Annotated in this window: 23 protein-coding genes (1 of these 23 running past the window's edge); 10 read left to right on the forward strand and 13 right to left on the reverse strand. The window is 65.6% G+C overall.

Translation table 11 applies throughout. The annotated features are described in order from the left end of the window. Together ACP699_RS12585 and ACP699_RS12590 are read right to left on the reverse strand one after the other, a co-directional pair. Positions 1-2,353 carry the 5' portion of a M1 family aminopeptidase gene (locus ACP699_RS12585; RefSeq protein ID WP_426171466.1) on the reverse strand. Its footprint begins 26 nt before the window's first position, so the window shows 2,353 of its 2,379 coding nt (coding positions 1-2,353); the start codon lies at positions 2,351-2,353; its stop codon lies beyond the left edge, outside the window. Positions 2,354-2,629: 276 nt separating this feature from the next. Continuing rightward, positions 2,630-3,631 carry an SDR family NAD(P)-dependent oxidoreductase gene (locus tag ACP699_RS12590; RefSeq protein ID WP_426171469.1) on the reverse strand — a complete coding sequence of 334 codons (1,002 nt, stop codon included), beginning with the start codon at positions 3,629-3,631 and terminating at the stop codon, positions 2,630-2,632. An 86-nt stretch (positions 3,632-3,717) separates the two neighbouring features. Between ACP699_RS12590 and ACP699_RS12595 the strand changes: the two genes are divergently transcribed. Beyond that, on the forward strand, positions 3,718-4,287 hold the full coding sequence (locus ACP699_RS12595; protein ID WP_302794233.1) for a TetR/AcrR family transcriptional regulator: 570 nt from the start codon (positions 3,718-3,720) through the stop codon (positions 4,285-4,287). 19 nt (positions 4,288-4,306) lie between these two features. On the opposite strand, the gene ACP699_RS12600 is transcribed toward ACP699_RS12595, so the two are convergent. The 4 genes from ACP699_RS12600 to ACP699_RS12615 form a co-directional block, all read right to left on the reverse strand. Beyond that, the gene (locus tag ACP699_RS12600) at positions 4,307-5,257 is read right to left on the reverse strand and encodes a hypothetical protein (RefSeq protein ID WP_302794234.1); all 951 of its coding nucleotides are present in this window, start codon (positions 5,255-5,257) and stop codon (positions 4,307-4,309) included. Positions 5,258-5,328: 71 nt separating this feature from the next. Further along, on the reverse strand, positions 5,329-5,757 hold the full coding sequence (locus tag ACP699_RS12605) for a polynucleotide kinase (protein WP_302794236.1): 429 nt from the start codon (positions 5,755-5,757) through the stop codon (positions 5,329-5,331). A gap of 81 nt (positions 5,758-5,838) precedes the next feature. Further along, a complete protein-coding gene (locus tag ACP699_RS12610) occupies positions 5,839-7,959 on the reverse strand; it encodes a GmrSD restriction endonuclease domain-containing protein (RefSeq protein WP_426171472.1) in 2,121 nt (706 codons plus the stop codon). Positions 7,960-8,043: 84 nt separating this feature from the next. After that, positions 8,044-8,553, reverse strand: coding sequence for a DUF4188 domain-containing protein (locus ACP699_RS12615; RefSeq protein WP_426171474.1), 510 nt, complete (start codon positions 8,551-8,553; stop codon positions 8,044-8,046). A gap of 72 nt (positions 8,554-8,625) precedes the next feature. Between ACP699_RS12615 and ACP699_RS12620 the strand changes: the two genes are divergently transcribed. The 3 genes from ACP699_RS12620 to ACP699_RS12630 all read left to right on the forward strand — a co-directional run bounded on the left by ACP699_RS12620 (position 8,626) and on the right by ACP699_RS12630 (position 11,484). Beyond that, positions 8,626-9,237: a MerR family transcriptional regulator gene (locus ACP699_RS12620; RefSeq protein ID WP_426171476.1), complete on the forward strand. Its 612-nt coding sequence runs from the start codon at positions 8,626-8,628 to the stop codon at positions 9,235-9,237. Positions 9,238-10,065: 828 nt separating this feature from the next. After that, entirely contained in the window at positions 10,066-10,671 is a 606-nt protein-coding gene (locus ACP699_RS12625; protein WP_426171478.1) for a hypothetical protein, read from the forward strand. Between the two features lie 69 nt (positions 10,672-10,740). Beyond that, on the forward strand, positions 10,741-11,484 hold the full coding sequence (locus ACP699_RS12630) for a hypothetical protein (RefSeq protein WP_426171480.1): 744 nt from the start codon (positions 10,741-10,743) through the stop codon (positions 11,482-11,484). A gap of 37 nt (positions 11,485-11,521) precedes the next feature. Here the strand turns inward: ACP699_RS12630 and ACP699_RS12635 are convergent, their stop codons facing one another. Genes ACP699_RS12635 through ACP699_RS12650 form a run of 4 tightly spaced genes read right to left on the reverse strand, consistent with a single transcriptional unit; the run spans position 11,522 to position 27,663 of the window. Next, positions 11,522-13,732 (reverse strand): 3'-5' exonuclease, encoded by a 2,211-nt coding sequence (locus ACP699_RS12635; RefSeq protein ID WP_426171482.1) that lies wholly within the window; start codon positions 13,730-13,732, stop codon positions 11,522-11,524. 2 nt (positions 13,733-13,734) lie between these two features. Beyond that, positions 13,735-20,115, reverse strand: coding sequence for a DEAD/DEAH box helicase (locus ACP699_RS12640; protein ID WP_426171484.1), 6,381 nt, complete (start codon positions 20,113-20,115; stop codon positions 13,735-13,737). Continuing rightward, positions 20,112-24,812 (reverse strand): Eco57I restriction-modification methylase domain-containing protein, encoded by a 4,701-nt coding sequence (locus ACP699_RS12645; RefSeq protein WP_426171486.1) that lies wholly within the window; start codon positions 24,810-24,812, stop codon positions 20,112-20,114. Before ACP699_RS12645 ends, ACP699_RS12640 begins: the two co-directional genes overlap by 4 nt. 1 nt (position 24,813) lies before the next feature. Beyond that, positions 24,814-27,663, reverse strand: a complete 2,850-nt coding sequence (locus tag ACP699_RS12650; protein ID WP_426171488.1) for a helicase-related protein — start codon at positions 27,661-27,663, stop codon at positions 24,814-24,816. Positions 27,664-27,919: 256 nt separating this feature from the next. Between ACP699_RS12650 and ACP699_RS12655 the strand changes: the two genes are divergently transcribed. From ACP699_RS12655 to drmB, 3 genes are read left to right on the forward strand one after another with little or no spacing between them, the layout of a single operon-like run. Continuing rightward, positions 27,920-32,554, forward strand: coding sequence for a DEAD/DEAH box helicase family protein (locus tag ACP699_RS12655; RefSeq protein WP_426171490.1), 4,635 nt, complete (start codon positions 27,920-27,922; stop codon positions 32,552-32,554). Further along, positions 32,551-35,748, forward strand: coding sequence for a helicase-related protein (locus ACP699_RS12660; protein WP_426171492.1), 3,198 nt, complete (start codon positions 32,551-32,553; stop codon positions 35,746-35,748). The genes ACP699_RS12655 and ACP699_RS12660 overlap by 4 nt, the downstream gene beginning before the upstream one ends. After that, positions 35,741-37,519 carry a DrmB family protein gene (drmB, locus tag ACP699_RS12665; RefSeq protein WP_426171494.1) on the forward strand — a complete coding sequence of 593 codons (1,779 nt, stop codon included), beginning with the start codon at positions 35,741-35,743 and terminating at the stop codon, positions 37,517-37,519. The genes ACP699_RS12660 and drmB overlap by 8 nt, the downstream gene beginning before the upstream one ends. On the opposite strand, the gene ACP699_RS12670 is transcribed toward drmB, so the two are convergent. Next, a complete protein-coding gene (locus ACP699_RS12670) occupies positions 37,424-37,963 on the reverse strand; it encodes a very short patch repair endonuclease (protein WP_426171496.1) in 540 nt (179 codons plus the stop codon). The two genes, drmB and ACP699_RS12670, sit on opposite strands and share 96 nt — an antisense overlap. 74 nt (positions 37,964-38,037) lie before the next feature. On the opposite strand from ACP699_RS12670, the gene ACP699_RS12675 reads away from it, so the two are divergent. Continuing rightward, entirely contained in the window at positions 38,038-39,132 is a 1,095-nt protein-coding gene (locus tag ACP699_RS12675) for a DNA cytosine methyltransferase (protein WP_426171498.1), read from the forward strand. Positions 39,133-39,152: 20 nt separating this feature from the next. Continuing rightward, a complete protein-coding gene (locus ACP699_RS12680) occupies positions 39,153-39,836 on the forward strand; it encodes a DUF6994 family protein (RefSeq protein ID WP_426171500.1) in 684 nt (227 codons plus the stop codon). Between the two features lie 153 nt (positions 39,837-39,989). Here the strand turns inward: ACP699_RS12680 and ACP699_RS12685 are convergent, their stop codons facing one another. Further along, a complete protein-coding gene (locus ACP699_RS12685; protein ID WP_426171502.1) occupies positions 39,990-41,486 on the reverse strand; it encodes a SulP family inorganic anion transporter in 1,497 nt (498 codons plus the stop codon). Between the two features lie 131 nt (positions 41,487-41,617). Then, positions 41,618-41,845 (reverse strand): DUF2283 domain-containing protein, encoded by a 228-nt coding sequence (locus tag ACP699_RS12690; RefSeq protein WP_127481562.1) that lies wholly within the window; start codon positions 41,843-41,845, stop codon positions 41,618-41,620. Between the two features lie 150 nt (positions 41,846-41,995). On the opposite strand from ACP699_RS12690, the gene ACP699_RS12695 reads away from it, so the two are divergent. Then, positions 41,996-42,505 (forward strand): hypothetical protein, encoded by a 510-nt coding sequence (locus ACP699_RS12695; RefSeq protein ID WP_426171505.1) that lies wholly within the window; start codon positions 41,996-41,998, stop codon positions 42,503-42,505. The last annotated feature ends 390 nt before the right edge of the window (positions 42,506-42,895 follow it).

Here is a 42,895-nt window from a genome sequence, read left to right on the forward strand (position 1 = left end):
GACGTCGGGCGACGAATGCCGCGCCCAGCAGGAGCAGCACCAGGCCGAGGGCTGCGCCCCCGATGGGTAGCTCCGCACCCGTCTGGCCCAGCTGGCCGGCGCCGGGAGTGGTGCCGCCGCCGGGGGTCGTGGCTCCGCCGCCCTGGCTGAGGGCGGGACCGACGGCTGCGGTGGCCGCACTCGTGACGGAACCGGCGCGGAATCCGTCGAGCGTCCCGGTCACTGCGACTGTGATCCGCTTGCCGAGGGCGTCCGCCGGAACGACGAACTGGGCGCCCGGCGCGGCCGCGCGGGCCATCCGCAGGACGGGTGCATCGCTCACGACGGGCGCGCCGTCGATCGCCCAGGAGTAGCTGAGCGCGGTTCCGGCGGGCCAGCCGTCCGAGATCGCGGTCAGGGTCTGTCCGACCGCCGCGGTGCCCGTGATGGTCGGAACGCTGGTCGGCGTGAGCACCTCCATGATCGAGAGCTCCGCGACGCAGGTAACGCAGGTGCCGCCGAGAGTAGCGACGCGCGCGGTCGACGAGAAGGCACCGCTCGGTGCATCCTCAGCCACTTCGACCGTGAACTGCACCTCGGTGGAGGCCCCCGCTGCGACGCCCGCGGGGACGCTCCAGGTGAGGGTCGTGCCGTCGAGGACAGTGCCCGCCGGCACAGCCACCAGCGTCGCGCGCGAGAGCACGTCGCTGAGGTCGACCGTCACCACGGAGGAGGCGAGGGCCACCCGACCCGTGTTGGTGGCGCTGAGCGTGTAAGTGGCGGTGTCGCCGATGTCGAGCGGCTCCGTGGCGGCCGGCGTCGCCGTCAGCGAGACGGACAGCTTGTCGGGCCACGCGGGCTTGCCGGGCTCGAGGATCCAGTCGTTCCACAGTGCCGTGATGTCGCGGCCGGAGAGCTCCTCGGCGAGAGCCTTGAGATCGGCGCTCGTGCGGCTCTGGCCGGCGAAGCGCGTCTGCCATTCCTTGATCAGGGCGAAGAAGGCGTCGTCGCCGATCGAGATCTTCAGCGCCTCCCAGAACTGGGCGCTGCGGGTGTAGGTCTGGTAGCCGTAGAGCTCGTTCGAGGCGGTCTGGGTGCCCGGGGGGATGTTCCAGTCCGCGCTCGACGAGGCCTTGTTGTTCCACGAGTTGAAGTAGCTCTGCTCGGTGCTGGTTCCCGAGCCGAAGGCTGCGGCACTGTTGTAGTAGGTCGGGCCCCAGGTGGCCATCCCCTCGCCGATCCAGATGTCGGTCCAGGTGGTCGGTGCGACGTTGTTGCCGTACCACTGGTGGACGAGTTCGTGGATGAGGGTGTTGCCGTTCACGGAGTTCGTGCTCGGGAAGAACGATCGGTCCTGCGTCTCGAGGGCGTAGTTGACCCCGCTGGGCACGGTGTCGACGATCACGCCGGTGCTGTTGCCGGGGTAGGGGCCGTAGATGCTCTCGAGGTTGCGGGTGATGGTCTCGAGCTGCGCGACCCGGTTGCGGATGGTGGTCTTGTTCGTGTCGCTGAGCCCCGCGTCCATGAAGGACCACGAGGGGATGACGCGGTTGTCGCTCAGGGTGACCGAGCCTTCGATCACCTCGAAGCGCCCGATCGCGATGACCACGAGTTCAGAGGCCATCTGCTTGTCCTGTCGCCACACCCAGGTGGTGCGCTCGCCCGAGACGGTCTTCGACTGCAGTTCACCGTTGCTGGCGACGGCCGCGTCGCCCTGAACGCCGGAGACGTTGGCGAGCACCGAAGGAGCATCCACCGAGATCGTGTACGTGGCTTTGTCGCTCGGGGTGTTGTTGTGGGGGAAACCGGCCATGGTGCCGATCGGCTGTCCGAGGAGGATAGCTCCGTCGTTCGTGCCGTTCCAGCCCTCGAAGGCACCGTCGCTGTCGACGTGCACCACCGGGGTGCCGCTGTACGTGACGGCGACCGTGAACTCCCCTTCCACCGGGGTCGGCACGGTGACGATGAGCTTGAACTTCTCCGCAGCCGGGTCGATGTCGCGCGACCAGCTGGCCGGGACGCCGTTGACGGTCACCCCCTCGACCGTCATGCCTTCGAAGTCGAGGGAGAACTCGTGCAGCGGAGCGAGGGCGCGGGCGGTCATCGTCGTCGTGGCCGTGGTGATGTCGCCGGTGATCAGTCCGTCGGCGACGCCGGTCGGGCTCCAGCTGAGGGAGACGTCGTAGTCGAGGGCGTCGTAGCCGCCGTTGCCGATGTTCGGGAACATCGGGTCGCCCGAGGTGCGGGGTCCGGCGACGGAGTCGTCGGCCGCTGCCGCGGGAAGAGAGGTGGCGAGAAGGGAACCGGCGAGGAGAGCGGTGATCGGAAGAGTCGCGATCAATCGTCGACGGGCGGGGGAGGTCAGTCGAGGCATGGGGGCTTTCAGGTAGGCAGAACGCGGGCGACCGGTCACGTCGTCGTGGTGCGGGGGAAGGCTTGTGGCCCTGGGGACGCGTATGAAACGTATGGAACGTATGTTTCTGCAATATATCGTGCCGTTCACGGTTCGGTTGCGCCGAGTTTTTCTGTTCGCTGACCGGGGGAATTGTTCGACCCTGTCCAGGATGCTGCCCGCCGTGCATCATTCGCCCGGAGATGCGAAACGCCCCCGCCGTTCGGGTCGGCGGGGGCGTCGGCGTCGCGGTGCGGCTTACTGCACCGACCATCCGCCGTCCGAGGCGAGGATGGCGCCGTTGATGTTCACGGCGTCGTCCGACAGCAGGAACGTGATGGATGCGGCCAGGTGCTCGGCCGTCGCCACGGTCGGGATCGCCTGCTGGAACGGGGCCAGGCGGCCCGAGCCGTACTCGGACATGTGCGGGGGCATCGGGATGCCGGTGGCGACGCCGCCCGGGGCGACCGAGTTCACGCGGATGCCCTTCGGCCCGTACATGAAGGCCGCCGACTTGGTCACGCCGATGATGCCGTGCTTGCTGGCCGTGTAGGCATTGCCCGAGGCGTTGCCGCGCAGGCCGGCCTCGCTCGAGACGTTGAGGATCGAGCCCTGGCCCGCTGCTTCCATCATGGGGATGACCGCGCGCATGAGCTTGAACGGAGCGGTCAGGTTGATCGCGATGACGCGGTCCCAGACGGCGTCGGGGGTCTCGCCCGCAGGGGAGAAGTCGTCGTTGATGCCGGCGACGTTCGCCAAACCGTCGATGCGATCGCCTGCGGCAGCGAGCACCGCATCGATCGCTTCCTGCTGCGTGAGGTCACCGGCAACCGTGACGATGTCGGCATCCGGCAGCTCCGCCTTGAGGGCGTCGAGCTTCTCGGCGGCGATGTCGCTCGCGATCACGCGTCCGCCTTCGCGGGCGATGCGCGAGGCCGTGGCCTTGCCGATGCCGGAGGCGGCACCCGTGACGATCACGGTCTTGCCGGCGAAACGGCCGGAGGTGGGCTTCTCGGTCCAGCCCTCGGAGGTGTCGTCTTCGGGGATCTCGCCGCCGTTGGCCGCGCGCACGAGATCGTCGACCACCGACTGGGGAAGCTGGCCCTGACTCATCGCGACCAGCTGCTGCAGGGGAAGGCCCAGCACGGGGGTGAGCAGCTCGGGGTCGGCACCCGTCTGCGCGAAGAGTCCGCGGATGAGAGGCCCGCCGGTCGGGTCGTTCAACCAGTCGCCGATGGTGGAGTGTGCGGTGAGGGCCATGCTCGTTCTCCTTGTTCGGGTTTCGCTGTAGTTTCGCAACGGTGCGTCTACTTATGTTCGAGTCTACGCCTGAGTACGCTCGAATGGTGCCTCGTCCTCGCAGTGAGAAAGCCCGCCAGTCCGTGCTGGAGGCGATGCGGCGCGCGCTCGCCGCAGACGGATACGAGGCCGTGACGATCGAGGGCCTCGCCGAGTCTGCGGAGGTGTCGAAGCAGACGATCTACCGGTGGTGGCCGTCGAAGGCCGCGATCCTCGGCGAGGCACTGCTCGAAGGATCGCTGCCGGGTGCCGAGGTGTCGGTGCCGATGACGGATGACCTCGGGGCTGATCTGCGGGCGTGGTTCTCGGCCATGTCCGACGGGTTGGCCCGGCCCGAGGGTGTGGCGCTCGCGCGGGCGCTGATCGAGGTGACGGCGGCTGACCCCGAGTTGGGGCTTGTCTTGAACGAGCGGTTGGCGGCGCCGATCCGTGAGTGGGTGGCCGAGCGGGTGTCGCGGGGGCGAGCCGATGGGGACGTGCGGGCGGATGTGGATGCGGCCGCGATCGCGGATCAGTTCATCGCGATGGCGTCGTACTCCGCGTTGATCGGGCAGCCGTTGAGTGCGGAGCGGGTCGAGGAGACCGTGGTGCGGTTGCTGCGGGGGATTGCGGCGTAGGGGGCAGTGAGCTGTCGAACTAGCGTTCTTGCTGGTGGAGGAGGCGGAGGGCGGCGAGTGCGATGCGGATCGACTCGTCGTCGACGTATCTTCCGCCGATGAGCGCGAGCAGCATCGATTCGATGGATCGCAGGATCGTGTCGACCTGCTCACGGTGGAAGCGGTCTTGCCTGGCTCGCTCCCATCGCTCGCGGAATGTGCGGAACAGCTCCAGGATGAGCCCGGTGTAGGCGGCGTTCCGGCTGTCGACTCCCTCCACCCCTTCAGCGGGCCACCACATGTCGCCGAGCACGTTGTCCAGGCTGCCGACGGTGTACTCGAGGTTGTCGGAGCCGAAGAGTTCTTCGCAGACCCGGACGAGAGCATCGCGGTCGAGGCTGTCCCATCGTGGCGAGGGGCTCAGGGGTGCAGGCTCCGAGGGGACCCGGACGGCCTCCGAATAGGGCGGTGCGGCGATTCGTTCCGCCTCGCGCTCGGTGAGTGACGTCAGGTCGGACTGGATGAGCGACAGGCGGTGGCTGATGTCTCCGCCTTGCGTGGCGACGGTGGACTGCAGATCCTCCACCCGAGAGCGGGTCGTGGTGGTGGTGTTGTCGATGTGGGCGGCCTTGTCGCGGGTCTCGGTGACCTTCTCCTCGACTTTCTGCACGAGCTTCTTGAGCGTGACACCGAACGCGCTGAACTCCGACAGGTCGGGCCAGAGGAGCAGCAAGACGAATATCACCGCTGCGAGCACGCCGGCACTCGTGAGATTCGGGCCGGAGCAGGTTCGGGTGAGGCCGTCTTTCTCGGAGTCCACCGTCTCGCAGACCTGGAACCATCCCGTGAGCGAGAGATAGACGGCCAGCCCGACGATGATCAGGACGAGCAGGTAGCGGATGAGCCGGCCGCCCGGGCTTGTCAGCCAGTCGTGGAGCTTCTCCAACCGGCCGGGGTCGGGCTTGGTGGCGGGAGGGGTGTCCGGCGTCATGGCCCTCATGGTGGCAGAACTCGGGGTGCGCCGGAAGGGCGTGTGCGCGGGGTGAGCCGGCGCGTCGGGGTTCAGAAGTCGCCCTCGGCGACCTGGAAGCAGGTCAGCCCACGAGACCGCCACATCTCGACCACGCTGCGGCGGTCGTCGACCACGCCAATGACGGTGAAATGCGGTTCGATCTGGGTGTCGTAGATCTCGGCTTTGACGATGTTGTCGGCGCGCTGGTCGCCCGTGCGGCGGAGCAGGAGGCGGTCGAACGGGATCTCGTTGAATGTCAGCCAGGCTTCGGTGGCGCGGCGGGCGGTCTCATCGCGGCCCGAGACGACGATGAGCGCGTCGACGTCGGGATGCGCGGCGAACGCCTGAGCGGCGACGACGACGGGGTGGTTCGGAGTGTCGACCGCCACGTTGCGCATGTCGTACGGGGAGCGGTCGCCGATGAGGGCGAGCGTGCCGTCGACGTCGAAGATCCAGGCGCGGGGGCGATCTGTGGGCATGCTGCGAGGGTAGTGGGTTCTTCGGTGAGAAGTCGGGGTCTCCTGAAGCACGCCTCGGGCAGGTCCGACGGTTCGCTGATATCAGGACGGCAAGCGCAGGAGCTCCTCGCGGAGGTCGTTGATCACGGGTCCTCCCTCGACGCGCCAGAAGTACCATGCGTTGCCGCTCTTGCCGCCGCGTACTTCCCTCGCCGCCCCAGCCGGGCTCTCGTAGGTCCTGCCCTCGTAGAGCATTCTCCCGCCGGCGAGCAGAGTTCCCCGCGCGTCGGGCCACCGTCCGTCGGTGCATTGAAGGGTGGCGCCGACCTCTATCAGGCCTGCCGCAATCACGTCCGAGTATGACGCCGTCGCCTTCGACAATCGCGACGATCGGTCGATGGTCTTGCCTTCGTGGCCTTGTGGAACTGGCCAGGTGGCCGCGACGGCCGTAATCATCTCTTCCGTGCGCTCATCGATGCGCCGCTCGTCCCAGCCATCGGCAGACGAATCGACGATTGCGCGGTTCATGAGAAAAACATCGTGGCGATGGATGGCGGCGCGCTTGCCGTCGTCCCCGAGCCAAGGGCCATTAGAAACCGAGGCGTTGAGCGAACCAGTGATGAGGGTGAGGTTTCCGAGCCGGTGCACGTGCTCGTCGCGGTCGGCCTCTGCGGCCGCATCCGAAACAGGCCAGTGAGACTGCCATGCTCGAGGCAGTAGATGCTCGACCTGGTTCTTGTCTCGGTGCATCCTGATGCCTGTCTTCGACGGGCCGATCTGCGTGTAGCCCCGGTACCAGTCTTCGATCGCTTGGAGAAGCATCCGCTGCATCGGTTGGGGAAAGCGCCGATAGAACGGCACGGAGCGCAACGTCTCAGTGAGTTCTTCGTCGCCGGGCCAGTACGTGCTGGTGGACTGTTGGCGCATCAGGTGTCTCTGGACCTTGTCGACGACGTCCTCGTCGGATGCCCCACGTGCGGCCGAGATCAGCTCGGCGGCAACTCGGCCAAGATCGCCGTTCTGCAGCCGCAGCAGGCGTCGGCGGACGATCCAGCTTTCAACAGCATCGACCACACCAGCGATCGTTCCAGGTCCATAAGGGTTGCCTGGTTCGGTGAGCCAGAGCACGACGGGCTTGGTGATCTCCACCTGGGCCACCGACATCCGATAGACGTGGAGCTCCACGCGGTTGAGGTCAGCATGCGTTTCGGCGGCGCGCTCGGTGAGTTGTTGGTAAGTGGCGGCTTGGGCCGTGATGAGTTCGAGGAGCTCCGACATCGTGTGGTCGGTCTCGTGTTCGGTGAAGAACTTGAAGCGCGCGAATGTGGAGCGAGGGCTCACTTCCTTGCCGACTCGTGAGATCAGCCACTGCCCGAGGAAGAGCGCGCTGCGGGTCGTGGGGAAGCGCCCTACGCTGACTTCGGCCTCCCAGAACTTCGTCTCGAACGGCCAACTCCGGTACGCCTCCGCCGTGTCCTTGCCTTCTGCTTTCAGCCGCTGGAAGACGAAGTTCTTGATGAGGTCGGCTGCAGTCAGCGGAGTGCCACGGGCGTTCAGCGTCTCGAAGATCTCCTGCGAGTCCTCGTCGGACGTCAGACGGATGACTACGAGTTGCAGTGCCGTCTGGAGTGAGATAGCGAGTGCGTCTGCTCTCGCACTCAGAGTGTCGGGATCGGAGTCAAGCCAGGCGCCGACGTGCGAGGCGAAGTACTCGTGCGCCTGCGTGAGGAGTGAGCTGCGGTGACTCAGTGCCGCATGATCGACCGGCGGCTCGGCGACCATCACCTCGTCGAACGCGGGTCGATCTCTGTTCGTGTGGCGCAGCTTCAATGCCGTCTCTCCGTCTCCGACGAAGTTGCTGTCGTTGTGCGTCAGGAAGTTGAGGCGTGCGGCGAGCGCATGCAGATCGCGTGCGGCGAAGGCTGCCGCTGTCGCGTCGAGAGCGAGCTGCAGCGTCGTCAGCCTTTGCTGGCCATCGACGATCTGGAACTCCTGCATACCTACAGGACCGGTCGGTGCGTCTTGTGTGACGACCGCTCCGAGGAAATGCGTCGCGTTCGAACCGGGGTTGTCCATCCGATGCTCAGTCAGGCGTCTGATGTCGCCCCAGAGGGGTGCCCACTGGTCCTCCTGGGTCCACACATACGGGCGCTGATAGATGGGCACGGTCAGGTGCTGCGGCATGCCGAAGATTCCCTGAGGCGTCGTGAGGTCGGTCTTCACCCAGTGCTCCCTTGCTGGACCAATCAGGCGTGGTCGATTGCATTCTATGAGCGCTACGCGAGCTTCAGACAACCTGGGGTGTGGCTACTCGTGGGGGACCGATTGTTCCTTTGCGATCGTCCGCCCCTCTGCGAACCGCGCCTGCGCCCGGTCGTACCGCTTGCCGACCTCGACGAGCTCCGTGGCCTTCGGCAGCCCCATCGGCTTCGTCGACACGTACACACTCTCGGCGGTGTCGACGCGGAAGGTCTCGTGCCACACGCCCACCGCTCCCGGAGCCTTGCGGGCGGCGCGGTTGAAGGCGGTCCAGGCGGGGCGGTGCTCCTGCGACGGGTTGGACGCGTAAGCGTAGAGCTTGTCGACGGACGACCAGTACTGCACGACGTAGGGGCCGCCGGCGCCGAGGAGCAGGTGGTAGCCGAGCATGCCCGAGTCGGGGTCGATGGAGAGTTCGCGCAGCATCCGCGGCATGGCGAAGAACGCCGGCATCCACAGGTCGGGGCGCCACCAGCGGTTGATCTGCATTCCGATGTGGAACACGACGAGCTCGCCCTCGTGGCGGTGGGTCATGCGGCCCGTGATGACCTTCGACATGATGACTCCTCTTGATTGGATAGCGTCACTATCCATAATGGATAGCGCTACTATCGAAGTCAAGAGGTGGCGATGAGAATTTCCGAACTGTCCGCGCGGACCGGCGTGACCGTGCCGACGATCAAGTACTACCTGCGCGAGGGGCTGCTGCCTGAGGGTGAGCGCAGCTCCGCGACTCAGGCCGCATACGGCGAGAAGCACGTGGAGCGGCTGCGGGTGATCCGCGCGCTGCTCGATGCGGGTGTGAGCATCGCCGAGACGCGGCGGGTGCTCGGGGCGCTGGATGATCCGCCGGCGAGTGCGAACGACCTGCTCGGAACAGCGCATGCGGCGATCACTCCCCCGGTGGATGAGGCGCTGGATCTGACGGAGGCTGAGCGCCTCGTCGCAGGGCTCGGGTGGACGCCGGGGATGTGCGACCCGGCAGTGCTTCATGCGGTGGCGCGAGCGCTGCAGGGGTTGGAGCGTGTCGGGTTCAGTGTGCAGGATGCGGTGATGGCGGAGTACCTCGCGAGCATGCGACGGATTGCGGATGCGGAGATCGCCGGGGTGCCGGAAGAGTCTGCGGAAGCTGCCGTGCGGTACGTGGTGCTGGGGTCGGTGCTGGTGGAGCCGCTGTTGTTGGCGCTGCGGCGGGTCGCGCAGCAGGTGAGCTCGGGGGAGCGGTTCGGTGGGGCCGGCTGACTGGACATCGCAGCTAGAAGTTGCCCTCGGTGGCCTGGGAGCAGGCCATACCTCGGGATCGCCCACATCATCACCACGCTCCTGTTAAGGCCGCCTCCGATGCTGAAGCGCGGTTCAATGTGGTGGTGGCAGATTGCGCGTTAAACGATGCTTGACCGCCCAGACGGAGAAGGAGCCGTCGTTCGAAATCGAGCGCTGAACGCTGCGATTTCGAACTCTCGTGCGGAACGAGCCAAGTGATTGATCGATCGCCGTCGTCAGGGGTGCAAGCGGAGTAGTTCCTCACAGAGTTCGTTGATCACGGGGCCGCCTGCGACGCGCCAGAAACACCACGCGTTGTCGCTCTTGGCTCCGCCGAGATCGCCGCTCTGCAGTCGGAGCAAGCGTCGGCGAACGATCCAGCTTTCGACGACATTGATCACTGCCGCATTCGTCGCAGGACGATCGAGGAGCCCGCTGAGCCTCCTGGACCAGACGCAAGGGCGCTGATAGAGGGGGACGGTCAGACGCTGCGGCATACCGAAGATTCCCTATGGCGTCGTGAGGTCGGTCTGCACGCAGGGATGCCTTGCCGGACCGAACGGACGCGGTCGCCTGCATTTATGAGCGCTGCACCCGCTTCGAGGAACCTGGAGCAGAGGTCGGGCTGGGGCCTCGGCGGTCAGCAACCCTCTCCACAGTAGGCTGGGCGGAACCTGGCCCGCCGCTGGTGCTCGAACGCCGGGCTCCGAGCGGCTCGCCAAGAGACTCGTAGGGAGCGTTCCGGTGCCATTGCCTCTCATGGTTATTCCGATCGTCGCCGTCGCCGTCGCCACGTTCGGGGGTGCGGTGATCTTTGCCGCGATTCCGAAGATCTGGAAGATCCTCGACAAGCGCACAGTAGCGATCTTGGGCGCCCCGCAGACCGGGAAGACTGCGCTGATCAGGCTCCTCCGTGACGTCGACGCCCCGGACTCAGGGCTGCAGGCCGCGGCATCCGGTGAGGATCGTGGTCGTTTCAAGGTCGAGATCAAGGGCAAGACGGTCGACTTCGCGGTCCCCCGGGAAGTTCCCAGCATGAATGGGCTCAACGTCGGTGAATGGAAGGATGCGTTCGACGATGCAGAACACGTCTGGTATCTGTTCAGGGCGGATCTCGTCGCTCGTGGGGACGCCGGCACCACCCAGATGGTGAAGACCCATCTCGCGCTGTTCAAGAAGTGGATCGATGCCCAGCCGGGGAGCGCGCCGAAGATCCTGCTCGTGGGCACCTGGGCAGACGAGCATCCTGATCGGAGTCTTTCCCTCTCGCAGGTGGCGAAGCAAGTGGAAGATACCGACGTCATCAAGTTCGGTTCCGCGCAACTGGGAGGTGCTCCGGTCGTCGTCGGCAGCCTCGTCACGTCCAAGGACGCCGATAGGCTGCTCAAGGGGATCAAGAGCCGCCTGCAGTAGAAGGCTCTCCCGAACTCAGGGAGCGTGGGACTCGTGACGGATATTCTGAACAGTAGATCGCCTCGATCAGTGCTGGTCGCCGAGAACAGCCTGTATCTGGACATCGCCAGCGACCCCAACTCGGTCAGTCTGCTCGACGATCTCGATGCGATGATCGTTCCGCACTCCGTGATGCCCGCAGGCAACGACGTTCAGGTCGCCGCTGTCCGCGAGCTGCTCAGCACCGCAGGGCAGCTCATTCCCGGATCCTTGCTGATCAAGAATCCGTATGAATCCGATGTCTTCGAGTTCTCCGAGCACGCGCTCGAGTCGTTCGCCAGCGCGAAGTACCACCATCTGGCCACCGTCGCGAAGCTGCTCGGTGCGAAGGACGTGCAGTTCGAGGACGCGAAGATCGAGCGTCAGACCACGGCGACGAACGGGGGGATCAGGGCGATCATCCCCGGTTTCGGTGGCGCTGACGCGGATGTGTCGAAGGAGTTCGCACGCAAACTCGACGACCGTCTGGAGGGACGGCTGATCTTCGGTGGCGGTGCCCCCGATCCCGAGGCCGCTCTGGAATACCTGAGCCTCCACAATCTGGCGACCAATCAGCAGCTGAAGTCACTCGTCGAAATGCGAACGGGTTCCAACCCGATCCAGAGCTATCGAATGACTCTCAGTGGCACGCGAGAGTCCGACGCCAACCTCCGCGCTGCGCTGTCGATCGCCGAGTCCGTGTCGGGCAAGAAGGGCGTCACCATCGGTGCCTCGTTCACTCGTGAGGTCACATCGATCCGAAGCATCGAGATCACGACCAGCATCGAATTCTGACCGATCTCGCCTAGACCTGCGAGAGCACTCGAACCGGTCAGTCCCCGAGCAGCAGAGCGCTGGGCGATCCCTTCCATGTCACCACGAGCTCGTCGCGCGCGCGGCTCGCCGCGACGTACAGCAGCGAGCGGAAGCGCTTGTCGAGATCGGGCTTCTCCTCGTCCGGCACACCTTTGTACGCGATCGCCGGGGGGAAGGCGCCGTCCGACACGTCGAACAACACCACGCGTGAGAACTCCATGCCCTTCGCGTTGTGCATCGTCATCGCGACCGGCTGTCCGCCTGTGATCCGAGGCGAGTTCAGCAATGCCACCGCCACGTCACGCTGTCCGAGCCCCTGCTGCACCTTCTTCGATGAGGTGTTCGAGGCCGACAGGATGGCGATGGTCTCGGGCTTCACGCCTTCGGCGATCCATCGCTTCACGTCGTCCGCGATCGCGTCGAATTGCGCGGAATCCGACTTCGACGGGCGGGTGACCGGCTTCGGCCCGCTGCGTGACGAGCGATAGCCCGCGGTCGTCACGTCTTCTGCTTCGGCGTCGGAGTACTCCACGCCGGACAGGATCTCCATCGCGTATCTCAGGTTCTCGAGAGTCGTGCGGTAGTTCAGCGTGAGGCGGCGGGATCGGCCCTGCACGGCGATGCCGTAGCGCTTCAGCACCGTGGGCTGCCCGTAGATCCGCTGATGCGTGTCGTCTGCGATGAAGAGGTCGTCAGGGCCTTCGGCCACGAGAGCACGCAGCAACTGCCACTTCGACGGGACGAGGTCCTGGGCTTCGTCGATCAGCACGTGATCAGCGAGGGTCTGTCCGTTCGACTGCAGCCACTCCGCCGAGATGGCAGCCACCTCGGCGAACGAGAGCGCTCCGGTGATCCGATGGTTCTTGCGCGCCTGCTCGATGACTGCCCAGACCGCGGCGCGTCGCCCACGGTCGAGCGCGACGCCGCGTCCTGGCCGGCGTACCAGCAGGTAGTCGTCGAGCTCATGGATGCGGTGCGGAAGCACCACCTGGGTGTATTCGCCGTCGAGGAATGCTTCGGACCTCAGAGCGATCGGCAGATCGCCGCCGGCCTCCTGGATCGCCGACTTCCAGTCGAGCTCTGCGGCGCTCGTCATGCTGTCGCGGGACGACCCGATGACCGCCAGTGACGCATCGCCGAAGGGCGCACCCCCGGCGACTGCGCGCACGTCGGAGGCGATCTGATCGACTCCGCGGACGAGGATGCCCGGTTCTCCCAGCTTGGTCGCGAACGGGAGGTCGGGATCGAGCCGCTCCAGGTCGCGACGCAGATTCTCGGCCAGGGCTCGCGTGAACGTCGTCAGCACGATCCGCGCGTGAGGATCCTTCCGAGCCAGGTGCCGAGCGCGGTGTAACAGCACCACGGTCTTCCCGGTGCCGGCCCCTCCGGTGAGGCGGAACGAGCCGTTGCGGGGGCGCTCGGCGTACTCCCGCTGTTCCGGGTGCAGGAACACACGCCATGCACCGAAGTCGCCGCCCTCGATGACACGCCGCAGCTCTTCGGTGTCGTCGATGAACGTGAACTGCATCTGCGCCGCGGGATGCCGCAGTGCTTCGACGAGCTTCGTGTCATCGTCCGCGCCCTGGTCGATGATGACAGGCTGGTCGAGCTTCAGCTCTTCCTTGATGAGGTGGAGCGCGGTTCCTGCGCCCATCGCGACGAGGACGTCCGCCTGCCAGGCGGTGTCGATACCGGTCGCGAAGTTGAGAAGGGCTTCCTCGTCCAGAACGCGGAAGGCCGCCTCCGCCGTCTCCTGGTCGAATCCGAACTCCTCGGTCAAGTCGGTGACGAAGAACCCGAGATCAGCGAGGAGTGCCGTCGTCTGCGCAGGGGCCTCATCGGCGATGGGCGCGGCCGCAGCAGGGGCCTGCGCCTCGATCTCATCGGCGGTGTCGAGCTCCTGCCGCAGGACGGCCAGGCCGTTGACCGGGTTCATGCTCAGCGTCGTCGTCCGGGCGCGCTTGATGGCCTCGTCGTGATGCCACGTCCCGGCGTACACGTAGACGGGCTCGTCACCGGCGGGCTCCAGCTTGAAGAGCACCGCTCGCCAGTGGATGTCGACCCGTCCCGTGCGGGCTCGCGCATCACGCGGCTTCTGCATCGGCTCGATGTGGAGCCCCGGCACGGTGTCGTCGTCGCTGAGCTTCCCGAGGAAGGTGTAGATCTTGGCCTTCACGGCCTGATCATGCTTCGGATCCTTCGCGGCCCCCCAGACGATCGTGGGCATGGTCAGTTCCTTCCTGCAGATGCGAGGGCATTCATGACCGCGTCCGCCTCGGGTTCCACCGCGGTCCATCCGAGCGATGCGAGGAACTCGCGATCGTCATCGTCGAGTCCCCAGGCGGTCGCGACGCGCTCATCCTCCCAGACGAACGAGAACGGGATGCCGTCGCCCAACTCGAGTCCCATCTTCGGGATCGGAACGCCGGGGGCGGCGGCGAGTGCGGCGATCAAGGCCTTCTCCGCTGAGGTGGCGCCCTCGGCGAGGGTCTTCCATTCGATGCTGACGTTCGCGAGCGGGAAGTCGACGTGCCCGAGCATGTCCGTCGCGGCGGTGTCGGCTCCCGCATCGACGACCTGCGACAACGCGAGGATCTCGACACCGCTGAGATCGTTTCGCCAACCGATCACGTTCGACAGATGCAACCAGAGTCGCCATACGTCTGTGAAACCCTCGGCGCCGACAGCAGCGTCGCGGTCGTCGATGATCAGGGCGAACTCCGATGCGCCCTGATCGCCCATCCGAGTCGCGTGGATGAGAGCACCGCGATCCACGACCCAGCTCATCGAGTCGTCCGAAGGCGCAGCGGCAGCCCCGCGCATCATCGCGGATGCCGCATCCACGGGCGTGACGTCGGGCGCCGGGCTGCCGGCGCTCCTCGTCATCATGGGGAGAGCACGAGCGATCTTGTCGCGGCGCTTCGCCTCCCCGGCCGGGTCCTGCATCCACTCCATGAGCGTCGTCAATGGATCGGCGTGGAGCCGGTCGAGCTGCACCAGCGGAAGCTGATACATCGGAGCGATCCGCTCGGCGAAACCGGGGTCGATCCAGTCGCGGGGCAGCGCGTCGTCGTCCTGCAGATCAGCCCATGTCACCGCGAGCACCCGGTGTCCGCCGTTGCGGGCGAGTGCCCGCTTCTTGGCATCGTCGGCCAGACGATTGTGCAGGATGCTGGCGTGGAATGCCTTCCCGTCCGTGTAGATCGCGATCGGTTCGGCTCCGCCTCCGTGCTGCTCGAGGACGAAGTCGGGCTTCGTGAATCCAAGCGACACCTGCGGGCTCAGCTTCCAGATGCGCGCGTCGCCCGGGAAGCTGACCTGGACCTTATTGCCCCAGTCTCCGGGCTTCTCCTTGACGGTTCCCCCGAGCTTCTGGGCCCGCTCGATGAAACGCATCCGGAACAGCTGCTCGATCGTGGACTCGTCGAGCACGACTCCCGGGTCCTGCTCGACGGGCACGAATGGGTGGAGCTCACCGTCGGTGCCCACGCGCAGCAGCTTCGCGAGCGCCTGCTCGGCGCTCGCACGCGAGACGACGCTCGTGTTCCCGCTCGCATACGGCAACAGGCACCGATGGCAGGCGGCGCGCTGCTCACCGCGGCATTCACAGTCGCGGACGATCCTCCACGCCGTCGACAGCAGCTCGAGCATGCGTTCCGGATCGGCGAGTTCGGCGAGGTAGCCCGTGCCGCCCGGCACTGCATCATGCACGAGGAGGGACTCTGCGGTGGTGTCGTCACCCACGGGCTCGATCGTCGAGATGACTCGAAGATGATCGGGGTCGCCGCCCATGACCTCACGCAGCCCACGCATCAGCGCGGCCGCCAGGCTCGGCACGGCGAGCGAGTCGCCGAGCGTGATCCCGATGGGGAGACGCAGGAATGTCCCCTGCGTGACGAGCGTGCGGCTGAGCGCGAGAGCGATCGTGTGCTCCCGGGTCTCCCGGCGCCGAGCGCACCACGAACGGTGATCGCTCGGGCGATTTCCACCCGATTGCGAATCCTGCTTGCCGCACGTGTCACACACACGGAACAGCGGAGCGTGATGTTCCCGACCGGCGATGATCCGTGCCTCGCCGCCGGCGCTCTGTCGCCCGAGGTTGAGCCATCGGATCGTAAGGTCGCGCGCGTAGGTGACGCCGAAATGCGTCTCGTCGTCGAACCAGCGCCTGGCCACGCCTGCCGGGTCGAGATCTGCAGCGACCTGAACGGTGAAGCGCGTGCGGCGACGCTCGTCGCTGCGGTCGCTGATCGATGCCTCGTCGCGCCGCGCGATCGCCGACACCGTGTCGAGTTCGACCACGCGAAGTCGCTGGGCGACGTCGTTCAGTCCCTTCGCACCGCACCGCGGACAGGTGTTCAGCCCGTCGCCCGCCATGAGGTTGCGCCCATGGCCGCATCGTGCGCAGAACGCCCACTCCTGCACGGCCTCGCCCCCAGGGCCGAGATCGACGGCGTCGATCTCGATCTCCAACCCCTGGGCGTAGAAGTAGGCGCCGGGCGCGAGCTCTTGAATCGCGATCGAGGCGCCGCGCTGATAGGTCACGGGATCTTCCTGCCAGGTTCCGGTCTCGGGGTCGACCCACGAGATCGCCGCGTCGAGCGTCACGGAATCATCGAGCAGAGTGTAGTTCGGCAGCAATCCGAATCGCTCGAGTGACGCGACCCAGTGGTCGGTGTGTAGCTCGTTCAGCTGACGGCCCAGCATACGGTGGGTGATCCTCGCGGTGCGGAGAGCCTCGTCGGCATCAGGCTCGAGGCCGAGATCTGCGGCGGCTTCCAGATCCGGGATCGCGTCGGCGATCTCCTTGCGGCGGAAGGTCAGAACGTCGATCTGCTTGTTCCAGCGCTGTACCGCATCGCGCACCGTGTGGGCGAGTGGCGATGTTCCGCCACCGCTGACGGGCGCCGCGAACGCACGCAGCCGCTCGGCCGTCCTGGGCGCGATCCCGGGCAGGGTCGCGAGGAACTCCTCCACGTACTGCTCGTGATGGCCGTCCGCGTCGTCGATAAGGTCACCGAGGAGGGTGCCGCGTTCGCTGGACGCCAACACGTCGTGCGTGTCGGTCTGCGTCAACAGCCCGGCCCCGGTGCGTCGGTCGAGCAGAGACGCGATGTATTGCCGCTGGACGATCTCCTGGGCGTCGAGATAGGTGGCTGGCGGGCGGACTGCGCCGTTGATGACCGACAGCGGATCACCCATGCGGGGCAGCTGGTCGCCGCGACCGGTGACCGTGGCGATCGACAGTGCGTTGCCCGTGAGGCGTCCGGCGCGGCCGACTCGCTGCAGGTAAGATGCCACCGTTCGTGGCAGTCCTGCGAGCATCACGGTCGACAGGTCGCCGATGTCGATGCCCATCTCGAGGGTCGGGGTGGCCACCAACACGTTCGGTGCGGATGGGTCTTCGTCCGAGGACTTGAACGCGTTCTCGTACGTCAATCTCAGATCGTCGTCGAGAAGACCGGTGTGCTCGCGGGCGACGACACGCCGCATCTGCCCCTCGTCGTACAGGCCGCGGTAGTAGTTCTGACCGGTCTGCGCCGTGCGCAGCCTGCCGGGGCATCGTGCCGACATGCACGGCCCGTCGCGCAGGGTCGCCACAGCGGAGGGAAGCCCCGTGATCGGGTTCTGGCAGACGTCGCAGACGAGACGGGTGTGGCCGTCGGAGAGCTCGGCGTCGGTCACCGGGGCGACGATCACGGATGCCGGGGGGATGGCGTAGACGGTGGCGGAGCCGGTCGCGATGTTCATCGCGTGCAGCAGCCCGTCTTTCGCCAGAGAAGCCAGCAGCGCGGCAGTGAGTGTCGACCCTTCGGCCGCCGTGACCGAGAGCGTCTTGCGCGCCCACGTGGCGAACCAGCTCTGCGATGACGACACCACGTCGAGGTGTGTGCGGTGCCCGTCCGTGCCCGTCGGCGCATGGGGTCCGACGCGCGGGAAGGCAGGCGCCTCTCGCCCGGGTGGGAACGCAGGCATGCCTGTCCCGCGGGGTCGCCCGCCCGACACGTTCCAGCGACGACCGTCTTCGGCGATGTACTTCGCGAACCACTCGTGCTCGACGGCACCGCGTTCGCGCATGCGCTCCAGCACGCCGCGCACCCAGCGCAGCACGGTCGCCGGATCCGCGTCGGCAGCCGACAGCCCTTCGAGGGTCTCCGAGCCTCGGTCGACCAAAACCTTCCGGCCCAGTGCCTCGAGTTTGGCATCGGAAGCGTCGACGCCTGCCGCCAGACTGCCGGTGAGTTCGAGCGTGCGTCCGATGCGGGAGTGCAGTCCGAACTCCATCGCCACGTCGAAGAGCAGGCGTCGGTTGATCCGTGTGCGCACCTGGGTCGGCACTTGTCGCAGGGTGTCGCTCGACCAGAACGGCGCGAAGTCCTCGCGCTCCACGAGCTCGGGAGCCACGAGGCGATACCGGGCGTCGGGGTCGTCGCCTGCCTGCTGCACCATGCGGGTGACGATCTCGTCGAGCGGGGCAGGCTGATCGCCCACCGCCTGCCGGATGGCGTTGCGCAGCGCGAACACGTGTGCACGGCTCTGCACGAATCCGGCCCGGTGCGCGGCATCCTGCACGCTGTCGGTGAAGATGAGGGCCTTCTTCTCCGCACGGTCGAGCTGCGCGTCGCCGAAGAGCGTGGTCACGATCACGCTGAGCATCGTCGCCATGGCCGACCCGAGGAAGCGGATGCCGTCGCGGCGCTGACATGCCGGACACACGTCGTCGCGCGAGTCGTCGCTCGCGTCATCACCGGTCAGATTCAGGACCGGCAGGTGGACCGCCGTGCCATCGTCATCCTCAGGGTCAGTCGCCGAGACGCGACGCAGCTCGGGATCGAACCAGGCCAAGCCCGCGACGGGAGTACCGGCCTCGAAGGACTCGGCTTCGCCGGGAGCGTGCAGCAGTGCTCGGAAGCGACTGCGCGTCTCGCGTGAGGCGTGGTTGCGGCGGATGCTCTCGTCGTCGGCCGAAAGTTCGTTGCCGGTCGGTGCGAGCTCGACGCCCCAGCCGCTGCGACCGCAGTGGCGGCAGTAGATCGCCGGGAAGACGGCGAACTCACCGTCGTCGAGCAGGGCATCGCTCGGCCCGTCATCCGACCACGAGAATCGCACGATGGGGGAGGCGGCCCGGTCGATGCGGGTCAGTTCGCGAACCCAGAGATTGAGGTCGATCGACAATGCAGCCCGGCCGACTCGTGCGCGCACATGGCTGAGCATCGCGAAGACGCGGGTGAGGAAGGTGCGTCGCACATCGCGCCGTGACTCGAACGTCTCGTCGGTCCCGAGGCCGCGAGGCAGCAGCTGATCGGCGAGATCGTCGATCGAGATCGCCTTGTCAGCGGCCTGCGCGATGGAGTGGATCAGGGGGTGGGCAGCGACGCTCGCGAGGAGGTCCTCATCCGGTAGATCCGCCCATTCGACGTGTGTGTAGGCCGCGTCAGGATCGGTGGATGCCGGGTACAGGCGGTCGAGCACCGTTGCGGCGATCTCCGCCGAGGATGCGTCGTCCGCGATGTCGGCCTCGGCGACAACCGTGGCGAGAGCATTGTTGATGCCGGCCGCCGGGGTCGTGGGAACCCGGCCGGCGGCGCGGGCGTTCTGGATCCACAGGCGGGCCGACTGCCGGGTCTCGGTCACGACGCTTCCAGAGTCGAACGGTCGGCCGAACACGGTCTCCGCGAACGCGAGCATGCCCGACGGGTCGCCGTCGTCACCGAGGGTCGCGCTGGTCGCGATCGGTGTCACGTCACCCAGGGGGAAGGCCTCGAACTCGGCGTCGAGAGGTCGCGCGTCACCGCGTGAGCGACGCAACGCGAGCCCGAGCCGTCGCAGCAACATCGCGACGTCAGTGCCCTGCGCGCCGTCGTAGGTGTGGAACTCGTCGAGCACCAGGTACTGCAGGCCCTGGCTCATCGCCCCTACGAGTGAGCGGTCGGCCGGGCGCAGCAGCACCTGATCGAGCATCTTGTAGTTGGTGAGCAGGATGTCGGGCGGATCGTCGCGAATCGTCTCGCGGTGGTTGATGAGGCCGTCGTCGGTGACTCGTGTGCGCTTCGCACCCGCTTGTTCACCGGTGTAGAGCGCTGCGCGTACGCCCTTGAGGGCATCGTGTCCACGGATCATCTCTGCGATGCGCCGCGCCTGGTCGTTCGCCAGTGCGTTCATCGGATAGAGGATGAGGGCCTTCACGCCGTCTGCGCCCGCGGCCTTCGCCCGCAACACATGATCGAGGATCGGATACAGGAACGCCTCGGTCTTTCCCGAGCCTGTTCCGGTGACGACGAGTGTCGGAAGGGGATGCTCCTTCACCGATCCGTCGGGTTGCTCTCCCATGTTCGAGCTGCTGAGACGACGGAACGCATCGGCCTGGTGGCCGTATGGCGTGTGGCCCTCGTACCAGTCGAGTGTCTCTCGCCATCCGTCGTCTGCCGCACGAAACGGGATGCGCGCCCGGACGAATGGGCCGCGGAAGATGCCAGCTCCGGGATCGGTGAGGAATTCGGTGAGTGAGCGTTGAGCGTCGACATCCGACAGTGCGAAGGTCGTGGTGAGGTAGTCGGTCAGGGCCTCGCGGATCTGCACCGCCTCGCGCGAGGGCAGCAGTTCGCTCATGAGCGCTCCTGCAGGATCTTCTCGAAGTGGGCGTAGGCCTGACGCATGTCGGCCTCACGGTCGAGCGTGACGAACGGCAGCTCGTACTCGTAGGTGTTGCCCGAAGCGTTCGTCGCGGTTCGCTCCTCCTGTGAGATCGTCTCGCCCTTCTGGTGCCACACCTTCAGTACCTCGATCGGGACAAGGCGCCCGTTGGCGTCGTAGAAGTAGGTATTGCGGTCGTAGCCGTAGAGGACGGCGAACTGCGTGCGGTAGATCGTGCAGAGTTCATCGGCGGTGATGCCGAGGGAGAGCGCGACGATGGCGTCGATCTCGACCTGCGCCTGGCGGCGGTCGGATGCTCGTCGGAGGGGGACATCGGGGTTCCAGTTCACTGGCAAGTCGCCGAGGCTTTCGCGCCCTTCATATTTGATGCCGCCAGTCCAAGCGAGTTGGGCATCGTTGGCTTCTGCGATCGCGAGTTGGTAAAGCTCTGCATGCGCTTCGGTCAGACACTGAAGCCGTGCCATGCGCAGGCGGGCCTGATCACGCAGGCCTGTCTCCCATACGTAAGGAAGGCGGCGAATCGTGCTGATCGGGATACCGCTCTTGGGTGCAGCTCGAACGTTCAGGTCGGCGATGAGCGTCGAGGTGACGATAGCGGCGTCCAGGACTGCCATATCCGAGTGCGGCGTTCCGGCCGAGGAGACACCGTGAATATGAGCGGCACCAGGAGGAATGATCGCGGAGATGAGCGTGCGCTCCCCGGTGTTGGCGGCCATTGCCCGCCAGGCGATGCGGTAGTGGTCGCGGGCAGGAACTCGGTCCGGGCTCCAATGCGTGTAGGCGGCGTCATACTCGGCGCGCGGTTTGGCCGGCTTGTAAGAGGTGACGGGCATGGCATTCGGCGCGAGCGTCTCCATGTCGATCGGTGACCAGTCCTGATTGTGGAGCATCGTCGAGTTCGGAGACTTGTAGAACGGGTTGCCGACGAACAGGTGCGGGCCCTGCAGGATCGCCTGATCCCACGACTCCACCTCGCCCCATTCCACGTCGAACATCCCCTTCTTGCGATCGATGCTCTCATCCCAGCCGCGTGAGAACTCGAGCCCGAGTGAGTCGAGCCGGGGAGCGTCGGCGAGCTTCGCCAGCACGGCCGCTGTCGCTCGGTTGACGGCGTAGACCATGCGACTGTGGCGGACCGGGGTCTCAGCTTTTTCCAGTAGCGCGTGCCAGGCTCCGAGCACGGCGTCATCCACACGGGTTATCCGGCCCGAGTGTGGTCGGAGATCCCAGCGGCCATCGGGGTCCTTCAGGCCCGGCTCGGGTCCGGAGCCGTCGTGGCGTAGGGACTTCAGCACTGTGTCTGGGTGATATAGCCACGCTGCGTTCAAGAAGCCGGGTTCCCGGATAGCACCGAAAATGCTGATGCCGTAGTGCTTGTGATCCTCGATTTCGAATAGAAGTAGTTCATTGACGAAGTGCCAGTGCCGCCGCAGGCGCACATACGAGGCTTCTCGGAAGATTCCTGCCTTCTCGTCGGTGAGATGGGTTTCATAGTGGATCAGTGCGATGGAGCCGAGTTTGCTGATATTGCGCCACGTCAGCTCCATGAAGCACCGGTAGAGATCCGGCTGCAAGCCCGCGAGGTGGGGGAAGAGGATCGGAGAACCGACGAACGCGGCGGTGCACGCGACATCTGCGGTGCCGTCGACCACCAGATCACGAACCCCATCTATCGCAAGTGTCTGCTCGCGCTTGGCTTTCACTTCTGTCTGCGTCGGTTTGACGGCAAGCTGCCACCACGGGTCGCCCTCTGCCAGGAGCGCATCGACGTCGGAACGGGGCCGCACCCACGGCGGGTTTCCGACTTGCAGATCGAAGCCACCCTGCGCGAACACGCCCGCGTAGTCGAGCTCCCAGTGGAAGAAGCCGTTCGCGCGAGCGATGTTGCCCGACGCTCGCAGCCATGCGTGATTCACCAGGGCGTCGTCGACACTCTCCACCTGGGCAAAGCCGAGCTCGACTTCCTCGGCGGCGTCGAGGTCGTGCCAGTTCGTCGGCAGCCCCAAGGTCTGCGCACCTTCCGACGCGCGCTTCGGAGCCTTCACCTCGGCGTGCACACCGAGGAGGGCGGTGAGGCCGTCGAGCCACTCGTCGAAGGTCGGCGGTGCTGCACCGTCCGTCAGCGAGTCGGTCAGGGGCCAGAACCACATCGCGCACCAGGCATCCATCACCCGCCGAAGGCGCTGGTACGCGCCGTTCGGATCTTTCAGGAAACGCTCGATCTCGTCGCGTGTGATCGCAACCGCCGAATGTTGAATGTCACGCGGGTCGTTCCACAGCGTCACCTCACGACGCACCTGCGACTCTGCGATCTCCAGCCGACGCAGGGTGAACTGCCACAGCACCTCGACGCGATGGCTCAGACCGAGCAGACGATCGAGCTGCTTCTTCGACGGTTTCCTGCGCATCTCGTTGCGCCAGATCCGGAGCTTCGCGTGTGCGTCGGGCGTCAGCTCCTTGCCCTCCTTGGCGTCGACGGCTGCGCCCCAGCCTTCGGCGGGCAGGAGGAAGTGGTGGATCTTGCCGCTCGTCGCCGAGCCGATCCGGTCCTCCCGCATGTCGTCGACGAGCGAGGCCACCGGTACATCTGTCGGCACGTCCTTGAGCCACGCCTTGTCGGTTACCTGCTGCGACGAGTACACCGCTCGCCGGGCACCAATGAGCGAGTTACCCCGCCGCAGGCGTAGTCCGAACCACGGCGCCTGCAGCCCGTCGACCATGGTGTCGAGCCACAGCGAGATCTCGGCGAGTTCAACCGCGGTCGCGTTCAGGTCGACCCCGTACACCTGATGCAGGGCGATCGCAGCTTTGGCTTTCTGCAGCTCGCGCGGGCGCTCGTCGGGGTCGATGCGTTCGCCGACCTCCTGCTCGCGCCGGCTGAGGTACTCGTCGGCGAGCTGACGCACCGCCTCGATCGCGAACGCGCCCGAGCCGAGTGCGGGCTCACACACGCTCAGGTTGAGGATCTCTTCCGCCGACGTGGTGCGACCGTCCTGATCGAGCAGCTCTTCCAGCGCCTGGCCCACCACGAACTTCGTCAAGACTTCCGGGGAGTAGTACGAGGCTGAGGTCTGACGCTCGCGGCCGGAAAGGCGGAAGACGAACTCCCCTCCCCGATACCGCCGCTGCACCCGCTCGTGGGTGATCGGGTCCTCGGCCATCACGAAGTGCTGCTTCGCGATATCGTGCGCCCGTTCGACGGGCACGACCCACGAGCCCTTTGACGAGTCGCCGTCCTTCGCCACCTCGAACAGGTCGGTCTCGGCGAAGAAGCCGCTGTACGACATCAGGCCCTCGTACACGGCCCCGAGCTGGTTGATGCCCAGGTCGGCGTACGAGATGAAGCCGCGATCTCCGCCCTTCTTGGTCCGCTCCTCACGAGTGAGCAAGAGGAGCGAGAGCACGCGCTGCAAAGCTCCGTCGCCGAGTTTCGCCGCATCGATCAGGGCGACGGACTCTCGTCGGAACAGATCGGCGCTCAGCGGATGGAACTCGAGTCCTTCGGGGAGATCTGCCTCGTCGGCAGTGGTCGACTTCTCATGTCCGGCGTCGACGAGGCGGAACAGGGTGTCGAGTGACCCGTGCAGGTGAGTGCGGTGGCGGGACTCCTCGCCGAGCTCTACCAGCACGAGCTCGCGCAGCCGGTCGAGTCCGTATCCCAGGGCGTACTCGGGTGCCCCGACGGGAAGCACGCGCAGTTCGGGCGATGCTTCGGCGAACAACAGGAACAGCACGCGATAGAGGTATCTCAGGGACTGCCGGGCCAGGGTGTTCGCCTCGCTCGCGGGCAACGGGTCGAGTCCTTGTGCGGCACGGCGGCGCACGACCTCGTTGGCGATGATCTCGATCGACTCCCGCACGCCGTCACGGAGGTCCTTCGAGACACCGACGGTGTGCTTGACGGAGTCGTCAAGCGTCTCGGTCCACCACGTGGTGCCGTCGACGTCGGGTGAGACCGACTCCGCGGCGAGCGCAGCGACGGCACGATCGAGCTCGCCACCGCGCTTCTTCACTTCGTTGCGGTCGAGCACGAGCTGCAGATCGACGGCGAGGTAGCGCCCCTCGGCCCAGCGCTCGCGTTCGACGACGAGTGCCTTCGCCCCGCTCAGCACGACAGCGAACGCCGGTGCGTCATCACTCGTGAACAGCCATGAGAGAGCTCGCGCCACCGACATGACCTCGTCGGTTTCGTCTTCCGGCAGGAACGGCTCGAGAAGTGTCGGCTTGTTCTTCGACAGAAGGTCGACCACGTCGGCGACGGGGCGAGCGAAGACAAGGGCCGCCGAGACCTCGGTGGCGTCCTTCGGAGCGAGCAGCGTGATAGGACCGCTCGTCTCGCGACGCCAGCGAGCATCCTCGTAGCCGAGGGCGGTGGCGAGGGGCGCCAGGACATCGCTGCGATGGCGGGCGGCATCGACCTCGATCCCCGCATCGCCCTCGGCATCCGTGTCGACTGTGGAGAGCAGCGCCGTGAGTGCGGCCCCCGCCGCCGCGAGGCGTGACCGCGGCGTCTTCTCTCCTTCGCTCTCGCGCTCGTCCCAGTCTTTGCGGCGCGCGATGACCCGCCCCTGGAAGGACTGCTTCGCAGACTCGGTGTTGAAGTAGTGCTCGCTGATCCAGTCCTCACCGACGATGAACGCATCCGATGGCATCTCAGGCCTCCTCAGGGACGACGACGAGCAGGGGGCGGGCGAGGTGTCGCGAGGGAAGCATCGAACGCGCTGTGCGTTCCTCGTCCTTCACCGCGGAGCGCCGACCCTTGAGGTCCGCACGCTGGATGAGATCTCCCGACGTCTCGATCCACGACTCCACGCGCTGTGACCATTCGTCGACGCGTCGGCGTGCGTCCGCCGCCGCGGCCTCGGTTGTCACCTCGAGATGTGCCACGGCTCGGTCCACCGCGCGCGGGATGAGATCCTGGTGCGCCTCGACATCGTCGATCGCACCCGGGTTCGTATGGGCCGAGGTGATGCCGAGGTCTGCGAGCGCCTCTCCCGCACTCGCGTAGGGGTGGATCATCCCGCCCGCGACCGTCACGAAGCTCGTCGCGATCACCTGGCCCCGGGCGTTGCTGAGGGTGCCGAGCAGCAGCACGGTCGGCACCGGTACGTCACCCCGCACGACGAAGACCTCGTTGCGCCCGAGCTTCGCGAGCACGCGGTCACCGGCCCAATCGAGCACGGGATGCAGTGGCCCGAGGTAATGCGTGTCGGGCCACAGGCTCTGTCGCTCCGCGGTGTCGTCACGCGCGTCCTTGAGTGAGGCCTTGGCCCGGGTCTCGGTGGTCGCGAGCTTCATGTCGCTGAGCACCTTGCGCTCCTGCAGGTAGCTCTGGGGCAGGACGGTCAGTCGTTGTTTCAGGTCGTCTGTCGGGCTGAGCTCGACCATGCCGTACCCGGAGTGCACCTTCCAGTCCACGCCGCCCGCACCGAGATTCTCTGCGGGTGTCTCGAATACCTCGTGCAGGGCAGACTGCAGGTAGTCGGCATCCGACTCGAAGAGGCCGGTGGTGCCACCGTCATCGACGGTGGCGGAGACCGCGGTGGGGGTCGACTCGGAATATCCCTGCAGGAACGCTCGCCACGGGTCATCGGAATCGCCCGTCACATCGGAGACTCCCGGGACGACCTCGTCGATAGGGTTCCCCTTCATCAGTGCCTGCTCGATCGCCTTCTCCTCGGCTGTGACGCTGTAAGCGCCCATGAGAACGGCGGCGTCGCCGAGTGCGCCATGAGCTTCGTTCTCGCGTTCGACGAGTCTCTGCAGAACCCGCATGTCACCCGAGAAGCGTTCATTCGACGGGCTCAGCAGCAGCGTGGTGATCTGGGGTGGGTGCTGCTGACCGTAGCGGTCGATGCGGCCGTTGCGCTGCTCGATGCGGATGAGGCTCCACGGAATGTCGAAGTGGATCAACTCGTGGCATTGCGAGTGCAGGTTCACCCCTTCGGAGGCTATGTCTCCAGTGATCAGAACTCGGATAGGTGACGATGACTGCTTGAAAGACTCGACGACGGCCTGCTGCTCGACGTCGGACAGGCCGCCGTGCAGGATCTCGACCTGTTCGTCCTTCAGCTTGAGATGTTCACGAAGGCGAGACTGCAGCCAATGGAGGGTTGCCACCCGCTCCGAGAAGATGACCACTCGTTCGGCCGAACCACGCGCGATGCCGATCTGCTTGAGGTACGCGACCAGCTTCGTCAGCTTGGCCGACTCGCCCTCGGTGCTGTCCCTCGCCAGGGTTTCCAGCCTCCGGAGTGCGTCGAGCTCGCGGTCCTGCTCGAGCGTGCGCGTGTCGCCGAGAGTGCGGATGCGGTTGCGCACCGACTCGAGCAGAGCCGGTGGGCTCGACAGGTACGCCTTCGCAAGCGTCCAGGGGAACAGCCCCTTGTTGTCACCCGAGTAGGGGCTGCGCACCTGCGGGTAGAGCCAGACCTCGGCGAGTTCGTCGGCGACGGCATCCTCTGCGGGTGACGCGGCGACGACCAGATGCTGCAGCTCCTTGCGCTCCGCCCACTGATCGCCGACCTCACGCTTGACCTCGTCGGAATAGCGGTGTCGCCGAATCACGAGGCGATCGAGTGCCTGCGGATCGACGTCGCCGTTCGGCGACACCGCGGTGGGCTCGAGCAGGCGGATGAGCTCGGCGAACGACTCCTTGCGGCCGTTGTGCGGCGTCGCCGACGCGAGGATGAGGGCCTCGGTGTTCGGGGCGAGCACGCGGGCGAGGGCGTTGTTCTTGGTGACGCCGGTGAGGTTGTGCGACTCGTCGATGACGACCGCATCCCACTGCTGCCGGCGCAGGTGATTCAGGTAGCGGTCCTGCTTGAGAGTGTCGACCGAGATGATCACGCGCTTGTAGAGGCTGAACGGGTTGCGGGTGGCGGGCAGTTTCTGACGCACACGCTGGATGCCCACCGAGTCGAGGCGCACGAACGGCAGTGCGAAACGGGTCCACATCTCGAACTGCATCTGTTCGAGCACGTGCTTCGGGGTGACGATGAGGATGCGCTCGCCGCGTCCTCGTCGCACGAGCTCGGAGAGGATCATGCCGATCTCGATCGTCTTGCCCAGCCCCACCGTGTCGGCGAGGAGGACGCGAGGGCGGAGCTGTGCCGAACTCAGAGCCTTGCGCACGGCGCTGCGCTGGTAGCCGAGGGTGTCGGTGAGCATCCGCGTCGAAACCGACAGGTCGCCCTCGCCGAGCGGGAGAGGCGTGCGGCGCAGGGTGGACTCCAGCCACAGGCGGCTCTGCCGGTGTCCTGGGGATGTGTCGGAGCGAAGCCGCGCGGCGCGTGGATCGAGCGGCACGATGTCGTCGAGGCCTTCGTAGAAGGCAGCACGGGTGTCACGGACCAGCTCGGAGAGTCCGGTGACCTCGACCAACAGGCCATCACGCGTCGGGGACGCGTTGGTCACGAGCCAGTCGGCGTCGCGAACCGTGACGATCGAGCCCGGAGCCACATTGAGCGTGCTCGAAGCGGCATCCTGATGCGATGTCTGCACGACGCCGTACCTCCCCTGGCCGGTCTGCGGTCGATCCGCTCTCCGCCATCGTATCGATCCGAGCAGAACCGAAGAATTTATCGATTCGTCGGACATTCAGCGCCTCGACTTCATGCGGACGGATGAATCCTCCTCCATAATGATCGCCAGGGGGTGGCGTTCGAAGCGGAATGTCTGAGGTCCTCCGTAACGTCACTCGGCTGAGCACTCGCCTCGGCGCGGACGAACGTTCCGCTGACAGGAGGAGAGGTTCGACATGAGCTGGCCGGAGCTGATGGATCCCGCGTTGCAGGATCACATCTCGGAGCGACAGTCCAAGGCGCTGCGCGTCTACGAGGAAGACCATGATCTGCTGGTCGAGCATGTTCGTCAGGAGGACAGCTTCAAGTCCGGAGGCTACGGGACGAGGCAGATACCGGAGCTGCTGCAGAACGCGGTCGATGCGCTCGCCGCAGGCGGAGCGCCGGGAATGGTCGAGTTCCGCCTCGCGGACGGCGCACTCTATTGCGCCAACGAGGGTGCGGGATTCGACGCCGACGGCTTGACGGCCGTCACCTACGCGTTCCTGAGCTCGAAGCGCGGCGACGAGATCGGCCGCTTCGGGCTGGGTTTCAAGTCTGTGCTGGGCGTCAGTGATCATCCGCAGATCTTCAGCCGTGCGGTGAGCTTCGGGTTCAACGCCCCCGAGACCGCTGAACTGTTCACCGGCATCCCCTCCGCCGGAGGCCGTTTCCCGCTGCTGCGTGTGCCCAGCATGATCGATGTCGAGACGGCTCGGCGCGAGGATCAGAACCTCGCGGAGATGATGGGGTGGGCGACCACGATCGTCAAGCTCCCGCTCACCCGCGAGGGTGCACGTCTGCGCACCGAGCTGGAAGAGTTCAAGCCTGAGTCGCTGCTGTTCTTCAAGGGGCTCAACCAGTTGCGGATCACGCTGCAGGGCCGGCCAGGGACGGCAGCCGTCTCGCGCGACTTCCTGCGGGAGACCCAGGAGAAGGATGGCGAGGTGGTCATCGTCGATCGTGACGGAACACGGACTCGCTGGCTCTTCGCAGAGCGAACCTACACACCGACCATCGATGTCTCTTCGACACTCCCGGAGACGGCGCTGCGTCAGTCGATGACGATCTCCTATGCCGTGCAACCAGGGGTGCGTGCGACCACAGGTCGACTCTGGGCATGGTTCCCGCTTCGCGATGAGACGACTGCGAGCGGCATCTTCAACGCTCCCTGGCAGGTGAACGATGACCGTACATCCCTCGTCCCCAACTCCAGACTGAATGCCGCGATGCTCGAGGTGGGCGCGCAACTCTTCCTAGACGTCGTGGCGCGCGCCGTGACGGTCGACGACCCGGCGGCTCATCTCGACCTCTTCCCCGCTCGAGGGCGAGAGATCAAGAGTGCTGCCGACGCGTATCTCTCGGCAGCTGTCCCGATCCTCGCGAGGTCGCGCCCGCTCATCCCCGACGTCTCCGGACAGCTCAAAGTGTCCACCTACTTCCGAGGCGTGCCGGATCTGGAGAAGACCCCGATCGGTTTCGAGGCCGCCCAGTTGTGGCAGGGGCGCGCGCCGCGTGAAACGATGCCGCATGCCAAGTGTTTCTCGACGCCCGCCCGACGCGCTCGGCTGAGGTCTCTGCTCGGGGGTGCGGAAGGCGAACGGAGTCCTCAGGAATCCGGCGCAGCCGGCTGGCTGGCGGAACTCGCTGACGAACAGGACCCCGGCGGCTCACTCACCGCGCTCCGAGTTCTCGCTGACCTTCGTCGTGGCGCACCGGCCACATATCAAGCTGCCGTCGCCGCGAGGATCCTTCCCCTGGAGGGCGGAGAGTGGGCTCGCGCAGATCAGAATCAGACAGTTCTTCTCCCTGTGCCCGATGCCACCGTGCCCGACGGAGTCGAGCTCGTGCGTGCGGACTTGGCCGAACTGGCCGCAGACGAGCTGCGAGCCTTCGGTTTTCGGGAGATCTCGGGCGACGAAGCGGCCGCGGCGCTCGCGGCCTCGGCGACCGATCGCTGGGAGGAAAGCGACTGGGAGCGCCTCTGGAGGGCGCTGGATGCGGCGACCCCTCGCGTAGCGTTGAGTGCCGTCGAGAACATACGCCGGCGCGGGGTCACTGTTCTGATGCACACGCAGGCAGGCACATGGCGTGCAGCGCCTGACCTCATCGCGGACGCTTCGATCGCGCGCGATGTGCCCACTCGCCAGATCGACCCGGCAATGGCTCCGAACGTCGCCGTCCGTGCTGCTGCTGGCGCGGTGACCGTGCCGGAGCGCGATCGCCCCATCTGGCGTGACGGTCTTCGGAGCGAGTACGTCTCGACGATCGAGGATCTCGCGCGGCGCTACCTTTCGGCGAACGGGCTGACGGCTCCGAGAATCGACATCCCCGAGCTCTCGGGAGTCGGTCCACTCGATCTGCTGCTCGACAACCTCACGGAGCAGGACAGGGTCGCATGGACGCAGGCCGTGCTCACTCGGATGGGTGCGTCGGAGTTCATCCTCGTGGTCCCTCTCGGGGGGCGCAGAGCCGAGATCCGGATGCCCGCCATGGAGTGGTGGGCTGTAAGCCGATTCGGGCTGATCCAGACCTCCATCGGCGCTCGTAGGATCGGTGAGGCACTGTCAGGGTCGTTGCGGCGGTTCGCGCCGTTCCTTCCGGTCGCGGACGCGGACATCGTGGCGGGGCTCCCTCTGCCGAAGACCGTCGAATCGATCCCGAACGGGATGCTCACCAGTTTTCTGACCGCGGAAGGCTATCCGGCGACGCGCCCCGAAGAGTTCGCGGAGTTGATCGTCGAATGCGCGCGCAGGTCCGACCTCGCAATCCCAGAGCGTATCCCCGCGATCTCCAACGGCAGGATCCTTCTGACGCCTCGGGAAGAGGTCGCCGTCGTGGTCGCCGGAGACGGCATCACCGATCTCGACGAGTCGGGAGTCGCCTACATCCCCGTCGATGAGAACGGTACGAACCTGACGACCAGATGGGGGCTGATGTCCGCCGAGGACGCACTTCACCAGTCGATCGAAATCCGCGGCGCAGGTGAGGCAGTCCCTTTGTGCGACATCCACCCGAGTCTTCAGAGCAATGTCGCAATGCTGCTTGCGAAGGTCACCGTGACCCGCGCCGACAGCATCCAGCGGGTACTCCAGAGCGCGAGAGGCGTGAAGAAGAAGCGGCTCCGAGTGACGCATCAGGACAATTCCGTGGTCGTGGACGCATCGCTCGACGTGGAGACCGCGCTCGCCGCGGTATCGGCCGCCCTCGAACTCGGGCTGACGTCGGACGATGTCCGAGGCGTGCTTCGCAGTGACGAACGGATGCGTCACAGTGAGCTGATCGCATCGGCGCGAGCAGCACGCAACGACGAGCGGAGACTGCTGATACTCGTCGATGCGGATTCGCTTCGAACCGCGCTACCGGACGGCCTCCTGGAAGCGGTTGAATCCAACACCGGGGCTCTCGACGATCGCGGCGTCGCTGAACTCTTCCTTCGGGTGCATGGCCAGGATGCGGTTCGCGAACTCAGAGACGTCCTCCGCCGTCGGGGTATCGCCGTCCCTGAGCGATGGGACGGGTCGCCTGCCGCTCAAGCCGCGGTGAAGAACCTCGGTTTCGACACGTCGTTCGCAGGAACACGTGAGAGTCGGCCATCAGCTGTGAGCCATATCCAAGGCCGACTGACCCTCAACCCGCTTCACGACTATCAGCAGGAGGTGGCGGAGAAGATCGGGACTCTCGTTGCCGCAGAGGAATCCACCGGTCGGCGTGGGCTTCTGTATCTGCCCACCGGCGCGGGGAAGACCCGTGTGACGGTGGAGGCGCTGGTCCGACTGATGAAGTCGGGGGAAGTCAGGTCTCCGCTCCTCTGGATCGCCCAGAGCGAAGAGCTGTGCGAACAGGCCATCCAGTCGTTCACCGAGGTGTGGAGAGCCTTCGGGGACGAGCGTCCTCTCGACGTCAGCAGGTTCTGGGGTGGATACGAACTCGATGAGTCCGACGAGGAGCTTCATGTAGTCGTCGCGATCGATGCGACGCTGGTGCGTCGCTTGGGGGAACCACAATATGAATGGCTGACGCAGCCCGGCATCGTGGTGATTGACGAGGCGCATACTGCTCTGTCCAAGTCGTACACGGACATTCTCCGAAACCTCGGGCTCACGGCTGCTCGCACGGATCGGCCGTTGCTCGGGCTCACCGCTACCCCTTTCCGCGGACGAAACGATGAGATCAATCGCCTCTTCGCTCAGCGGTTCGGAGAGAATCGACTCGAGTCGCTTGACCCCGACGATCCAATCCGCCAGCTCAGGTCATGGAATGTCCTCTCCGAGGTCGACTATGAGGTGCTGAACGGTGTCGAGATCGGCGTCGGTCAGCAGGACGCCGAATTCCTCAAGATGAAGGAGGTCTCGGCGAACATGCTCGCAGCGATCGGCCAGGACATGCGTCGGACGCTCACCGTGATCGAGCACATCAAGGAGCAGGATCCAAGCTGGCCGATCCTCGTCTTCGCGGCATCCGTGGCATCCGCGCATACGATCGCTGCTCTCTTGCGGCTGGAGGGCGTCAGTGCGGACTCCGTCGACGGAAGCATGCGCAGGCAGCAGCGCAGGCGTGTGATCGAGCAGTTCAAATCCGGCGATACCCGAGTGCTGGTCAATTGCGATCTGCTCACGCAGGGCTTCGACGCTCCGAAGGTCCGTGCGCTGTACATCGCCCGCCCGACCTTCAGCCCGAATCGGTACCTGCAGATGGTCGGTCGGGGACTGCGTGGGCCCGCGAACGGCGGCACTGAGCGGTGCCTGATCGTCAACGTCGAGGACACCTTCGAGCAGTTCGGTGAAGACCTCGCATACAACGAGTTCAACTATCTCTGGAGCAAGGCATGACCGACATCGAGACGACCACTCTGACCGACACCGCTCAGTCGATCACCGATCCGCGCGAAGGAAGGGCTGCAGTCGTCGCTGAAGTGCGACGTCGGTGGCTGGGGCCGCTCGACGGAGAGCGCGAGGTCTTGCAGCGCAGCCCTGTGTACGCATACCTGGTGGGCACGCTCTACCCGGTCGAGCAGGGAACGGCGGTTCCTGTCGAACTGGACGAGGTCGAGGACTCGGCCGGAGCGGTGGCCGAAGAGGAGGAGATCGAATGGGAATCGACGGCCGATGACGGTGAAGGCGGTGACGCCGAGATCGAGGACCTCGGCGTCAACCTGACGGGTGCGTTCGGGTGGGCGCCGGCGTCGCTGGGAATGTCATTCGTTCATGGAGGCTCGTCGCTGAGCATCGATCTTTCGGCCGGGGTGTACGAGAAAGGAAGTGATGAGCAGTGGACGCGGCGACCGGTGGCGGGTCGCGAGTTCATCGAGGTCGGCGCGAGTGGTGAGATGTCGGTGCTCGAAGGACGGGCGAAACTCTCGTGGCGTTCGAGACATCACGGGGGGCGCTGGCTGACCACGGTGGCGCTGTCCAACGACGCGGAGGTCGCGGCGGGCGAAGCCAAGCGATACCCGGAGCGGTGCCTCTTCCAGGTGGAGCTATCGTGCTCGGATGAGACCGGCCTCCTTCCCTATCCGCAGACGAGCGTGCACGTCTCCTCTGACGATCGCGAACTGGCATTCCGCTATCGGGACAAGCCGTCGTTCGCGATTGGACATGGCGTCGCCGTCGAGTGTGTGCCGGAGGCGGCTCCGGTCACCGTCCGAACATCAGTCATTCCGCAGACCGAGGTGAGCGCGATCCGCGCGAAGCGGGGTGCCGGCGATGCCGTCAGGATGCGGTGGCTCTCGGATGACACGGTGGCGGTCCCTGACCTCGTTGAGGGGTTGTCGTCCGTCGCCCAGGAGTACGCGGAGTGGATCTCGGAGCAGGAGGCTGAGGCCTCGGAGTTGGATGATGCCGACCGCGCGATCGCGAAGAGCATCGTGGAGCGGCAACACCGCGCGCTCGCACGTATCGAGGAAGGCATCCGAGTCCTCAGCGAGGACGCTCAGGTGCTGCAGGCGTTCCGGATGGCCAACACCGCGATGCGATGGCAGATGCTGCGGCAGCGGAAAGTCGTCAACAAGGAGACTCGCTACGGTCGGGAGCTTTTCGATGACAAAGGCGCGGACGAACCGACGTGGCGCCCGTTCCAGCTGGGATTCATACTCAGCGCGTTGGCCTCGACCGTCGATGATGCGCATGACGATCGCGACCTCGTCGATCTGATCTGGTTCCCCACCGGCGGAGGCAAAACCGAGGCGTACCTCGGCCTAGCCGCGATCGAGATGATCCGACGCAGGCTGGCCCGTGGACACAAGGGTGGCGGGATGGCTGTGCTCACGCGCTACACCATGCGACTCCTCACCGCACAGCAGTTCCAGCGTGCGGCGACACTCATATGCGCGCTGGAACTGATGCGTGCGGACGATGAGAGGCTCGATGAAGCCCCCGATTTCTCGATCGGTCTCTGGTTGGGCAACTCCACCACTCCAGGCACGTACAAGCAGGCCGAGAAGCAGTTGCGTGAAGCCAGGCAGCAGAGTCGACCGGACAATCCTTTCCAACTCCTCGAGTGCCCGTGGTGCGCCGAGTCGATCATGCCGCCACGCAAGACGTCGAAGGATCGCCGATACGGGGTGAAGGCGAGCGCCTACGGGTTCGAGTTTTTCTGTCCGGATGACGATTGCCCCTTCTCCGACACGCTTCCGGTTCAAGTCGTCGATGAGGGCATCTACGCGAACCCTCCGACGATGCTGGTGGCCACAGTCGACAAACTCGCGCGTCTGGCCTGGATATCGGACGGGTCTCGGATGTTCGGGATCGACAGCATCTGCGATCCACCCTCGCTCGTGATCCAGGATGAGCTGCATCTTCTGTCCGGACCGCTGGGCACCATCGTGGGCGCGTATGAGGCCGCCATCGGTGCGCTGCTCCGGTGGAACGGCACAGGGCCCAAGACGGTCGCTTCGACGGCGACCACCCGCGCGTCCGAGGACCAGGTCCGGGGGCTGATGGCGAAGAGGGTCGAGGCGTTCCCGCCTGCGGGGCTGCACGCTGAGGACAATCACTTCTCTGAACCCGACCCCGATGCTGCGGGAAGGCTCTATCTGGGAATCATGCCGCAGGCGCACACGCCTTCATGGTCGATCGGTCAGATCGCGACCGAACTCCTCGACGCCCCGGTCGCCACCGGTTTGGCTGGGGAGGCGAAGGATCGATACTGGACACTCGCGGTGTACCACAACAGCCTGCGGGAGCTCGGTCGCACGGTCACGATCCTTCGGGATGACGTTCAGAGCAACCTCGCGCGCCGGTCCGGCGGCGAGAAGCCGACTCGCAGTCTGGGTGCCGAAGGAGTGGAGGAGCTCAACGGCAACGTCCCCTCGGACGAGCTCATCCGCCTCTTGCAGCGACTCGAGCGAGGGCCCGAGAGCGCGGATGTGATCGATGCGCTGGCGACGACGAACATCATGTCGGTCGGGATCGACGTGCAACGGCTCGGGATGATGCTCGTGAACGGCCACACGAAGACGACCGCCGAGTACATCCAGGCGACCTCACGTGTCGGACGTGGGACGACGCCGGGGCTGGTCGTCACGATGTTCCGATCGGGAAAGCCGCGAGACAGATCGGTGTTCGAGTCGTTCAACGCTTACCACAGCGCCTATTACCGGTTCGTCGAACCGTCGAGCGTCACGCCGTGGTCGCTGCAGGCGCGACGTCGGGCTCTGCGCGCAGCGCTCGTCATCCTCGTGAGACATGGTGTCGGCAGGAACGCGGACGCCGATGCTGCGTACTTCGACCCAGATTCATCGGGCGTGAAGAAGGCGGTCTCGTTGTTGAAGCAGCACGTCGGCTACGCCGACGAACGCGAGGCGGATCAGGTCGGCGTCGAGATCGACGAGGCCGTTCTCGACTGGGTGGAGGTGCGCGAGCGGGCTTCGCGAGCCGGTAAGTCGCTCGTGTACCAGTCGAAGGACCCCGAGGAGCGCTTACTCCGGCAGTTCACCGAGCCGGGAGCGGGCTGGCCGGTGATGAACTCGATGCGGAACGTGGACAGGGTCGTGAAGGTGCGGGCGAAGGGAGAGCGAAATGGTTGAGTCGACGGTGAAGACGATCCGCGCGTCCGAGACGGTTGCCCCTTACGGTCCGGGGGCGATCGTGGACATCCTCGGTCAGTCGTTCATGGTGCCGACCGGGGACAAGTGGCCTTCGCCGAAGGTGCGAGAGCGGGTGGATTCTGCCCGACTCGCCGATGCCTTGCATGTGCAGGAACTGTGGGCAGCACCGACGACCCACGAACCTGAGAAGAGTACGGTGCCGGGACTCGAGTTCGTCAGGTTCCCCGGGTGGCTCTTCTGTCAGGTGTGCCGCCGGTTGGTGAAGTGGAGCCCCAAGCTCGAGACCGGTCGAGCTCCGCACTGCATCGAGACCGGGTGTGAGGGGCGGCTCGTCCCGATGAGGTTCGTCCTCGTCTGCACAGAGAACAGCCACCTGAGTGACGTTCCATGGGGCGATTGGACACATCGAGGATCTGAGGGCGACTGCAGGTCGTCCGAGAGGATGCGCTTCCGCACGATTGAAGGAGTCGGTGACGGTCTGAGCAGTCTGCAGGTTTCCTGCGATGCCTGTGGAGCCAAGCGATCGCTGGGTGAACTCCGCCGCGACGCGTTGGCCAAGGACGGTTTCACCTGCAGAGGTACTCAACCCTGGGAAAGCGAGTGGACCGGCTGTGGGAAGCCTCTGGACGCGCAGCAACGAGGCGCGACCAGCCTCCACTTCAGCGACTCAGTGAGCGCCATCGACATCCCGCCCGTCCCCAGTCGTGGTTCCGACAAGGAGGACGCGATCCGTGGTCACGGGCTGTTTGACAGCCTCGCCGCCGCTGTCCCAGCATTGCGCGACGGCATGATCGCCCAGATGGCCATGGATCTCGGGGTGTCGGCGGAGGAGATCGAGGCGGTGGTGGCTGACGCCGGCCCCGTCGAACGTCGCGAGATCATGAGTACCCTTCAGGGCGACGAGTTCGAAGCATTCGTCAGGGCAGTTTCGGGAACCGCGCCGATGCAGGACTTCGTCACGAGGCCGATCAAGCTGGGTCCGAGGGGTGAGGATGCCAGTGATGGCGTCGCCGCGAGGATCCAGGACGTCGTGTTGGTCGACAGGCTCCGCGACGTCCGAGCGGTGCGAGGGTTCCGCAGGTACTCCCCGGAGGCGACCGCCGTCCCGGCGGTGCCGACACAGTCCTTCGAGAAGTCCTGGCTGCCTGCCGCCGAGGGATACGGCGAGGGGATCTTCATCCGCTTCGACGCCGCCGCTGTGGAGGAATGGGCATCGCAGCCCGCGGTCCGATCGCTCGAGCAGACTCTCCTGGAGCATCAGAATGGTTCCGCTCTAGGGCTTCGCCTGCATGTCGTCTCGGCTGAGTACGTGTTGCTTCACTCGTTCGCGCATCTGTTGATGCGGGAGCTGGCTTTCAGCAGCGGGTACACGGCATCTTCCCTCAGGGAGCGGATCTACTGCGAAGCCGCCGGCGACTACGGGATCTTCATCTATACGACCACGGCGGATGTCGAAGGGACCCTCGGAGGTCTTGTCCGCCAAGGAGAGCCGGACCTGCTGGTACCGGCGATCGTGGCAGCGATCGAGCAGGCCGCGTGGTGCCCGAACGATCCTGTGTGCGCCGAGTCGGAACCGCAAAGCATCGACGGGTTGAATCTCGCTGCGTGCCATGCCTGCAGCCTCGCGCCCGAAACGTCGTGTGAGTCGTCGAATCTACTGCTCGACAGGACGTTCGTCGTCGGCGGAGGGAAGGTCGTCGGCTTCTTCGGTCCTGTGCTCGACGCGATGCTCGGGCAGCGGGTGGGCTGAGCGCACTCTGACGGCTTCGATTATCCGGGCGGCGACGCGATCGACGTCCGCCCGGATCTCGTGCTCCCAGACGCGCACGACCATCCAGCCTCGGTTCCTGAGCACGTGGTTGGTGTCGGCGTCCCGGGCTCGATTGGTCGCGATCTTGTCAGACCAGAACGCGGCATTGGCCTTCGGTGCCTGGTGGTGCTCGGGGCACCCGTACCAGAAGCAGCCGTCGATCAGCACGGCGACTCGACTTCCCGGGAACAAGAGGTCGGCAGTGCGGCGAAGACCCGGCTCAGGGTGTGCGTTCACCCGGTATCGGAGGCCCGCCGCGTGCACGAGTCGTCTGACTTGCAGTTCAGGGCCGGTGTCTCGGCCACCGTTCGCGCGCATCGAAGCTCTGGACCCGGGGCTGGTCGCCCAGGATGCGGATCTCTCCGACGCCGGCGACGCTTCCATCCGTCCATCCTGCTACGCCGTAGGATCAGATCAACCCGCCTTGCGCAGTGGGTTTCGAAGGCCTGGGAGGCACCTTGGAGAACCCGATCTCCGTCCTCGACCTATTCGCCGGTGCGGGCGGACTCAGTCAGGGCATGCATGAGGCATCTCCGCGCTTCGATGTGGTCCGAGCCGTCGAGAAGGACCGCGACGCGGCTGCGACGTTCGCGCTCAATCATGGCGAGGGCATCACCTATCAGGGTGGGATCGAGGAGTGGCTGCGCGAGGAGACGGTGCCGTCGGTGGACGTCGTGATCGGGGGGCCGCCGTGCCAAGGGTTCTCGACTCTGGGCAAGCAGGACGCAGAGGACGAGCGGAACACTCTGTGGCGGGAGTACGCGGAGACGATCATCCGAGCCCGGCCGAAGTACTTCGTGCTCGAGAACGTCGCCGTGTTCGCCAAGTCGCCTCAGTTCCGCGATCTCACGGACGCCACAGGAGCAGGCGGTCTCCTCAGCGACTACTCCTTCGAATGGAGCGTGCTCAATGCCGCGGACTTCGGGGCGCCGCAGGCTCGCAAACGCGCGATCCTGATCGGAAGACATCGAGACATGCCTGAGATCGGCTTACCGGAAGCCACCCACAACCGCGAAGACCATGTGAGCGTCGGCGAGGTCTTCGCCGGGATCCCTCATTCGGTGGGCCCCTCGCTCGAAGATCGTCGGATGGAGATCGACGGTCGGGAGCACCGCGGAGCATGGGCGTCTCGAGAGCTCCATGTCGGACGGGACTACGCGGACATCTCGCTGCGCAGGTTCGCCGAGATTCCGCCCGGTGGTAACAGATTCGATCTGCCTGACGAGCTTCTCGCCCCCTGTTGGCGGAAGCACAAGTCCGGCTCTGGCGACGTGATGGGCAGACTCCACCTCGACCGGCCGTCGGTGACGATCAGAACCGAGTTCTTCAAGCCGGAGAAAGGGCGATACCTGCATCCTTTCGCCCACCGCGCGATCACTCACTACGAGGCCGCGGTTCTTCAGGGATTCCCGATCGACTATCGGTTCGCGGGTTCCCGCACTGCCATCGCTCGGCAGATCGGTAACGCGGTGCCGATCCCACTCGGACGGGCGATCGGTCGGCTGCTCGCCACGGCGTTCAGTGTCGACGCCGTCGACGCCTTGCCCCGATGAAGCGTGCTCAAGTCCTGGATGTGACTACCGACTTCCAGGACGACGCCGGTCGTCGCGATCCTGATTCATACAGCTCGCTCCTGCAGAGCTACCACCGGCGACTGTGGAGCAAGCCTCTTCCCGGGGGTTCGACCTTCACGCTGACGGCGGATCGCATCGGCTCGGTTCGGGTGCTTCGTCATCGGTCAGAACTCGGAGAGTTCTTACTCTCCAGTGACACGCTCGCGAATTCGAACCGTGGCCGACTGCGCGGCTTCTACGAGGCGATGGGTGAGGAGTCGAACACCGCGTGGCATCGGGATGGCGGCACCATCGGCGGACGTCTCGTGTTCCCGCGTAACCGGATCGACCGCAAACAGACGATCAACCAACGGCGTGGCACGCACCCGAGGATTCGGGACCGATTCGACCTCACCCTTGAAGCGATCCGCCGCCATTACGTCTGTGAGGAGAGTCCGCTCACCGAGACGATGCGCGCTTACGCCGACTTCTTCGAGCTGTTCGAGAGCTTCGACCGCTACGTCGACTTCTTCCTGCTTCAGGACCTCGTGGACGAGACCGGCGCGGTCCAGTTCTATCTCCCGTTCGAGGGATACGAAGGGTCACCGCTTCCGACGTCGATCGAGCAGTATAAGCAGTTCCGCGCGCGACAGCTGGACTTCGTCGCATCGCGGAACTCAAGGATGCTCGGCGCTGTCTCCTAGCGGACTGTGCGATCTACCCGGGGTAGATCGCACATGGATCCGTATCCACCGGCTCAGTTGCGCGGAATGCTCGCACCGGTCATAGGGCGATGAGTTCGCCTCGCGAAGCGACCGTGCGTGACCGTTCGCGCCAGATCGAGCCGGGGTCGCCCACTACTCAAACCCACCCGTCAACCGCCCCCGCATCCGCTGACTACTCTCATTCATCCCGACGATCTCCACCGTCTTCCCCAACGCCTGGTACGTCGTCTCGATCGCATCCAGCGCCGCGACGGTCGACGCATCCCATACATGCGACCCCGACAGGTCGATGACGACCCGCGACGGATCGTCTGAGTACGAGAACAACGTCGTCAGGTCGTTGCTCGATGCGAAGAACAGCTCCCCGTCGACTACATAACGAGCCACAGAACCGGAAACAGAACGCGACACCGTGACGAAGTGCGCCACCCGCCGCACGAACAGCACCGACGCGACCAGCACACCACCGACAACCCCGACCGCCAGGTTGTGCGTGATCAGCACGAGCACCACCGTCGCCACCATCACGAAGGTCTCGCTCTTCGGCATCCGCTTCAACGTCGACGGACGCACGCTGTGCCAGTCGAACGCCCCGATCGCGACCATGATCATCACGGCCACGAGCGCTGCCATCGGGATCGTCCCGACGAAGTCGCCGAACACGACCACCAGCAAGAACAAGAAGAGGCCGGCGCAGAACGTCGAGATGCGGGTCCGCGCGCCGGACGCCTTCACGTTGATCATGGTCTGACCGATTACGGCGCAGCCGCCCATGCCGCCGAAGATCCCCGACAGCACGTTCGCCACGCCCTGCCCCCACGCCTCGCGGCTCTTGCGCGAGTGGGTGTCGGTGATCTCGTCGACGAGTTTCGCGGTGAGCAGCGACTCCAGCAGTCCGACGACCGCGACTCCGAGCGCGAACGGCGCGATGATCGTGAACGTCTCCCATGTGAACGGCACATCCGGCAAGAAGAGAGAAGGCAGGCTCCGCGGCAGCTCGCCCTGGTCGCCGACCGTCGGCACCGTGATGCCGAACGCGAGCACGACACCCGTCACGATGACCACCGACGCCAGCGGCGCCGGCACGACCTTGGTGATCTTCGGCATCACCAGCATCACGACGATCCCGAGCGCCACCAGTGGATAGACCAGCCACGGCACATCGATCAGCTGCGGGAACTGCGAGCTGAACACGAAGATCGCCAGCGCGTTCACGAACCCGACCATGATGCTGCGGGGGATGAAGCGCATGAGCTTCGCGACGCCGACCACCCCGAGGATCACCTGGAAGATGCCCGCGAGGATGACGGTCGCGATGAAGTAGTCGAGCCCGTACATCGGAGCGACCGGCGCGATCACGAGCGCGACGGCTCCGGTCGCCGCGGTCACCATCGCCGGGCGCCCGCCGAGAAACGCGATCGAGACCGCCATGATGAACGACGAGAACAGCCCCACCTTGGGATCGACGCCCGCGATCACCGAGAACGCGATGGCCTCGGGGATGAGTGCGAGTCCGACGACGAGACCTGCCAGCACCTCGCGGGTCAGCATCCGCGGATTCTTCAGCGCCGTCAGTACAGAGGGGTTCGCCCGGTAGCGGGCACGATCATCGACCGTCGTTGCAGACATGGAGCTCCAGGGGAAGGCGCCTCGAGAATGAGGCAGACGCTCCAGCGTAGGGCGGAGCCGTCTCGGTCGCAGGCGATCCCGTCACCGTCGCGGTCGAGGTCGTACACATCCGGCCCGACCACCTGCTCGCCCTATTGCAGAGGTTCGGCCGCTGCCAGAACGGACGCGGGCAGTGTGTCTGAGGCGAAGAGAATCTCTAGACCGAGGAGCTTCCCCTCCTCGGTGAAGTCCAGGATGAACTGTCCGGCGATGCCGTCGTTGTGGGGCACCTCGACTTGATGCCTCGCCTGGCCGGGCGCGATCGCGTCCACCAGCATCATGTACGCGGCGTCTACTTCGGGATCGTAGGTGAGTCGCATGTCAGCCCTTCGTGACGGTGATGGTGATGCGGGACTTGCCGTCCACGATGACACGGATCCGACTGACGCCACTGACGAGGGAGCCACCCCTCTTCCCCCACGCCGAGCACTGAGCCATCATGAAGACGACCCCCTACAGAGGAGATCACCTTGTCGCTTCCGCACACCCCGTCGGAGACCACTGCTGTCGCTGGACTCCCCGGAGTGCTGGTCATCGCGAGGATCCGTCGCCTTCTGATCCTCGCCGTGATCGCCGCGCTGGTGTATCCGACCCTCATGGTCGCGAGTAGAGCGACCTGCCCTGGTGGCATCGATGGCAGCGGCGGATTCATCGATGCGCCGGGGCGGCCGGTGGACGAGGCTCCCCTGTGCGTCCAGCTGACCCTCGGTCCCAGCCCGCTGGTCTACGTCGGTATTGCTGCGATCGTTCTGGTCGCTCTCGGCCGCGTGATGAAGGCGAGCGACGAACACGGTGCCCTCAAGGTTCTGAACCGGGCAGCGATCGGAGTCGGGGCCCTCGTGATTGTCGCGATCGTCGTCTCACGCGTCTGGTTCTTCATGATCCCGATGGAGGGGTTCACCTCCGGCTCCTGGACGGTCTTCAGCCCGTTCCCCTTCGGCAACATCGACGTCACGACCACACCCATGACCACGGAGTGAGGCACGACAGGGGTAGGAGAGTCGCGCGGATATGCGGCTGCAGGAGCGCGACACGCCCGGCGGTCGGCCTAGATTTGCCCGATCCCCGGGATCCGCGTAACTTATTACTTGTTCGCCCCAAACGGTTGAGCGGAGGTCCTCGGACCGGCTCCCGTCAAGCAGCTAACACCTCCCGAATCCCAGACACTCACTGAGTGAACAGGATGAAGGTGCTGATCCGTTCCCACGGTCAGGCCGAGAAAAACTCGGACTTGACAACGGAAACGAGATCGGTAAGATAGAGAAGTTGCCCTTCGGGCCTGGCTGTGATGGCTGGGTCGTGGGAGCATCCGATCCTTGAGAACTCAACAGCGTGCACTTGTCAAATGCCAAATTATCCTCGTCTAGCTT

This window comes from Microbacterium sp. DWRC1-3 (genome assembly GCF_049896645.1).
Classification (GTDB): domain Bacteria; phylum Actinomycetota; class Actinomycetes; order Actinomycetales; family Microbacteriaceae; genus Microbacterium; species Microbacterium maritypicum.

Excerpts from the sequence above, each read along its gene's own strand:
- ACP699_RS12645 (WP_426171486.1), bottom strand. The coding sequence starts at position 24,812 with ATGCCATCGGATGCGTTCATCGTCGGTGAGGACTGGATCAGCGAGCAC.
- ACP699_RS12655 (WP_426171490.1), top strand. The coding sequence starts at position 27,920 with ATGAGCTGGCCGGAGCTGATGGATCCCGCGTTGCAGGATCACATCTCG.
- ACP699_RS12690 (WP_127481562.1), bottom strand. The coding sequence starts at position 41,845 with ATGCGACTCACCTACGATCCCGAAGTAGACGCCGCGTACATGATGCTG.
- ACP699_RS12640 (WP_426171484.1), bottom strand. The coding sequence starts at position 20,115 with ATGAGCGAACTGCTGCCCTCGCGCGAGGCGGTGCAGATCCGCGAGGCC.
- ACP699_RS12635 (WP_426171482.1), bottom strand. The coding sequence starts at position 13,732 with ATGCCCACGATCGTCTGGGGGGCCGCGAAGGATCCGAAGCATGATCAG.
- ACP699_RS12605 (WP_302794236.1), bottom strand. The coding sequence starts at position 5,757 with ATGCCCACAGATCGCCCCCGCGCCTGGATCTTCGACGTCGACGGCACG.
- ACP699_RS12590 (WP_426171469.1), bottom strand. The coding sequence starts at position 3,631 with ATGGCCCTCACCGCACACTCCACCATCGGCGACTGGTTGAACGACCCG.
- drmB (WP_426171494.1), top strand. The coding sequence starts at position 35,741 with ATGGTTGAGTCGACGGTGAAGACGATCCGCGCGTCCGAGACGGTTGCC.
- ACP699_RS12615 (WP_426171474.1), bottom strand. The coding sequence starts at position 8,553 with ATGTCGAAGGTCATCACGGGCCGCATGACCCACCGCCACGAGGGCGAG.
- ACP699_RS12660 (WP_426171492.1), top strand. The coding sequence starts at position 32,551 with ATGACCGACATCGAGACGACCACTCTGACCGACACCGCTCAGTCGATC.
- ACP699_RS12685 (WP_426171502.1), bottom strand. The coding sequence starts at position 41,486 with ATGTCTGCAACGACGGTCGATGATCGTGCCCGCTACCGGGCGAACCCC.
- ACP699_RS12620 (WP_426171476.1), top strand. The coding sequence starts at position 8,626 with ATGAGAATTTCCGAACTGTCCGCGCGGACCGGCGTGACCGTGCCGACG.
- ACP699_RS12600 (WP_302794234.1), bottom strand. The coding sequence starts at position 5,257 with ATGACGCCGGACACCCCTCCCGCCACCAAGCCCGACCCCGGCCGGTTG.
- ACP699_RS12670 (WP_426171496.1), bottom strand. The coding sequence starts at position 37,963 with ATGGAAGCGTCGCCGGCGTCGGAGAGATCCGCATCCTGGGCGACCAGC.